The 57,671-nt window shown below is 68.7% G+C and carries 47 protein-coding genes and 8 tRNA genes; 27 read left to right on the top strand and 28 right to left on the bottom strand.

Features of this window, described 5'->3' with window-relative positions; translation table 11 throughout:
• Positions 1-307: 307 nt before the first annotated feature.
• Positions 308-3,628 carry a type ISP restriction/modification enzyme gene (locus tag OO69_RS36190; protein WP_051801445.1) on the bottom strand — a complete coding sequence of 1,107 codons (3,321 nt, stop codon included), beginning with the start codon at positions 3,626-3,628 and terminating at the stop codon, positions 308-310.
• Positions 3,629-4,031: 403 nt separating this feature from the next.
• Between OO69_RS36190 and OO69_RS50720 the strand changes: the two genes are divergently transcribed.
• Positions 4,032-5,915 (top strand): pentapeptide repeat-containing protein, encoded by a 1,884-nt coding sequence (locus tag OO69_RS50720; RefSeq protein ID WP_158713466.1) that lies wholly within the window; start codon positions 4,032-4,034, stop codon positions 5,913-5,915.
• Positions 5,916-6,081: 166 nt separating this feature from the next.
• On the opposite strand, the gene OO69_RS36185 is transcribed toward OO69_RS50720, so the two are convergent.
• Positions 6,082-7,458, bottom strand: coding sequence for a hypothetical protein (locus OO69_RS36185; RefSeq protein ID WP_158713465.1), 1,377 nt, complete (start codon positions 7,456-7,458; stop codon positions 6,082-6,084).
• A gap of 19 nt (positions 7,459-7,477) precedes the next feature.
• On the opposite strand from OO69_RS36185, the gene OO69_RS36180 reads away from it, so the two are divergent.
• On the top strand, positions 7,478-7,756 hold the full coding sequence (locus tag OO69_RS36180) for a hypothetical protein (RefSeq protein ID WP_158713464.1): 279 nt from the start codon (positions 7,478-7,480) through the stop codon (positions 7,754-7,756).
• A 121-nt stretch (positions 7,757-7,877) separates the two neighbouring features.
• On the opposite strand, the gene OO69_RS36175 is transcribed toward OO69_RS36180, so the two are convergent.
• From OO69_RS36175 to OO69_RS36145, 7 genes are all read right to left on the bottom strand, one after another.
• Entirely contained in the window at positions 7,878-8,921 is a 1,044-nt protein-coding gene (locus OO69_RS36175) for a serine hydrolase domain-containing protein (RefSeq protein ID WP_033285138.1), read from the bottom strand.
• Between the two features lie 118 nt (positions 8,922-9,039).
• On the bottom strand, positions 9,040-10,155 hold the full coding sequence (locus OO69_RS36170) for a glycosyltransferase family 4 protein (protein WP_033285137.1): 1,116 nt from the start codon (positions 10,153-10,155) through the stop codon (positions 9,040-9,042).
• The gene (locus OO69_RS36165) at positions 10,152-10,688 is read right to left on the bottom strand and encodes a dCTP deaminase (RefSeq protein WP_033285136.1); all 537 of its coding nucleotides are present in this window, start codon (positions 10,686-10,688) and stop codon (positions 10,152-10,154) included. Before OO69_RS36165 ends, OO69_RS36170 begins: the two co-directional genes overlap by 4 nt.
• Entirely contained in the window at positions 10,685-11,224 is a 540-nt protein-coding gene (gene dcd, locus OO69_RS36160; protein ID WP_033285135.1) for a dCTP deaminase, read from the bottom strand. The genes OO69_RS36165 and dcd overlap by 4 nt, the downstream gene beginning before the upstream one ends.
• A complete protein-coding gene (locus tag OO69_RS36155; RefSeq protein WP_033285134.1) occupies positions 11,221-12,450 on the bottom strand; it encodes a metallophosphoesterase in 1,230 nt (409 codons plus the stop codon). The genes dcd and OO69_RS36155 overlap by 4 nt, the downstream gene beginning before the upstream one ends.
• Positions 12,447-13,730, bottom strand: a complete 1,284-nt coding sequence (locus OO69_RS36150) for a UDP-N-acetylglucosamine 1-carboxyvinyltransferase (RefSeq protein WP_033285133.1) — start codon at positions 13,728-13,730, stop codon at positions 12,447-12,449. Before OO69_RS36150 ends, OO69_RS36155 begins: the two co-directional genes overlap by 4 nt.
• Positions 13,731-13,769: 39 nt before the next feature.
• Positions 13,770-14,201: an ATP-binding protein gene (locus OO69_RS36145; protein WP_033285132.1), complete on the bottom strand. Its 432-nt coding sequence runs from the start codon at positions 14,199-14,201 to the stop codon at positions 13,770-13,772.
• A 176-nt stretch (positions 14,202-14,377) separates the two neighbouring features.
• On the opposite strand from OO69_RS36145, the gene OO69_RS36140 reads away from it, so the two are divergent.
• Both OO69_RS36140 and OO69_RS36135 read left to right on the top strand, forming a co-directional pair.
• A complete protein-coding gene (locus tag OO69_RS36140; RefSeq protein ID WP_199811096.1) occupies positions 14,378-15,649 on the top strand; it encodes a helix-turn-helix domain-containing protein in 1,272 nt (423 codons plus the stop codon).
• A complete protein-coding gene (locus OO69_RS36135) occupies positions 15,646-16,191 on the top strand; it encodes a flavoprotein (RefSeq protein WP_033285131.1) in 546 nt (181 codons plus the stop codon). Before OO69_RS36140 ends, OO69_RS36135 begins: the two co-directional genes overlap by 4 nt.
• A 127-nt stretch (positions 16,192-16,318) precedes the next feature.
• Here the strand turns inward: OO69_RS36135 and OO69_RS36130 are convergent.
• The 4 genes from OO69_RS36130 to OO69_RS36115 all read right to left on the bottom strand — a co-directional run bounded on the left by OO69_RS36130 (position 16,319) and on the right by OO69_RS36115 (position 21,206).
• Positions 16,319-16,391, bottom strand: a tRNA-Lys gene (locus OO69_RS36130).
• Between the two features lie 131 nt (positions 16,392-16,522).
• On the bottom strand, positions 16,523-17,974 hold the full coding sequence (locus tag OO69_RS36125; protein ID WP_033285130.1) for an amino acid permease: 1,452 nt from the start codon (positions 17,972-17,974) through the stop codon (positions 16,523-16,525).
• Between the two features lie 279 nt (positions 17,975-18,253).
• Positions 18,254-20,476, bottom strand: a complete 2,223-nt coding sequence (locus tag OO69_RS36120) for a DEAD/DEAH box helicase (protein WP_033285129.1) — start codon at positions 20,474-20,476, stop codon at positions 18,254-18,256.
• 220 nt (positions 20,477-20,696) lie between these two features.
• Positions 20,697-21,206, bottom strand: a complete 510-nt coding sequence (locus OO69_RS36115) for a hypothetical protein (RefSeq protein WP_078652723.1) — start codon at positions 21,204-21,206, stop codon at positions 20,697-20,699.
• Positions 21,207-21,380: 174 nt separating this feature from the next.
• On the opposite strand from OO69_RS36115, the gene OO69_RS36110 reads away from it, so the two are divergent.
• The gene (locus OO69_RS36110) at positions 21,381-21,803 is read left to right on the top strand and encodes a hypothetical protein (protein ID WP_033285127.1); all 423 of its coding nucleotides are present in this window, start codon (positions 21,381-21,383) and stop codon (positions 21,801-21,803) included.
• Here OO69_RS36110 and OO69_RS36105 read toward each other — a convergent pair.
• Positions 21,782-22,549, bottom strand: coding sequence for a helix-turn-helix domain-containing protein (locus OO69_RS36105; RefSeq protein WP_033285126.1), 768 nt, complete (start codon positions 22,547-22,549; stop codon positions 21,782-21,784). The genes OO69_RS36110 and OO69_RS36105 overlap by 22 nt on opposite strands.
• Before the next feature lie 85 nt (positions 22,550-22,634).
• Here OO69_RS36105 and OO69_RS36100 point away from each other — a divergent pair, with 85 nt between their 5' ends.
• The 10 genes from OO69_RS36100 (at position 22,635) to OO69_RS52630 (ending at position 31,427) form a co-directional block, all read left to right on the top strand.
• Positions 22,635-23,576: an LLM class flavin-dependent oxidoreductase gene (locus tag OO69_RS36100; RefSeq protein ID WP_033285125.1), complete on the top strand. Its 942-nt coding sequence runs from the start codon at positions 22,635-22,637 to the stop codon at positions 23,574-23,576.
• 40 nt (positions 23,577-23,616) lie between these two features.
• Positions 23,617-23,967 carry a metallopeptidase family protein gene (locus OO69_RS36095; RefSeq protein ID WP_033285124.1) on the top strand — a complete coding sequence of 117 codons (351 nt, stop codon included), beginning with the start codon at positions 23,617-23,619 and terminating at the stop codon, positions 23,965-23,967.
• Positions 23,968-24,192: 225 nt separating this feature from the next.
• Positions 24,193-25,704, top strand: coding sequence for a metallophosphoesterase family protein (locus OO69_RS36090; RefSeq protein WP_033285169.1), 1,512 nt, complete (start codon positions 24,193-24,195; stop codon positions 25,702-25,704).
• Positions 25,705-25,903: 199 nt separating this feature from the next.
• Positions 25,904-25,976, top strand: a tRNA-Glu gene (locus OO69_RS36085).
• 50 nt (positions 25,977-26,026) lie between these two features.
• Positions 26,027-26,101 (top strand) — tRNA-Asp (locus OO69_RS36080).
• Positions 26,102-26,125: 24 nt separating this feature from the next.
• Positions 26,126-26,199 (top strand) — tRNA-Phe (locus OO69_RS36075).
• Positions 26,200-26,274: 75 nt separating this feature from the next.
• Positions 26,275-26,577 carry a hypothetical protein gene (locus OO69_RS36070; protein ID WP_033285123.1) on the top strand — a complete coding sequence of 101 codons (303 nt, stop codon included), beginning with the start codon at positions 26,275-26,277 and terminating at the stop codon, positions 26,575-26,577.
• Between the two features lie 91 nt (positions 26,578-26,668).
• Complete coding sequence (gene hrpA, locus OO69_RS36065) at positions 26,669-30,634, top strand: ATP-dependent RNA helicase HrpA (RefSeq protein WP_033285122.1); 3,966 nt, start codon at positions 26,669-26,671, stop codon at positions 30,632-30,634.
• Positions 30,635-30,729: 95 nt separating this feature from the next.
• Positions 30,730-30,804: transfer RNA gene (locus OO69_RS36060), tRNA-Asp, on the top strand.
• 446 nt (positions 30,805-31,250) lie between these two features.
• Positions 31,251-31,427 carry a DUF6274 family protein gene (locus OO69_RS52630; RefSeq protein ID WP_199811095.1) on the top strand — a complete coding sequence of 59 codons (177 nt, stop codon included), beginning with the start codon at positions 31,251-31,253 and terminating at the stop codon, positions 31,425-31,427.
• 413 nt (positions 31,428-31,840) lie between these two features.
• On the opposite strand, the gene bldC is transcribed toward OO69_RS52630, so the two are convergent.
• Both bldC and OO69_RS36050 read right to left on the bottom strand, forming a co-directional pair.
• Positions 31,841-32,047, bottom strand: coding sequence for a developmental transcriptional regulator BldC (gene bldC, locus OO69_RS36055; RefSeq protein WP_003949541.1), 207 nt, complete (start codon positions 32,045-32,047; stop codon positions 31,841-31,843).
• 530 nt (positions 32,048-32,577) lie between these two features.
• A complete protein-coding gene (locus OO69_RS36050) occupies positions 32,578-33,423 on the bottom strand; it encodes a hypothetical protein (RefSeq protein ID WP_033285121.1) in 846 nt (281 codons plus the stop codon).
• 223 nt (positions 33,424-33,646) lie between these two features.
• On the opposite strand from OO69_RS36050, the gene OO69_RS36045 reads away from it, so the two are divergent.
• Positions 33,647-34,741, top strand: a complete 1,095-nt coding sequence (locus OO69_RS36045; RefSeq protein ID WP_033285120.1) for a Leu/Phe/Val dehydrogenase — start codon at positions 33,647-33,649, stop codon at positions 34,739-34,741.
• A 303-nt stretch (positions 34,742-35,044) separates the two neighbouring features.
• The gene (locus OO69_RS36040; RefSeq protein WP_019061825.1) at positions 35,045-35,302 is read left to right on the top strand and encodes a DUF3073 domain-containing protein; all 258 of its coding nucleotides are present in this window, start codon (positions 35,045-35,047) and stop codon (positions 35,300-35,302) included.
• A gap of 176 nt (positions 35,303-35,478) precedes the next feature.
• Here OO69_RS36040 and purM read toward each other — a convergent pair whose 3' ends face one another.
• The 5 genes from purM to OO69_RS36015 all read right to left on the bottom strand — a co-directional run bounded on the left by purM (position 35,479) and on the right by OO69_RS36015 (position 39,928).
• Entirely contained in the window at positions 35,479-36,549 is a 1,071-nt protein-coding gene (gene purM, locus OO69_RS36035; protein ID WP_033285119.1) for a phosphoribosylformylglycinamidine cyclo-ligase, read from the bottom strand.
• A 37-nt stretch (positions 36,550-36,586) separates the two neighbouring features.
• Positions 36,587-38,113 carry an amidophosphoribosyltransferase gene (gene purF / locus OO69_RS36030; RefSeq protein ID WP_033285118.1) on the bottom strand — a complete coding sequence of 509 codons (1,527 nt, stop codon included), beginning with the start codon at positions 38,111-38,113 and terminating at the stop codon, positions 36,587-36,589.
• Positions 38,114-38,174: 61 nt separating this feature from the next.
• The gene (locus tag OO69_RS52150) at positions 38,175-38,420 is read right to left on the bottom strand and encodes an META domain-containing protein (protein WP_051801443.1); all 246 of its coding nucleotides are present in this window, start codon (positions 38,418-38,420) and stop codon (positions 38,175-38,177) included.
• A complete protein-coding gene (locus OO69_RS36020) occupies positions 38,417-39,214 on the bottom strand; it encodes a maleylpyruvate isomerase family mycothiol-dependent enzyme (RefSeq protein WP_033285117.1) in 798 nt (265 codons plus the stop codon). Before OO69_RS36020 ends, OO69_RS52150 begins: the two co-directional genes overlap by 4 nt.
• A gap of 60 nt (positions 39,215-39,274) precedes the next feature.
• Complete coding sequence (locus OO69_RS36015; RefSeq protein ID WP_234444619.1) at positions 39,275-39,928, bottom strand: TetR/AcrR family transcriptional regulator; 654 nt, start codon at positions 39,926-39,928, stop codon at positions 39,275-39,277.
• A 95-nt stretch (positions 39,929-40,023) separates the two neighbouring features.
• Here OO69_RS36015 and OO69_RS36010 point away from each other — a divergent pair, with 95 nt between their 5' ends.
• Complete coding sequence (locus OO69_RS36010; protein WP_033285115.1) at positions 40,024-41,517, top strand: MFS transporter; 1,494 nt, start codon at positions 40,024-40,026, stop codon at positions 41,515-41,517.
• 261 nt (positions 41,518-41,778) lie between these two features.
• Entirely contained in the window at positions 41,779-42,915 is a 1,137-nt protein-coding gene (locus OO69_RS36005) for an FAD-dependent oxidoreductase (RefSeq protein WP_033285114.1), read from the top strand.
• A 65-nt stretch (positions 42,916-42,980) separates the two neighbouring features.
• Here OO69_RS36005 and purL read toward each other — a convergent pair whose 3' ends face one another.
• From purL to purS, 3 genes are read right to left on the bottom strand one after another with little or no spacing between them, the layout of a single operon-like run.
• On the bottom strand, positions 42,981-45,239 hold the full coding sequence (purL, locus tag OO69_RS36000; protein ID WP_033285113.1) for a phosphoribosylformylglycinamidine synthase subunit PurL: 2,259 nt from the start codon (positions 45,237-45,239) through the stop codon (positions 42,981-42,983).
• The gene (purQ, locus tag OO69_RS35995) at positions 45,236-45,940 is read right to left on the bottom strand and encodes a phosphoribosylformylglycinamidine synthase subunit PurQ (RefSeq protein ID WP_033285112.1); all 705 of its coding nucleotides are present in this window, start codon (positions 45,938-45,940) and stop codon (positions 45,236-45,238) included. Before purQ ends, purL begins: the two co-directional genes overlap by 4 nt.
• Positions 45,937-46,200, bottom strand: coding sequence for a phosphoribosylformylglycinamidine synthase subunit PurS (gene purS, locus OO69_RS35990; protein ID WP_015659417.1), 264 nt, complete (start codon positions 46,198-46,200; stop codon positions 45,937-45,939). Before purS ends, purQ begins: the two co-directional genes overlap by 4 nt.
• A 382-nt stretch (positions 46,201-46,582) precedes the next feature.
• Between purS and OO69_RS35985 the strand changes: the two genes are divergently transcribed.
• The 8 genes from OO69_RS35985 to OO69_RS35950 all read left to right on the top strand — a co-directional run bounded on the left by OO69_RS35985 (position 46,583) and on the right by OO69_RS35950 (position 51,297).
• Entirely contained in the window at positions 46,583-46,900 is a 318-nt protein-coding gene (locus OO69_RS35985; RefSeq protein WP_019073805.1) for a histone-like nucleoid-structuring protein Lsr2, read from the top strand.
• A gap of 136 nt (positions 46,901-47,036) precedes the next feature.
• Positions 47,037-47,108, top strand: a tRNA-Gly gene (locus OO69_RS35980).
• A gap of 83 nt (positions 47,109-47,191) precedes the next feature.
• Positions 47,192-47,267 (top strand) — tRNA-Gly (locus OO69_RS35975).
• Positions 47,268-47,390: 123 nt separating this feature from the next.
• A complete protein-coding gene (locus OO69_RS35970) occupies positions 47,391-48,329 on the top strand; it encodes an ABC transporter ATP-binding protein (protein ID WP_033285111.1) in 939 nt (312 codons plus the stop codon).
• Positions 48,326-49,099: an ABC transporter permease gene (locus OO69_RS35965; RefSeq protein WP_033285110.1), complete on the top strand. Its 774-nt coding sequence runs from the start codon at positions 48,326-48,328 to the stop codon at positions 49,097-49,099. Before OO69_RS35970 ends, OO69_RS35965 begins: the two co-directional genes overlap by 4 nt.
• A gap of 17 nt (positions 49,100-49,116) precedes the next feature.
• Positions 49,117-50,361 (top strand): sensor histidine kinase, encoded by a 1,245-nt coding sequence (locus OO69_RS35960; protein ID WP_033285167.1) that lies wholly within the window; start codon positions 49,117-49,119, stop codon positions 50,359-50,361.
• A 222-nt stretch (positions 50,362-50,583) separates the two neighbouring features.
• Complete coding sequence (locus OO69_RS35955) at positions 50,584-51,201, top strand: response regulator transcription factor (RefSeq protein WP_033285109.1); 618 nt, start codon at positions 50,584-50,586, stop codon at positions 51,199-51,201.
• A gap of 23 nt (positions 51,202-51,224) precedes the next feature.
• A tRNA-Gly gene (locus OO69_RS35950) sits at positions 51,225-51,297 on the top strand.
• 45 nt (positions 51,298-51,342) lie between these two features.
• Here OO69_RS35950 and OO69_RS35945 read toward each other — a convergent pair.
• The 4 genes from OO69_RS35945 to purD form a co-directional block, all read right to left on the bottom strand.
• Complete coding sequence (locus OO69_RS35945) at positions 51,343-52,242, bottom strand: phosphoribosylaminoimidazolesuccinocarboxamide synthase (protein ID WP_033285108.1); 900 nt, start codon at positions 52,240-52,242, stop codon at positions 51,343-51,345.
• A gap of 70 nt (positions 52,243-52,312) precedes the next feature.
• Positions 52,313-53,815: a N,N-dimethylformamidase beta subunit family domain-containing protein gene (locus OO69_RS35940; protein ID WP_033285166.1), complete on the bottom strand. Its 1,503-nt coding sequence runs from the start codon at positions 53,813-53,815 to the stop codon at positions 52,313-52,315.
• A 332-nt stretch (positions 53,816-54,147) separates the two neighbouring features.
• Positions 54,148-56,082: a hypothetical protein gene (locus tag OO69_RS35935; protein WP_199811097.1), complete on the bottom strand. Its 1,935-nt coding sequence runs from the start codon at positions 56,080-56,082 to the stop codon at positions 54,148-54,150.
• A 289-nt stretch (positions 56,083-56,371) separates the two neighbouring features.
• A complete protein-coding gene (purD, locus tag OO69_RS35930) occupies positions 56,372-57,625 on the bottom strand; it encodes a phosphoribosylamine--glycine ligase (protein ID WP_033285106.1) in 1,254 nt (417 codons plus the stop codon).
• Positions 57,626-57,671 lie beyond the last annotated feature (46 nt).

The raw sequence follows: 57,671 nt of genomic DNA, 5'->3' as shown, positions 1-57,671 counted from the left end.
AAGCTTGCTGGGTGGTTCCGGAAGCTGACTCAGTGTCCGGATCCACCTGGTCAGGACACATCCAGAAGGATCGCCAAACCTTCCTGTGTCAGCTCGTGTTAACCCATCCGCTCACGCATCGCTCACGCAAAAGAGGTCTGGTGAACAGCACGTTCAGCAGCGATGTAGGTGCGCTGCTGCTTCTGGCTGTCGCGGTATGAGTGCACTCCGGGGTGGGAGCGAACTCGCGCCCGATCAGACCGTCCCGAACCGCCGGTTCGGGGACGACTTCGACCACCTGCGCACAGTTCAGCGGCCACCGCTTCGGTCACAGGTCGAACAGTGCGTCGCCTGCATCCGACGTCGCTTTCAGCGCCCTTGTTGCCTCTGTAGGCACAGGAAGGATGCCCGCTGTTGTCAGGTCCGTCACCGTGATCAGTGGGCCCGCACACACCTCGTTGAAGACGACGGCCTGTGCCGGCTCTTCTCTCACGAGCAGGCCGAGGACGTTGAGCAACTCCAGCAGCTCCGTGGTCCATGAGGGAAGCCAGCGCGTAGCCACTTCGTGGTCCAATTCGAGGCGTCGCTTACCCGCAGGATCCCTCCGTCGGTAGCCGAACCACTTGTCGAGAACGTTCATTCCGGAAACTTCGTACTCTCGGACCGCGCGAGGCACCGGACTGATCCGTCCAGTGCCGACCCACAGATCCTGCGTCACGGAGTCGTACGTCAGGTTCTCCGGCATGGCTTCCACATCGTCCGGGATCTCCTCCACGCACCAGGGGCGATCGCGTGGCAACAACACCCTGCCGTATGGCCTCCCAGCCGTCTCGTCGGCATACCGCTCGCCGTAGGTGTGCAGCCACAGGACTCGCCGACCGATGACGACCGCCCGTTCCCACAGGGAATGGTCAGCCGTGAGGGGTATCCGCGCGCCCGGGACTTCGAGGTCTTCCTGGAACCGAGCCGTGTACGCCGGATGGGACGCGAGCGCGGCGATGTAGGCCAAGAGGTCTTCGGCGAAGACCGGCGCGCCGAGTTGCCTGGCGAGCAGGGGGAGCAGACCGGGTGTGATGTTGGGTAGCGTGCCAGCGGCGTTGCGATAAAGAGGGCGGGCGCAACCGCTGCGGTTGTTGAAGTAGTGCATGTCGGGAATGAGGGCGCTGAAGACCAGTGCAGGTCCGTTGACCACCGGGTGGGCGTTCTGCTCAATGGTGTAGATCTGGCGGTTGCTGCGGACTCGCCAGAGGTCCGCTCTGCCGCGTTCCATCAATCGACTGTCCGGCAGAACGTATTGCCGGTCGAATGACCGAAATCCTATGCGCGCCGTTTGAGCGTTTCCCCTGTGCTCAGTGGCAAGTGTTGTCCGTCCATGAGATTGGACCCCCGGCAAGGGTGGGGGATTGTCTTCGAGCGTGCGCTCACCAGAGTCCCCGACCATCTCGGCGCGCCGCTCGGTGTCCGCAGCGACGAAGCGCTGCCACCGCCTTTGAAGCGACTCCTCGTCGGGTGCGTAGACCCACATGCGTCCGGGCGTGACGCCACGCGACGACCACGGCATCAGATCTCTCAGCTGCGCGCATGACTCCCACAGGTCACTGCCGGGCGGCAGGAAGGCATCCGTCTCGCCTGAAGCGCAGTCGCGCCACTCGGGGTCGTCGAGCCTGAGAGCCGTCAGGCGTTCGATCTTCTCGTCGCGACGCCCGCCGACCTTGAGATGTCTCACCTTTGCAATCTGCCGGTCCGTCCGTGGCCTGGGGCTGTCCCGCCAACGGACAAAGATCGCGATGCACAATTCCTGAGCGACCTCAGGGAAAATGCGGGTCGCGACATCCGCGCGGTGGCCCTCCGGGGAGAGGTCGATGATCCATCCCTCGTCGGCTGTGTTGCGCAAGTAACGCCGCATACCGGCGAATGCCCGTCCCTTGAGCCACGCCTTCGGCGTGATCAGGGCGACCACCCCGAATGGGGCGTCATCATGCGCGTCAAAGACCTTCCAGGTGGCCCAACGCCAGAAGTAGACGTAAAGGTTGGCGATCTTCGATTCGTACCTGCCGTTGCCAGGTTGCCGAAAGGCCCCCAGCGGGGCTGGGATACCCGCCTCGGGGTCGCCGCGTTCCACCCACTTGCCGGCGCCCCGTCTCACGGCGTCGTGCGGCGGGTTGCCCATGACGACCATGACACGCTCGTCCCGCTTGACCTGGTTGGCCTGTCGACGGGATTCCGCGAGCGCCCGGTAGGTATGGGGAATCCAGTTGAACTCGGCTGTCGGGCTGTCCAGGGCATCGGCCACCAGCAGTCTGAGGCCCTGGGCGGGGGCCGCGGACCCGTACTGCTTAAGCATGGCGTGCATGCGCAGTTCCGCGACGGCGAACGGACCGACCTGCATCTCGAAGCCGACCAGCCGACGCCCCACCATTTCTCGCAGACGCGGGCCCACCGCGCCTGGCCCCTCCGCCTCGGTGATGGTCCCTGCAGCGAGTTCCAGTGCCGACAGCAGGAAGGTGCCGGTGCCCATGGCCGGGTCGACAAGGACTACATCGGGAGAGGCGAAGCCGGACGGAATACGGAAGCCCTCCCGTCTCAGGACGTCCTCGACGAGCCTGGCCATGGCTGAGACGACGCCATGCGGCGTGTAGTACGAGCCTGTACGTATCCGCAGATCCGGGTCGTAGATCTGGAGGAAGTGTTCGTACAGCAGGAAGTAGGCGTCTCCAGTGCCATCGTCCAGCACGTCCCATCGGACGGCGCCGATGACGCGAAGCAGTGTGTTCAGCGTGGTGGACAGTCCAGCAACAGAGTCGCCGGCCAGGACATCCAGGGCCTGCCCCATCAACGAGTGTTTCTTGCCGAGCTTCGTGGCGATCTCGTGCACGGTCTCGCCTTCGAAAGCGATCTCCTCCACCCTGGCGAGCAGCAGTGCGAACACCACTGCCTGACCGTATTGTTCGACGAACTGGGCGTCGGTCGCTTCCGGGAACAGCAGGTGTCGCCAGTCCTTGGCGAGTGTCGTGAATGCCAGTGGACGCCGGCGGCTCTTCTCCTGTGCGATCGCCTCTCCGACCTCTTCCGACAGAAGCTGACAGAGCCCGGCGACTGCTCGGATGAGCTGACTCGTGGTGCGAGGTGTCTGCGGTTCCCAGACGAGGAATTCGCGCAGTACTCGGGCGAGTGTCCCGTCGGCGGGAGCAAGCCGGGATCCGGAGGTGAGGACCGAGCCCTTCATGTGTGCCACTTCGCCGACCCGCTGGCCCTCCTGGTGGACGGAGAACTCGTTCCCGTCGCAGAGCAGGACGTTGTTCAGCAGCCGTAGTTTTGCCCACTGCTCGGCATTGCGGCCCGTGTAGACGGAGGGGTCGGCCTGAGTGCCCGGCTTCTTGAGCTCGATGTAACCGACGAGGGCGCCCCCGACCTCAACGGCATAGTCAGGGCGGGCTCCCATATCGACGAGCGGGACTTCGCCGATGAGGGTGACGTCCAAACCCAGCCCACGACATATGGACCGGATCATGTTCTCCATCGGTCCCCGCAGCTGGTCCTCCTGCCACCCACTGCCTCTCAGCTTCGGCGTGACCTCCGCCCCAAACGTGGACACGGCGGCCTGCACCGCCTGCTCGAAGCTGTCATGAATCCTGCGACGGGACCCCATACCGCCCCCATCCCCAAGGTGGGCAGATGCGGCCGACGTCAGTTCGGTGCGGTCACCTGCCGCACCCTGCTCCCCGTCGGGGCCAGACTCTTCCGGCCCTCGCTGTTCCATGACGGTAGGAGGGGAGCGCGGGGCAGCTGGAGGGTGCATGTGGGGCGCACAGGGGCGCGTATGGATGCAACAGGCGGCGATCGGTCAGGTGATCAGGTACATGGGCGCAGCCTCGCGAGTGAACTGAGGGAACTTCAGGCACTGTTACTGCGTCGATGCCGGTATGGCTGAACCTTCACCAACTACTGCGCCGCCAGACTGGCCGCACTGCGGATACGGAGCCGATCCCGTCACTGCATCTGTGGGGTGTTGGGGCGCCAGGCTCCCCAACACCAATGAGTGCTTCGCACACGTGAGCGTTACACAACGCAGTGAGTATCTGGCGAATCTGGCGCCAGATAGCACGATCGATATGCGAGGCACATCCTTCGATGGGACTCTCCTCCGACAACTACTTCCCTCACTTCGAGAGCACAGAGGAAAGGCGATCTTCGAGCATGCCAATTTCGATGGCGCCGCATTCGATGGCGCTATATTTTCAGGTGAAATTCGATTCAGCCAAGCAACTTTTCTGGGGTACACCAGTTTCTTTGATGTTACATTTGAAAACCATTGCGACTTCACCATGGCCGAATTTGGGGAAATTCTATTCGGGGAAGTCTCTTTCGAAGGTGAGGTGAGTTTCGAACGCTGCACATTCAATTCTGCCACTACCTTCGGCTCCACATCCTTCGAAAAATGGGGAAACTTCGCTCACTCAAAGTTCACTCGCGCACATTTCAGTGACGTCACCTTCTCGGGGGAGAGCTTCTGGAACGGATCGAGCTTTAGCGATGAATGCTCTTTTGAGCGCACCGCCTTCAAAATGGGTGCAGATTTCGACAACGCAACACTCAATTCATTCTCATGCGAGAACTCAACATTCCACGATGAAGCGCGTTTTACCGGATGCGCCTTCACTGGAGACAATGCATACTTTCGAGACGCGTCTTTTATATCGGGATGCGATTTCGCGAACGTAAGATCAACCGCACTCACAGAATTCGAGCGATGCATATTCGACGGCCCAATCAGATTCAATGGGGCTATATTTGAACACTCCCTCAGTTACGATGGCTCAGAGTTCAGGAGCCCCCATACCCTTGGCCCATTGGCCTGCCGGGAGACTGTATCCCTCCATAGAACTACATTCACTGAACCCGTAACAATTTCCATTTTCGCTAACAACCTTTCATGCTTCCGCGCCCGCTGGGAACACAGCGCACGACTAGTTATCGGGAATTCGAAAATATCTCTCAACTACGCAGTCTTCATGCAGCCTATAAGCATAATCCCACACTCACATTCCTCGCGAATTGAATGGTTTCGGGATGGAATCGCAGGACCATGGGAGCAAAATGAGGTCAGCATCGAGTCACTGCGGGGTGTTGACTGTGCCATGGTTACACTCTTCGATGTCAACCTAGCGAGATGCGTTTTTTCGGGCGCACTTCATCTTGACCAGCTACGTCTTGAAGGTCGCCGTACTTTTGCTGCTCCACCGATGGGACGCCAATGGCGCTGGGGAGTTCCCTTCACCTGGACCCAACGCCAAGTTATCGAGGAGGAGCGGAGGTGGCGTTCCTTACCTGATCGCTCATCAACTCCTCGGCATGGATGGATTAATCCACCGTCGAACAGAGTGGATGCCCCCAGCCTGGCTGCACTAGAGATAATCTACCGCCAACTCCGCAAGGCCCGAGAGGACGCGAAGGACGAACCTGGTGCCGCTGATTTCTACTATGGTGAAATGGAGATGCGACGCCACAGTCGTAGGTGGAACGAGGCAGAACGTTGGCTTCTTCAGTCATACTGGTTGCTCTCCGGCTACGGCCTGCGAGCTTCGCGCGCCCTGATCTGGCTGGCACTCGCGATGATGACCACGATCCTGCTGATGACAGGCTTCGGACTCCCCCAGTCTTCGCCAAAGCAGGAAGCCGCGGGCGTCGTCCCGCCCGGCGGAGGAAAGGTCACCTTCGAGATCGACCAAGAGAATCCCAAAAACCCCACCAGAGACCAGTTCACTAGCGAGCGCTTCGAAAAGGCACTAAACGTAACCCTCAACTCGGTGGTTTTCCGATCTAGCGGGCAGGACTTGACCACGGCTGGCGGGTACATCGAAATGGCATCCCGGTTTTCGGAGCCTATCCTTCTCGGTCTTGCAGCCCTCGCACTCCGAGGTCGTGTGAAGCGTTAGAGGGCGGCAGGATGAACCCCTCTCAACTAATTAGGCAATGGCTATAAAGCCCAAGTATGTGCGCCGGTCCGCCCCGCGCGTGCCCAGCTCTTCTCAACCACAGCCCGGCTGGCACGGGGCGGGCTTGCAAGCAACCCGATAACCTAGCTTGAGTACAAGGCTGGCACTATGAACGTCGACCACTCGGCCACGCGGCCACGGCCTCCTCAGGCCGATGCCTCTGTAGCCACTTGCGTGCGGCCTCTTCGCCGAAGCCGTGTGACAGGAGGACTTCAAGAGCGGCTGTTCGTATGGTCCGTTCCTTGTCTACGCGGTCCAGGTAGGCCTTCATCCGCGCCACCACGTCCTCGTAGTCGTAGTCGTAGCGGCCGTTGACCTTCTGCGCAAACAGCGGCAAGAGCTTGTAGTAACGGCGTTCGCTAATTCCAACCTGCGTCCAGGGATACCGATCCGGTGCTTCGCCTTTCCTGTACTGCATTACCGCAATGCTGGCCTTTCGGCGCACGTACCGTCGGGTCGCCTCCGCACCCTGCCCTGGGTCGAATCCAGGGCTGACCAGTTGCTCGAGCAACGTCGCGGCTGCCGAATCCCTATTCGGGGCGCAGGTCTCACGCTCAATGTGAGCGACCTGTCGCGGATACGCCGTCGCGACTGCCTGTGCCAGGGCCGGCTCATCGCCCTTGACGTAGCCGTGCCAGTAGCCCTTCAAGACCACCTGGCAGGCGATCTCATGAGGAGTCGAGGCGGTGTCGAGAGTGATGGTCGGTATGCCGTGGCCGTGGATAGCCCTCGCGAACCTGCTCCACTGCCGATCGGTGGGCCGTTGCACCTGCTCGGTCCAGATGCGCGCGGTGAATGCCCAGCCTGCGGGTTGCTGTGTCATGGGAGCCGCGATCAGCATCGCTTCGGCGGCTACAAGCGGTGGAATCTTGTCACCGGTCGTCTGATCCATGAGCGGTTCGAAAAGGCGTCCTTCGTCCTCGGTCTCGTTTGTCATCCAGAGAAGCCGACGAGCGATCTGGAACCACCATCCGTCGACAGAGACCGCGAGGATGGGTACATGAAATCGAACCTCAGGGTTCATGACACGACGAAAGAGTTCCACTCGCTGCTCGGGCGAGAAAAATGAACCTAGCCATCCAAGGACATACTCACCTGACAGTTGCCCTCTCTGCGACGCTACGGCGACGAGCTGGCCGGCAATCCAGAGTGCGTCTGCAATAGACGCGGCCTTAGGGACAGGGGCAGCCAAGGGCGTGACCTGCAGGACGGTTGCCATCTGGGGGTTCACCGGGTCAGGGACCTCCCAAACCATCGACTCTGGTTCCATCGAGCCGACCTGCAAGTCGGGAATGTCCACAAAAGGTAGACCATTGGGTTCGAAGACCGCGGTCGCTCGGCGCATCGGCCGGAAGCTACGGCCTGACAGAACCTCAATCTCGCGGCCAGCCTGAGCGAGCTTGTCCTTCAGTCGACGGCGGTCGGGGCTGCCTCCGACCATCCGCGCGACTTCGTCGACAAGACCCTCGGACCAATGTCCCATCTGGGCAGTATACGAGGGCATGGAGAACCAAGACCCTGGTCACGAGCGGGCGCGATCGTACAAACCTGAGCACGAGAGCATTCGCGTGCCTGAGAACGCATCCGACTTGACGCCCCGCTTCAAGCTGATCTTCTCTACAGTCGCCGCGCTGACAGCACTAGCTCTGATCTTGAACGTGCTGCTGGCTGCGTTCGGCGGCGATTCCGAGCAGGTGAAAGGTGCCGTAGAGGCATGCTCCACCACGTACATGATGGGCTTCGGGGCGATTGTTGGACTCATCGGCGGCAAGGTGGCGTAGCTCTTCCTTCTGAGGGTTGAGCGAGTACGCCGCCGCTCGTGCGGATGGAGACCTCAACCTTCGCGTAACTACCTGCCGTTGGAGTCTCCTTCGACCTGGCGGTGTAGGTCGGGCCGCTGTCTCAGCCGAAGGCAAGTTCACGGAAGGCGTTGCGGATCTCAGTGAGGGACTGGCTGTCGCGGGTGTAGTAGAGCTTGTTGGTCAGCAGTGCGGCCCAGCGCCCCTGGTCGGGTGAGATCCACATGCCGGTTCCGGTGAAGCCGTAGTGCACCCAGACATCCTGGGTCGGCTCGGTACCGGGAGCCGGGTGCCAGAACAGGCCGCGTACGGGCTCCAGTTCACCGGTCTGGATCGTCAGCGACTCAGTCACCCAGGCCAGCCCGAAGCCAGCCTGCTCAGATGACGAGGTGCCGCCCAGCATGTACCGCAGGAAAGCAGCGAGGTCGTCGAGGACGGTGAAGGCGCCGGCGATGCCGCACACGCCGCCCAGGAGTCGTGCGGAGAAGTCGTGGGCGACGCCCTTGAGGTGAGCGCCGGTGTCCTCGTCGAGTTCGGTTGGTGCGCACCGTGCGGCGATCTCAGAGGACAGCGGCCCGAACCGGGTGGTGTTCATACCGAGCGGCTGCCAAATCCGCTCCGTGGCAAGTTGATCGAGGCGTCGACCCGAGATGTGTTCGGCGAGATAGCCGAGGATGAGGGCGGCCCGGTCGGTGTACTCGACAGCCTCTCCGGGCTGGCGGTGCAGTGCTTCTCTCAGTACGCCGTCGCGGATGTCCTGCGGGTCGGTGCCGTAGAGGTTTCTGAGTTGAGCCCGCAGGGGGACGCCGGCCGTGTGGGTCAGCAACTGGCGGGCGGTTGCCGATCCGAGCGCGTGGTCTTCGACCTCGGGCCAGAAGGTACCGAGGGGAGAGTCGAGGTCGAGTTTGCCCTCTTCCCAGAGGGAGCCGATGGAGGACCACACAGCGAGGATCTTGGTGAGGCTGGCGGCGTCAAAGACGGTGTCGGGCCGCATCGGCACGTCCGGTTGTTCGGGGTCGAGGACACCTGCGGTGCCGTGGGCGCGGGTTCCGGTGACGCCTCCGACGGCCCATACGGCGCCGGGGTAGACCTTGTCGCGGACGCCTTCGCTCAGGAGCTCTTCGATGCGGTCGGTGCGGTACGTCATGGTCTCCCTGTTCGCAGTGGGCATCCCGTCGGTCAGCGTAGTGACGCGGGTGGGGTGAGTGGAGGAACGGCGTGCGGGGCTGCCCTCGCCCCGCCGGATGGCCGGTTTCTGTACCTGCTCAGGAGAGTTGGTGGCCGAGGTCGATCAGAGCTTGTGCGGCAACCGACAGTGGGTAGCGAGCAGCGTTCGCGTAGCCCGACTGCCGCAGCGCGGAGAGTAGGCCCGGAGAAGTTCGCAGCTGATCCAGATCGCGGGCGAGGGCGGCCGAGTTGGTGAAATCTGTGGCCATTCCGGAGGCGGCGAGGGCCTCGTTGAGGCCGGGTACGGGTTGGTAGAGGACGGGCAGTCCACAAGCTTGGGCCTCCAGCGCGACCAAGCCCATGGCCTCCAGGGTGGTGGACGGCATGACCAGTACGTCGTGCCCGGCGAACGTCTTCCACAGTTGTGGACGGCGTAGCCACCCGAGGTAGTGGGCCCTCACGCCGGCCCGTTGCAACAGCGGGGCCAGGGTGTGGAATTGGGCCCAGGGCGCGGCGATGCTCAGCTCGACACCTGGCACAGGAGCCAGGCTCTTGATCAGAGCCGCCACTCCCTTCTCGGCGGTCAGCCGTCCTGCGTACAGCAGTCGTAGGTGGCTGGTGGAGGCGCGGGTTGGTCGGGGCGGTGGAGTGGTGAGCAGGTGGTCGGGGATGCCCCAGGGGATGTGGGTGATCTTCCTGCGGTCGATCTGCGGGGCGAGCTTGAGCAGGCGGTCGGCCATCGCCACCGTCGGCACGACGATCGCGTCTGCGGCTCTCGCGGTCTCGCGCAGGACGCGGAGTTGATCGCGGTGGGCCCCGGCGAAGATCAGGTCGGTGCCGTGTACCAGAGCGATGCGGGGATGCAGAGGCAGGGCTCGGATCAGGGCTGGGGTGGCGCCGAATGTCAGGTGCTGGAGGTGCAGGACGCCGATCTGGTTTGGGTCGATCGCGGCTGTGAGTGCCCTGCGTAGGGCTGTGACGTAGCTGCCGAAGGCCGGGCCTTCCAGGCACTTGCCGGCCACGGGCAGCAGGTCGAGCCCAGCGGGGAGAAGACGCCTCGGGTTGGACGGGCCGAGCATGAACGCCCGTGCGGGGATGAGGGGGCACTCGCCCGTGTAGAGGTCGAGGAAGAGTTCGACGCTGCCGCCCGGACTTCCGGCGGGCAGGTCCAGCAGGGTGGCGGCCAGTGGCCCGGCGGCTGGGCGGGGACTCACAGGACTCCTCCGGGGATCTCCTCGTAGAGGCGGGAGATGTCGATGCCGTCCGTATCCGCGTACTTGGAAAGCTGCTGCTGGTAGCTGGTCGGCGTGCCGAAGGCGGTGAGGAAGACGAGCTTGCCGAAGGTCATCCCCGGATAGACCCGGACGGGCTTGGCGGCGCGGATCTCCAACGTCCAGCGGATGGCGTGGCCTTGGTGGCCGAGCGGGGCGGAGACGTGGACCCAGATGCCGAGTGCGCCGATGGTGCGGTCGCCGTTGAGTATCTGCGCGTACGTCTCCGAACCGGTCTTCTCCAGCGTGATGCCGAGGTAGAGCACCCCCGGCTTCAGCACCAAGCCCGTTACAGGGATGGTCTGTTCGACGAATGCGGTCGGGGCGGCGGCGTCCAGGTCACCGGTGCATACGCGGAGCGTGTCGCCGAGCCGCCAGTCGTAGGCATTCGGGGAGAGGCGGGCGGGGTCGTAGGGGTCGATCGTGATCTCGCCGGTCTGGAGGGCAGCACTGATCGCGGGGCCGGTGAGGATCACGAGGCGACCGCCTTGAACCGGGCGGCATCCCGCCAGTACTTCGACGGCTGCGGGCCTGCCGCGGCCTGGTACTTGCCTTGGTAGGGGTCGATTTCACCAGTGGAGACGAAGAACATGATCTGCGCGATCTTCATACCCGCGTACACCCGTAGCGGACGGACGGGCGAAAGCATCAGCGTCCACTGGCCGTGGAAGCCAATGTCGCCGATGGGGGCGGTGATTTCGACGAAGAGGCCGAGCCTGCCGACCGAAGAGCGGCCGAACAGCAGCGGTACGAAGGAGTTGGAGCCGACCTGTTCGAGGGTGTGCCCGAGGTACAACTCGCCGGGTTGGAGCACGTGTCCGTCCGTCCCGATTTCCATCTCACGCGTGAGGTTGGGGCGGTAGGAGTCGATCACGGTGTCGGCGTAGGTCAGCAGGGTGGGGCCGAGGCGGACGTTGTAGCTGTTGGGGTTGACCTGCTCCAGCTCGAAGGGGTCGATGGTCAGGCGACCGTCGCGGGCAGCGGCGGTGATCTCGGGGCCGGTGAGGATCACTGCTCGCCTCCCTCGGTGGCGCCGCCGGGCAAGGTGGTGGCCAGGACGCGGCGTACTGCTTGGCTGAGCCGGAGCCCGGCTTGATGTGTTCGGCCGCCCAGATGGCTGTCGGCGAGGTAGCCCGTCGTCAGCACGCTGCTCATCACCGACGCAAGAGGCGTGGGAGCGATGACCAACGGGCCCACGCATTCAGCGAGTTGCGTGAGCAGCTTGTCGTGGTCCTGGGCGTGCTCGTCAGGAAGGACGGCGTGGACGAGCTGGTTGCCGAAGGGCTCGATGGCCAACAGGTCGCCGAGGGTGAGCACTTCGCCGAGCGGTACGGATCGGAGGCCGGTCTCGTTGAGGATCACCGCGTCTGCGCCGAGGCCGGAGTGGAGTCGGCCGGCGATCTCTCGCAGCAGACGGCTGCGGTCCAACTCCCCATTGCGATAAGGCTCGTTCACGGTTCCGAGCGGACTCGCCAACTTCCGGCTGAAGAGGGAGATCTTCTCCCGCACCGTGGCGAGGTCTTCGGGAACTGCGGTGGCGTTCGGAAAGGTGCATGTGCGGGCGGCCCAGCCGCTGCCGACCGGTTCTGCGGTGGCGTAGCCGACGCCGAGTTCGCGTCCCTTGACGACCAAGGTGTCGCCGATGCGCGCGGGACCGTAGATATCGCTGTGGCAGTGGCCGGCGAAGATGACGTCCGCGAACGGGCAGGCGGCGGCCAGTTTCAGATCCTCCTCGAAGCCAGAGTGGGACAACACGATCCAGGCGTCGGCTCGATGGTGGTTCTCCAGCATCACCTCGCGCAGGGCGTGAGCCGGGTTGGTGACGTGATGCCGGTCGCGGTCGCGGGTGGGGATCGTGTTGAACGCCTGGGGACCGATCACCGCGGTGATGGCGACCCGTTGGCCGTCGATCCGCTTGATGCGTACTCGGTCGAAGAGGGGTTTGCCGTTGGCGTCGGAGGCGTTGGCGCACACGGTCATCTCGTGTAGCCCTGGCTCGAAGTAGTGCGGCCAGCCGTGATTTCCGGGCGCGAGCAGGTCGTACAGGCCGATGAGGATCTCGCGCTCGATCCGGCCCTTGCCGAAGCGGTAGTAGCCGCTTCCTTCGAAGAAGTCGCCGCAGTCCACGATCAGGCTCTCGGCCCGGGCGGTGTGGAGGTGGGTGAGCATCGGTGTGGCCGTGTCGAAGGCCGAGTGGACGTCGGTCGTAGCGATGATCTTCTGTAAGTGTCGGCTCATGGGGTGACCTCGCAGATGTCGGCGCCGAGGGCGTGCAGTTTGGTTGGCAAGTCGGCGTGTCCGCGGCGGAGTTGATCGAGGCCGCCCAGCGTGGTGACACCGCGTGCGGTGAGGCCGGCGATGAGCAGGGCCGAGCCTGTGCGGATGTCGGTGGCCTCCACTCCGGTGCCGGTCAACTGCTGCGGACCGGTGAGACGGCACTTGGTGGGCGACAGGTCGTGGATCTCGGCGCCGAGGCGGGCGAATTGGGGCAGGAGGTTGCCGTGGCGGCCGGGATTGATGGTGTCGGAGAAGAGATGGGTGCCGGGGCGGGTGAGGGCCAAGGCCATCAGGGGCGGTTCGAAGTCGGCGTCCAGGCCGCGGGGGGCGAGGGAGGCGACGGCTCGTAGCGGCCGGCTGGTGGGGCGGGTGTCTTGGGCATGGATGGTCAGTACGTCGTCCTCGGTGCTCGCGGGCACACCGAGCTGTCGTAGAGCGCTGACCAGGGGAACGACGTCATCGCCGCGTACGCCGCAGATACGTGCCTCGCCGCCCGTCACTGCGACGGCACAGGCCAGCGTGCCTGCCTCGATCTTGTCGCCGGGCACCTTCCAGGCGATGGTCTCCGTGGGAGTAGATGGGGGCGGCGCGAGCGAAAGAAGAGACTCGCCGGCCCGGCACTGCCATCCAGCCAGCCGTATCGCCTCTACGACGCTGAGGACTTCCGGCGAGAGGTTGGGCCCTCCCAGCCGCAGTGGCCGTCCGCCCACGACGGCGCGCAGGACGGCGGCGATGGTCGCGCCTCGGGAGCGGAAGGGCAGCATGATCGAGACCGTTCCGGTCCGTGCGGCGGCTGCTTCCACGAGGTAGCCCCCGTCGCCGACGGTCGTACGGTCGCCGAAGTGCTCGTAGACCGTGAAGTGCTGTTCCATGCCGCGTTCCCCGATCCGGCATCCGCCTGGCCAGGGAAGTCGGGCCCGACCGTAGGCGCCGAGCAGCGCTGGTACGAGGTAGTACGAGGCTCGGATGCGTGCGGCGGTTTCGGGGTCGGGCCCCGGTTGCGGCCTGTCGCTGGGCAGGATGACCGTGGTGTGCGGATCGGTGACGGGGCGGGCCGTGTGCCAGCCGGACTGCTGGAGCAGGGTGAGCATCGTTTCGACGTCGGTGTTCGCCGGGACGTTGCCCAGGTGTACCGGACGGTGCAGGGCCGCGGCGGCGGCCAGGAGGGGCAGGGCCGCGTTCTTGGACCCGTCGACTGTCACGGAACCGGTGAGAGAGGTGCCGGGCCGGATGGCGACCACTTCGGCAGCGATTGGGGGAATCCGTACGGCTGTCAACCGTCAACTCCTTTGCAGGGGAAGGCATCGTGAGGGCTGGTCCGGGCCGCTGACCTTGAACTCGGCCCAGCACCGCTTGCCGGATGGCAGTGGTTCGATCCCGTGGCGGTCCGCGAGGGCGGCGACGATGAACAGGCCGCGCCCGCCTTCCTCTTCCGCGTCCGGCAGTCCGACCTGTGGGGCCTTGGAGCTGGCATCGGTCACCTCGATCAGCAAGCGTTCGTCGTTCAGGCGAGCGCCAGCCGAGATAGGGCCGTGGCCCGCGTGCCGTACCGCGTTGGCGAGCAACTCGGCAGCGACCAACTCCGCTGTCTCCAGGAGTTCCTGATCGAGCGAGGCGTCCCAGGCCCGTATCCCGATGGCGAGTTGCCGGCGCGCGGAGCTGGCGGCAGCAGGTGTGCCGTGAACGGGGAAATGGATCTGATGCGCTTCCATGAGCGGCCTCCTGGATCGGTGTGGCAGCTCCACGCAACCGCTTCGGAGGCAGGCGGGGCCACGCCGTGTGCCGGCGCCGCATGACTTATGCAGGAGCTGCATCGCGGTCAATTGCCGCTCGGTTACGCTCGGTTGAGCAGGCAGGATCGGCGACGGCAGAAGGGGCCGTGGCACAGATGGCCGAGGCACAGAGTGAAGCGAGACGGATCGGTGAAGTGATCCGTCAGGCCCGCGTGTTACAGCGGCGTTCGCAGACGGAGGTTGCCGCCGCTCTGGGGTACCACCAGTCGAAGGTGAGCCGTCTGGAGAGCGGCAGGGGCACCGAGGACGTGCGCACGCTGCGCGAGATCGCGCAGGTGCTGGACATTCCACCGCACCGTCTAGGTCTCGCCGCCTCCTCCGACACCAGCCCCGCCGACCCCGGAACAGAGGACATGCACCGCCGTACCTTCCTGGCCGCGAGCGTCGCAGCTCTCGCGGCTCCGCCGTCGTCCACCGCAGCGCACTTCGACCTGGTACAGGTACTGCTGCCAAGCACGAGTCCTGCTGCCACCGGGCAAGCCCTGGACATCGACGAGCTACGGGACCGGACACGGGACGTACGCCGGATGTTCTGCACGTGCGACTACACGGATCTGGAACGGACACTGCCGGGTCTGATCACCGACCTGCGCCATGCCGCCGGAGGCTCATCCGGCTCGGCGGAGGCATCCGGGTTGCTCGCCACCGCGTACCAGACGTCGGTAAGTCTGCTGCTGAAGCGAGCCGATCAGGGCAACGCCTGGCTCGCGGCCGGTCGGGCCATGGCCGAGGCGGAGCGATCTGGGGATCCCATCGTCCTCGCCGCCAGTGTCCGCGTTCACGCCCACGTCCTCGTGCGCGAGAAGCACACCGCCCAGGCCGTGAACATGGTCCGCCACACTGCCGACCAGCTCACCGGTTCCTACGACCAGCGCTCGCCCCGGTACCTGGCAGCGGTCGGTCTGCTGTTGCTCCGCGGTGCGACTGCCGCCAGCAGAAACGGCGACCGCGCCACCACCCAGGACTTCCTCGCCGAGGCCAAGGAAGTGGCTCGCTACGTCGCCTTCGACCGGCCCGACGCCTGGGCGAACTTCAGCCCCACTAACGTCGCCCTGCACGAGATCAGCGCGGCCGTCTCCTTCGGCGACGCCGGCATCGCCCTGCAAACCGCGCGCCCCCTCATGCGGCGGCACATTCCCGTCCCCGAACGCCGGGCCGCGCTCTGGGTCGAGACCGCCCGCGCCTACAGTCAGCAGGGCAGACTCGCCGACGGCTACCAGGCCCTGCGCATCGCCGAGAGCTGTGCGGCTCAGGACATCCGCCGCCCGGCCGTACGCGAACTGGTCGCCGACATGGCAGCCCGCGACCGCCGCCGGGCACTGCCCGAGCTGCACCACTTCAGCCGCCAACTGGGAGTGCCCGCGTGAGTGACCAGCCCGACAAGCCGTTCCTCCAGATCGTCGTCTGCGCGGCCGGGGTGGCCGCCGACGTCGGCAAGCTGATCACCGCGGCACAGGAACGGCACTGGGACGTTGGCGTCGTCGCCACCCCGCAAGGACTTGGCTTCCTCGACGTCGAGGCGGTCGAGGCACAGACCGGCCTCCCCATCCGCTCGGCCTGGCGGACACCGGACCAACCGCGCCCGACCCGACCCGCGGACGCGATCGCAGTCGCACCGGCCAGCTTCAACACCGTCAACAAGTGGGCCGCCGGGATCTCCGACAACCTCGCGCTCGGCATCCTGTGCGAAGCACCCGCCATGGGCGTACCGGTCGCCGTGCTGCCGTACCTGAACTCGGCCCAGGCCGCGCACCCCGCGTACCGCCAAAGCCTGGAGCGGTTGCGCGAGATGGGCGTCCTGATCGGGTCGTACGAGCCGCACCGGCCGAAAGCCGGCGGCGGTGCCGATCGGTATCGCTGGGAGGAAGTGCTGGAGCTGCTTGCCCCGAGGCTGTCCGCACGGTCGTGATGTCAGGCCAGCACGCTACGCACTCGGGCACGCAAAACCCCCGAAAACAAAGCAGCGCCCAACCCGACCGAAGTCGAATCAGACGCTGCACAGCAGGTCAGAGGCCACAACCCCCGCCCACCACCGGTAGGCCCTGTGGGACTCGAACCCACAACCAATGGATTAAAAGTCCACTGCTCTGCCAATTGAGCTAAGGGCCCAGGCGATGTTGCCTCCCCGAGCATAGCGGGAGGTGGCCGTGTCTCCGATCGGGTATCGGGGACACGGCCGCGCCGGACGGTGAAACAGGGGGCGAGCAGGGCCGGAGCCGGGGACCGACTGGTCCGGAGTGTTACGGATCAACCGGTTCGGGCGCCCCGGCCCGCGCCGCCTCCCGCGCCTTCGTGCGGGCGTGTTCCGGGTTCAGGAACCAGTGCTGGGCCGAGGCGAACCACCAGGCCGCCGCGAAGCCCAGGACGACCAGGACCGCCACCGGCGCGTAGTTGAAGGTCTCCCACGTGACCGGCGACACCTGCGGCAGCATGAACAGCACGGTGATCACGATCACCCACACCACCGACACCGTCCCGATCAGCCGCGACCAACGGCCCAGATGCCACGGCCCGCGCTGGAAGTCGTCCCCCTTGCCCAGCCGTAGGAGAGTCGGGATGACGTACGCGATGTACAGGCCGATCACGGCCACCGACGTCACCGCCGCGTACGCCGTGTAATTGATCAGGTAGGGAAGGCCGAGCACCAACGCACCCCCCGCCGCCAGCCACACCGCCGCGACCGGCGTCCGCGTGCGCGGGCTCACCGTGTGCCAGACGCGCGAGAACGGGAGCGCGCCGTCGCGTGAAAAGGCGTAGATCATACGGCTGTTGGCGGTCACCGACGCCATCCCGCAGAACAGTTGCGCGCCGATCACCACCAGGAGCAGGAGCTTGCCCGACGTCGCTCCCAGGGCGTCGAGGAGGATCTGCGCCGGGGGTGCGCCCGTCGCCGATTTCAACTCCCCGTTGTACGACTGGATCGCGTACGTGAAGCCCAGGAGCAGGACGAAGCCTGCTATCCACGACGTCCAGATCGAGCGGACGATGCCCTTCGGGCCCGCCGTCGACGCGTCGTGGGTCTCCTCCGTCATGTGGGCGGAGGCGTCGTAGCCGGTGAAGGTGTACTGCGCCATCAGCAGGCCCAGCAGGACGACGTAGACCCCGCTGCCCCAGCCCGTGTTGTTCACGAACTTCGTGAAGACGAACGTCGTCGACTGGTGGTGGTCGGGGACGAAGGTGAGCGCCCCTACGATCACGCCCACCCCCACCACGTGCCACCACACGCTCACGTTGTTGAGGATGGCGACGATCTTCACGCCGAAGGTGTTCAGGAGGCCGTGGAGGATCAGGATCGCCGCGAACAGGAGCACCGTCCGACCCGGCGTCACCTTGAAGTCGAACTGCAGGTTCAGGTACGCGCCCAGGAACGACGCCGCCCCGAAGTCGATGCCCGCGGTCACCGCGACCTGGCCGAGGACGTTGAACCAGCCCGTGAACCACGCCCAGGCCGCCGCCGTGCGCGGGGGCGCCAGGCGGTGGGCCCAGAAGTACAGGCCCGCCGACGTCGGGTAGGCCGAGCAGATCTCGGCCATCGACAGGCCGACGAACAGCGTCATCAGGCCTACGGCCACCCAGCCCCAGGTGATCACGGCCGGGCCGCCCGTGTTCATGCCGAACAGATACAGCGTCAGGCAGCCCGACAGGACCGAGATGATCGTGAAGGAGACCGCGTAGTTGGAGAACGCCGACATGCGGCGGGCGAGAACCTGCGTGTAGCCGAGTTGGGCAAGCCGTTCTTCGTCGGAGAGACCGGAGTGATCGGAGTGATCCGGGTGATCTCCCTTTGACAGCCCACTCGCTATGGCGTCATCTGTCATGCCCCCAGCGATTCCCTCACCGCGGGCGTGACATGCGCCACTTAAGGAATCGATAAGGACTCGATGTGGCCAAAAAACGGCCCCCGCCCGATCACCCGGGCGGGGGCCGTCCTCTGCGCTAGTGCGCTACTGCTCCGCTGCTACGACCTGACGTCAGCCGTTGCGCTTCCAGCGCGGCTTGTCGTCGCGGCGGCCGAAGGAACCGGTGCCGGTGCCCGTGCCGGTCGTGCCGCGGTGGCCCGGACGGTCGTGGCCGCCGGCGCGGAAGCCGGGGCGGTCGCCCTGGCGGTCACGGTTGAACGGGCGGTCGCTGCCCCGGTGACCGGTCGCGGGACGGTCGTCGCGACGGTAACCACCGGACGCGGGACGGTCGTTGCCGCCACGGTCGTCGCGGCGGAAGCCACCGGAGGGACGGTCGTCACGACGGTCGAAAGAACGGCCGCCACGGTCGCCGTCACGGCGGTCGTTGCCACCGCGGTCGTCGCGGCGGAAGCCACCGGAGGGGCGCTCGTCACGACGGTCGAAAGCACGGCCACCGCGGTCGCCGCCACGGTCGTCACGACGGTCGTTGTTGAAGCCGCCCGAGGGACGGTCGTCGCGACGGTAACCGCCGGACGCGGGACGGTCGTTGCCACCGCGGTCGTCACGGCGGAAGCCACCGGACGGACGGTCGTCACGACGCTCGAAAGAACGGCCGCCGCGGTCGTTGCCGCCCCGGTCGTCGCGGCGGAAGCCGCCCGAGGGGCGCTCGTCACGACGGTCGAAGGAACGGCCACCGCGGTCGCCGCCACGGTCGTCACGACGGTCACGGCGCTCGTAGTTGCCCCGGTCGTCACGCTGCTGGCGCGGACGGTCGTAGGAGGAGGACTCCTCGCGCACCGGCGCCTGCTCCGCCACGACGGCCTCGGCGGCGGCCTCGACCACGGCCGCGGCCTCGGCGACCGCGGCCTCCGGGTCGTCGCCCCGCTCGCGCGCGGCACGGGCGATCAGGCGGTCGGACTCCTCGCGGAGCTCGGCGGCACGACGCGTGGCCCGCTCCAGCTCCTTGGTGAGCTGAGCGACCTCGCGCTCGGCCTGCTGCGCGGCGTCGCCGGCCGACTGGGCCTGGACCTCGGTCATCGAACGGGCGCCGGTGATCTCGGCGACCTCGGGCTCGAAGGCCGTACCGGTGTTGATGATGTGACGCCCGGCGTCGACGCCCGCGTCCTCCATCAGCCGGAAGATCTGGCGCCGCTGGTGCGGCAGGGACAGGGAGACGACGGTGCCCGTACGACCGGCACGCGCGGTGCGGCCCGCGCGGTGCAGGTAGTCCTTGTGGTCGCCGGCCGGGTCCACGTTCAGGACCAGGTCGATGCCGTCGACGTGGATACCGCGGGCGGCGACGTCGGTCGCGACGAGCGCGTTGACGTAGCCCTCCTTGAAGTCCGCCAGCGTCCGCGTGCGGGCGCCCTGCGTCATGCCGCCGTGCAGCGCGTCGGCCTTCACGCCGGACTCGCGCAGCTGCTCGGCGATGCGGTCGGCGCCCAGCTGGGTGCGGACGAAGATGATTGTGCGGCCCTTGCGGGAGGCGATCGCGGCGGTGACCGGCGCCTTGTCCTTGGGCTTCACGATGAGGATGTGGTGGGACATCGTCGTGACGTTGCCCTGCGCGCTGTCGACCTCGTGGGTGACCTCGTTCTTGAGGTAGCGCTTGACCAGGGTGGAGATCTCGTTCTCCATGGTCGCGGAGAACAGCATGCGCTGGCCGCCGGCCGGGATCTGGTCGAGCAGCTCGGTGACCTCGGGCAGGAAGCCCAGGTCGGACATCTGGTCGGCCTCGTCCAGGACCGCGATGCGCACGTCCTCGAGGGAGCAGGCGCCGCGGTTGATGATGTCGCGCAGGCGGCCCGGGGTGGCGACGAGGACGTCGACGCCGCGCTCCAGGGCGTAGATCTGGTTGCCCATGGACGTGCCGCCGCAGACGACCTTCATCTTCAGGCCGAGGACGTCGCCGTAGGGCTGGAGGGCGTCGGCGACCTGCATCGCCAGCTCGCGGGTCGGGGTGAGGATGATGCCGCGGGGGCGCTTCTTCTCGGTGCGGCCGCCGGACAGCGTCGCGAGCAGCGGCAGACCGAACGAGAGGGTCTTGCCGGAGCCGGTGCGGCCACGGCCGAGGATGTCCTTGCCGGCCAGGGCGTCCGGGATGGTCGCGGCCTGGATCGGGAAGGGGGCTGTCACACCGTTCTGCGCGAGCTTGCGCACGATGCCCTCGGGGAGACCGAGAGACGCGAAGGTGACCTCGGGGGCCGCCTCGGTGGTGGCCTCTACGGCCGTCTCGACGTCTTCGGTGCCCTCGTTCTCGGGCATGACGATGTGATCAGTACTGGAAATGGACATGCGAATGCGAAACCTTCCGGAGTATCCGTCGGCACGCGCCCGTCAACTCCGTGATTCGCTATCGACCGCCTCAATGCGGTCCGCCACGGCAAGGGAGAGTACGCGCCACACGGCGCGCTCTACAGTGGCGCCGGGCAATGGGATCAAACGATCTACCACCTTACGCACCCACCACCCCCCAATGCAAACCGCCCCTCATTGACGTGCGTCACACCCGTCGCTACGCCGGTGACCCGGCCGCCGGCGCCGGTTCCCGGTCCACCAGTTGCGGTACGGGGTCCTCGTGCGCGGAGGACGAGGGCTCCGCGACGGTCGGCTCGACGGAGGGCGGCGGCGGGCTCGGGGACGGGTCGGCGGGCGGGGGAGTCCGCGTCGGGGTCGGCTGCGGCGCGGCCGTGGTCGGCGCCCCCGGCTTCGCGCTCGTACCCGGTCTGGGCGCCTTGGTCGCGGCCGGACTCGCCGCACCCCCCGAAGCGGACGGCGAGGCCGAACCCGAGGCGGACTCCCCGGGCTTGGGCTTTCCGTGCCCGTGTTTTCCGTCACCCCCGGACCCGCCGAACCCGATCCCGCCCCCCGGCACCCCCGAACCACCGTCCGGCGCCTCACCGGCGTGCTGCCCGGCGGAGTGCGAGGGCCTGGCACCGCCGCCCGCGTCGTCGCCCACGCTCATGCAACCGGCGGCAGCGGCGACGACGGCGACCGCGGCGGCCAGACGGACGGGTACGTACATGGGGCGCACGGGGCCACCTCCGAGGCGGAAAAAGGGAGTCCCCCTCTCAACTCCCGCCGCCCACCGGAAGACACGCGCCGCGCGGCCGTCGCCCATTCCTGGCCGGGAATTGCCCCTTCCCCGTGCCCGCCGCACGATCGACCGTCTCCGCGACGAATCCCGAAGGAGCCACGGATGCCCGAGACCGACCCCCAGCACCTGGCAGCCCGCTACATCGCCCAGTGGACCGAACCGGACGCCGCCCGGCGCCGGGCGGCGATCGAGAGCCTCTGGGCCGAGGACGGCACGCACGTCCTCCAACCGCCCGCCGAGATCCGCGAGATCGCCGCGGGCCTCGGCTTCGACCACCCGACCCTCCGGGCCCGCGGGTACGACGCGATCGAGACCCGCGTCACACGGAGCTACGAACGGTTCGTCGGGAAGGGGGAGTTCACCTTCCGGGCGCGCACCGGCGCCGTACGCCTGGACGGCATGGTCCAGTTCCGCTGGGACACCGTGGCCGTCGGCAGCGGCGACGTGGTCGGCGGCGGTCTGGAGGTACTCCTGGTCGGCGCCGACGGCCGTATCCGGACCGACTACATGTTCCCCGGCGCCTGATCCCCCGCCCCGGCCGCGGCGACCGCCAGCGCCTGTGCCGTCGCCGCGTCCGCCGGCAGGAACGCCTCCAGTTTCAGCTCGGCGAGGGTCACGTCCACGGCGGTGGCGAAGGTCGTCACGGTCGTCATCAGCCGCAACTCCCCGTACGACGACCGCAGTCGCAACGGCACCGCGAACCCCAACTGGCCCTCTGACGGCTCCAATTCGGGCACATACCCGGCCAACTCGGCCCTCAGTTCCGGCAACTGCCCGAGCCGGGCCAGGATGTGCCGGGCCCACTCCGCGAGATTGAGGATCCGCGGCGCCAACCCGTCCGGACGCAGGGCCAGTCGGTACACGTTCGCCCCCGGCCCCAGCAGCTCGGAAGCGGCCCCCTCGGTGATCACCCCGAACGCGCTGTTCGCCGCGACCAGTTGACCACCCCGGTCCACCACCACCGCCGGATACGGCAGATGTCCCCGCAGGATGTGCCCGATCGCCCTCCGCACCGGAGCCAGCACCGGACCCTCCAGCGAACTCTCCGGATACACCGGCGCGAACCCGGCGGCCAGCAGCAGCTCGTTCCGCTCCCGCAACGGCAGTTCGAGCGCCTCGGCCAGCCGTACGACCATCCCCCGCCCCGGCGCGGACCGCCCCGACTCGACGAAACTCACATGCCGCTGCGTGGTACCGGCCCGCAGGGCCACCTCCAGCTGGCTGAGCCGACGACTCGTACGACGTTCACGCAGCACCCGGGAGAAGTCCACGCCCCAGTTCTACGACGCCCCACCCCAACCGGCCATTCCCCCCAGGGAATTGAGCCGATACCCGCCCCCGAAGACCATCGACCGCATGGACATCGGCGTACTGCTCCCGACCGGAACCGCCCAGTGGGCCAAGGACGACGACCCACGCGACCTGATCGCCCTCGCCCGCACCGCCGAACACCTCGGATTCACCTCCCTCTTCGTCAACGACTCCCTGATCAGCCCCCGTGTCGAAGCCCTCACGACGCTCGCCGCCCTGGCCCCGGCCACCACCACGGTGACCCTCGGCACAGGCGCCCTGCTCCCCTTCCTCCGCCGCCCGGTCCAGGCCGCCCAGTCCCTCGCCTCGATCGACCTCCTCTCCGGCGGCCGCCTCGCCCTCGCGGTCGGCGCTGGCTACCCCGGCCGCTTCGGACGCCCCTTCTACGACCTCTCCGAGGTCCCCTGGGCCCGCCGCTTCGCCCGCCTCGACGAGACGGTCGCGCTGTGGCGTGCCCTCTGGAACGGCGCCGACTCCTTCCACGGCGAGTTCCACCACTTCACCGACCTCCCGCCCGCCCTACGGCCGTACCGCCCCGCCGGCCCACCCGTCTGGCTGGCCGGCGCGACCCCGACGGCCCTGACCCGCACCGGCCGCCTCTACGACGGCTGGCTCCCCTACCCGCCCGACCCCGCCGACTACACGACCGGCCTGCACGACATCCGGGAGGCGGCGACGGCGGCGGGCCGCCCGCCCGGGGCCGTCACCCCGGCGCTCTTCGTCACCGTACGAATCGACGAGGACCCGCACCACGCGCACCGGGCGACGGACGACTACGCCCGCGCCGCCTACGGCATGCCCCTAGCGGAACTGGAGAAGATCCAGGCCGTCGTCACGGGCACCGCCGAGCAGGTCACCGAACGTCTCAACCGGTACGTCACCGCGGGCGCCCGGCACCTCGTCACCCGCCTGGCCGCCCTGAACCTGCCCGCCCAGCGCGAGCAACTGGAGCGCACAGCCGCGCTGATCCCCGATCTGCACCCGTGACCGCGGCCCCGAACCCGCGTTCGTCCCGGACAATGGACCCGTGCTGGAAATGACACGCGAGGCGTTCGAAGAGCTGGTGAGTGAGGCCCTGGACCGGATCCCGCCGGAGCTGACGCGGGTCATGGACAACGTGGCCGTGTTCGTCGAGGACGAACCCGACCCGTCCGACCCCGAGCTGCTCGGCCTCTACGAGGGGACCCCGCTCACCGAGCGCGGCGAGTGGTACGCCGGGGTCCTCCCCGACCGGATCTCGATCTACATGGGCCCGACCCTGCGCTACTGCGCGACCACGGAGGACGTGGTCCACGAGGTCGCCGTCACGGTCGTCCACGAAGTCGCCCACCACTTCGGCATCGAGGACGAGCGCCTGCACGAACTCGGCTGGGGCTAGGCGCTGAGCGCTCCGCTGGGTAGGCGGTTCTTCGACTGCACGCCGGTGGGGGCAAGGCGCTGAGTGGGCGGTTCTTCGGCTGCGCGCCGGTGGGGGCTTGTCGCGCAGTTCCCCGCGCCCCTATCGGGGCGCAGAGCCCCCGGCGCCCATCACACCCCGCACGCCTGACCCCACTCCCACGACTCGCCCCGCATACCCACCCCCACCCCTGGGCATACGGGACCAATGGCCCGCGTCCCCGTCGCAGCCCTGAACCGCCTCCGCCGAGCCCAGCACGCCCTGATCCGCCAGTACCGCGCCCGCCGTCCCCGCCCCACCGTCGAACTCGTCCCCCAGCCCCACCCCTGGCCCCGCGCCCTCGGCCTCGTCATGGTCGTCATGGTCGGGGCCTGGCTCGGCCTGCTGATCGTGGGCAACGTACGGGCCCAGGTCGGTCCCATGAACACGACCATGACCCTGCGCCCGTCCCTCACCGGCGGCACGAAGATCAACGTGTCCCCGCTCGGCGCCCTGTCCCTGGACAGCCACCACGCCCCGGTCCGCCTGGACGTCAACGTCGACCAGCTCGACCCCGAACGCTCCCAGGCCCTCGTCGACCACCCCGAGCGCCTCTCCGGCCTCCAGGACGAGGTCGCCCGCGACGTCGAACACGGCACCCTCGACCTCGCCGTACGGTCCTGCACGGCCGTGGTCCTGGGCGCCACGACCCTCGGCCTCGCGGTCTACCGCCGCCCCCGCCGGGCCCTCGCGGCCGGCGGCCTCGCCCTCACGCTCCTCGCCGCGTCCGGAGCGACGGCGTACGCGACCTGGAACCCGAAGTCGATCCTGGAACCGAAGTTCTCGGGCCTGCTCTCCTCCGCCCCGTCCCTGGTCGGCAACGCGCGCAACATCGTCACCGAATTCGACGTCTACCAGAAGGAGTTGGCCCGCCTGGTGACGAACGTGACGAAGCTCTACGACGTCACGTCGACGCTCCCCGCCTACCAGCCGGACCCGACCACGATCCGCGTCCTGCACGTCTCGGACATCCACCTGAACCCCGCGAGCTGGAAGATCATCGCGTCGCTGGTGGAGCAGTACAAGGTGAACGTGATCGTCGACACCGGCGACACCATGGACCACGGCACGACGGCGGAGAACGGCTTCCTCGACCCGATCGCCGACCTGGGCGCGCCCTACGTCTGGGTCAGGGGCAACCACGACTCCCTCGCCACCCAGCGCTACCTGGAGCGGATCAAGAACGTGCACGTTCTGGACGAGGGCCGCGCGGAGACGGTCGCGGGCGTGCGCTTCGCGGGCATCGGCGACCCCCAGTTCACCCCGGACCGCTCGACCGCCCCGGGCGGAAACAACGCGGAGGAACTGGCCGGCGACCAGCTCGCCTCCGCCCTCCGCGACCAGCGGGCCGCCGGCACCCCGGTCGACATCGCCCTGGTCCACGAACCGTCGGCGGCCCGCCAGACCGACGGCGAGGTCCCGCTGGTCCTGGCCGGCCACCTCCACCACGAGGGCACCGAGGTCATGAAGCACGGCACGCGCCTGCGCATCGAGGGCTCGACGGGCGGCAGCGGTCTGCGCGCCGTGGAGGGCAAGTACCCCGACCCGATCGAGGCGTCGATCCTCTACATCGACCGCGACACCCACCGCCTCCAGGCCTGGGACGAGATCAAACTCGGCGGCCTGGGCCTGACGACGGCCGAGGTGAGCCGCCACCTCCCCAAGGAGAACCTGCCGTGAGCGCACACCGCTTTTTCGGTTTGGCTACGGCCCAAACGCCGTAGTACAGTCTCGTCGTGCCCAAGGGCGCCGGTCAGGGCTTGACCGTCCGAAACTCCGCAGGGAGTCAGGAGAAGCAGCACCCTTCGGGGGAAAGCGGAGTCACATGCTTCTCACGTCCTCTGGGACACCTAGACGAAGCAGAGCAGTACGGAAGTTGGCCCTCATCGTCTAGTGGCCCAGGACGCCGCCCTTTCAAGGCGGTAGCACGGGTTCGAATCCCGTTGGGGGCACGCAATACCGTGTGCGACACTGGCTATCGCCAGTTCGCGCGCAACAGCAAGGTCCTGTGGAGCAGCTTGGAGTGCTCGCCACCCTGTCAAGGTGGAGGCCGCGGGTTCAAATCCCGTCAGGACCGCTGAGGTTCCGCGAGGAATCTCGTGGCTGGGTAGCTCAGTTGGTACGAGCGATCGCCTGAAAAGCGATAGGTCGCCGGTTCGACCCCGGCCCCAGCCACCGGATCGAAAGCCCTGTCCCACCGGGACGGGGCTTTCGTCGTGACCGGACCGGATGAACACGGGGTGGGGCGCGATGGGCCAGGACACCGACCTGGAGAAGATACGGGCGCGGTACGGACTGCTCGCGGTGGTGGGCAGCAACCTCGCGATCACCGCGGTGGCGATCTTCGGCGTATGGCAGCTGAACGGCGACCGCGCGGTGATCGTGGGCGTCCTGACCTCGGCGTTCACGGCGATGGCGGGGCTGACGACGGCGTACCTGGGCATCAAGGCCGTATCGAACACGGCCCAGTCGATGTCCAAGGAGGCGGGCCGGCAGCAGGACGCCGAACGCCAACAGGCCGCCGACACCGGATCAGGCACAGGCCGGCAATAACCGGGGGCCGGGGTGGAGCCCGCGGCGACGGCACCCGCCCCGGACAATTCATTCGCCAGGAATTTCGCCGAGGTGAGATCCTTGACGGCGTATGTCTACGCACCCCGCCTCCGCGCCCGGCTCTTCCGCCCCCGCCCTCGGCGACCTCGCCCCCCGCCTGACCGAGCTGACCCTGCGCGACGCGCACCGGCTCGGGCGCAGGCTCGAAGGCGCGCGCAAGATCCGCAAGCCGGAGGCCCGCGCCGCCGTTATCGCCGAGATCGAGACCGAGGTGGCGCGCGGCGAGGAGCGGATGGCCGCGCGGCGCACCCGCATCCCGGCGATCTCGTATCCCGAGCAGCTGCCGGTCAGCCAGAAGAAGGACGACATCGCGGCCGCGATCCGCGACCACCAGGTCGTGATCGTGGCGGGCGAGACCGGCTCCGGCAAGACCACCCAGATCCCCAAGATCTGCCTCGAACTCGGCCGCGGCGTCCGCGGCATGATCGGCCACACCCAGCCCCGCCGTATCGCCGCGCGCACGGTCGCCGAGCGCATCGCGGAGGAGATGGACACCCCGCTCGGCGAGGCCGTCGGCTGGAAGGTCCGCTTCACGGACCAGGTGAACCAGGAGTCGACCTTCATCAAGCTGATGACGGACGGCATCCTGCTCGCCGAGATCCAGACCGACCGCGAACTGCGCGCCTACGACACGATCATCATCGACGAGGCCCACGAGCGGTCCCTCAACATCGACTTCCTGCTCGGCTATCTCGCCCAACTGCTGCCCAAGCGCCCGGACTTGAAGGTCGTCATCACCTCGGCGACCATCGACCCGGAGCGGTTCTCCCGGCACTTCGGCGACGCCCCGATCATCGAGGTGAGCGGCCGGACGTATCCGGTCGAGGTCCGCTACCGCCCCCTCCTCGAAGACGAGTCCGAGGACTCCGACCGCGACCAGATCACCGCGATCTGTGACGCCGTGGAGGAGCTTCAGGGCGAGGGCAAGGGCGACATCCTCGTCTTCCTCTCCGGCGAGCGGGAGATCCGCGACACGGCGGACGCGCTGACGAAGAAGAACTACCGCTTCACGGAAGTCCTCCCCCTCTACGCCCGTCTCTCGCACGCCGAGCAGCACCGGGTGTTCCAGCAGCACACCGGGCGAAGGATCGTTCTGGCGACCAACGTCGCCGAGACCTCCCTCACCGTCCCGGGCATCAAGTACGTCATCGACCCCGGCTTCGCCCGCATCAGCCGCTACAGCCACCGGACGAAGGTGCAGCGGCTGCCGATCGAGGCGGTCAGCCAGGCAAGTGCCAATCAGCGCAAGGGGCGTTGTGGCCGTACGTCGGACGGCATCTGCATCCGGCTGTACTCCGAGGACGACTTCCTCGCCCGCCCGGAGTTCACGGACGCCGAGATCCTGCGGACGAACCTCGCCTCCGTCATCCTGCAGATGACCGCGGCCGGGCTCGGCGAGATCGAGAAGTTCCCGTTCATCGACCCGCCGGACCACCGGAACATCCGGGATGGCGTCCAACTCCTCCAGGAACTGGGCGCGTTGGACCCGGACGAGAAGGACCCGCGCAAGCGCCTCACGCAGACGGGCCGCAAGCTCGCCCAACTCCCCGTGGACCCCCGCCTGGCCCGCATGGTCCTGGAGGCCGACAAGAACGGCTGTGTCCGCGAGGTCATGGTGATCGCCGCCGCGCTCTCCATCCAGGACCCGCGCGAGCGCCCCGCCGAGAAGCAGACGCAGGCGGACCAGCAACACGCCCGTTTCCGGGACGAGTCGAGCGACTTCCTCGCGTTCCTGAACATGTGGCGGTACATCCGCGAGCAGCAGAAGGAGCGCGGCTCGTCCGCGTTCCGTCGCATGTGCAAGCAGGAGTACCTGAACTTCCTCCGGATCCGCGAGTGGCAGGACATCTACAGCCAACTCCGCACGGTGGCCAAGCAGATGGGCATCCAGTTCAACGAGGAGGACGCGGCCGAGCAGAGCGTCCACGTCTCCCTCCTCGCGGGCCTGCTGTCCCACATCGGCATGAAGGACGTGAAGGACGGCGCGAAGAACGAGTATCTCGGCGCCCGCAGCGCCAAGTTCGCGATCTTCCCCGGCTCGGCCCTCTTCAAGAAGACCCCGCGTTTCGTCATGTCGGCGGAGCTGGTGGAGACGTCCCGCCTCTGGGCCCGCGTCAACGCCAAGATCGAACCCGAGTGGGTCGAGCCCCTCGCCGGCCACCTCCTGAAGCGGACGTACAGCGAACCGCACTGGGAGAAGGACCAGGCAGCCGTGATGGCCTTCGAGAAGGTCACGCTCTACGGCGTCCCGATCATCGCCCAGCGCAAGGTGAACTACGGCCGCATCGACCCCGAGGCGAGCCGCGAACTCTTCATCCGCAACGCGCTCGTCGAGGGCGACTGGCGCACGCACCACAAGTTCTTCGCCGACAACCGCAGACTCCTCACCGAGGTCGAGGAGTTGGAGCATCGCGCCCGCCGCCGGGACATCCTGGTCGACGACGAGACGCTCTACGACTTCTACGACCAGCGGGTACCCGAACACGTCGTCTCCGGCGCCCACTTCGACTCCTGGTGGAAGCACAAGCGGCACGAGGAGCCCGAACTCCTCGACTTCGAGCGCTCGATGCTCATCAACGAGCGCGCGGGAGACATCAGCAAGGCCGACTATCCCGACTCCTGGCATCAGGGCCGGCTCAAGTTCCGGGTCACGTACCAGTTCGAGCCGGGCGCGGACGCAGACGGTGTCACGGTCCACATCCCGCTCCAGGTCCTCAACCAGGTCACGGACGAGGGCTTCGACTGGCAGATCCCGGGGTTGCGGGAGGAGGTCGTCACCGAACTGATCCGCTCCCTCCCGAAGCCGATCCGCCGCAACTACGTACCGGCCCCGAACTTCGCGCAACGCTTCCTGGCAACGGCGGTCCCCCTCCAGGAACCCCTCCCCACCACCATGGCGCGGGAGTTGAAGCGCATGGTCGGAGTCCCCTTCACCGCCGAGGACTTCGACTGGTCGAAGGTCCCGGACCATCTCCTGATCACCTTCCGGATCGTCGACGAACGGCGCCGCAAGATCGCCGAGGACAAGGACCTGGAGGCACTCAAGGTCCGCCTGAAGCCGAAGGCACGCCAGGCCATCTCCCAGGCGGCCGCGGCGACGGCCGAGCGCGAGGGCGGGGAGTCCCTGGAGCGCAAGGGCCTGACCGACTGGTCGATCGGCACGCTCACCCGCGTCTTCGAGACCCGCAGGGCCGGCCAGCCGGTGAAGGCGTACCCGGCACTCGTGGACGACGGCGACACCGTCTCCGTACGGCTCTTCGACACGGAGGAGGAGCAGGCGGAGGCGATGTGGAAGGGCACGCGCCGGCTCATCGTGCGCAACATCCCGGTGAATCCGGCGAAGTTCGCGTCCGAGAAGCTCACCAACGCGCAGAAGCTGGCCCTGTCCGCGAATCCGCACGGTTCGATCCAGGCGCTGTTCGACGACTGCGCGCTGGCGGCGGCGGACAAACTGATCGGTGACTTCGGCGGCCCCGCGTGGGACGAGGAGTCGTACCGGAAGCTCTACGAGAAGGTGCGCGCCGAGATCGTCGACACGACGGTCCGCGCGGTGGGCCAGGTCCAACAGGTGCTGGCCGCCTGGCAGGCCTGTGAGCGCCGTCTGAAGGCGGCGAACAGCCCGGCGCTCCTGCCGAACCTCGCGGACGTACGCGCCCAGCTGGACGCCCTCGTGAAGCCGGGCTTCGTCACGGCGGCGGGGATACGCCGCCTGCCCGACCTGATGCGCTACCTGGTGGCCGCGGACCGCCGTCTCCAGCAGATGCCGACGGGGGTCCAACGGGACACCACCCGCATGGAGAAGGTCCACGAGATGCAGGACGAGTACGCGTGGCTGTTGGAGCAACTCCCGCAGGGCCGCCCGGTTCCGTCCTCCGTCCGGGACATCCGCTGGATGATCGAGGAGCTCCGGGTCAGCTATTTCGCCCACGCGCTGGGCACGGCGTACCCGGTCTCCGACAAGCGGATCGTGAAGGCGATCGACGCGGCCGCACCGTAACAACGCCTGCACACCGAGTGAGTTCGACCAGGCGGGCCCCCCTCCTGTACAGTCTCATCTCGCGGCACAACGCACCATCAAGTGCCGCGAATCAAGGTCCTGTGGAGCAGCTTGGAGTGCTCGCCACCCTGTCAAGGTGGAGGCCGCGGGTTCAAATCCCGTCAGGACCGCACGTGATCGACAGAGGCCCGCATCTCCCCGGAGACGCGGGCCTTACTCGTGCACCCGCAGCCCACGACAACCGCCCTCGCCACCCTGTCGAGGCGGAGGCCGCGCCCGCGGCGCAGCCGCAATCGGGCACAGCAAATCCCGTCAGGACCGCACGTGATCGACAGAGGCCCGCATCTCCCCGGAGACGCGGGCCTTACTCGTGCGCACCCTCTTCCTTCAGGGGGCGGGTCTTTTCGTGCCCGCACGGCGACCTGTCGGCGCAGGCCCGCACCACCCAGCCCGTCCGGCGTTTGAGGACGAGGCCCCTTCAGGGCCGATGGGGGTCTGGGGGCGGAGCCCCCAGGGACGCCCGCCCCCACGCACGGACGACACCCTTGACGCCGCCCCACCCGCCAGGTACCCAGAAACCAGGCCCCGTTCAACACAGGGCCACTGGAGGTGGCGCATGGCGGCTTCGGTCAGGCACGAGACGCGGGCCCTGCTCCGTGCACATCTGTCGGCCGCCAGCTCCTACCGCCATGTGACCCGGCACTGCCCGATCTGCCACCGCCTGCTGCGGCTGGCCCTGGACGCCCCTCCGCCGCGGGAACCGGAGGACGACCCGGAGAGCGGAACCTCTTAGCGCACATAGGTCAGAGGCAACAAGCCATCTGGCATGTGACGGGTGTCACCGCATAAGTTTTTGAAACGTCGGAACTTACGACTCACCTACAACTGGTCAATTTAATATGTGCAATTGCACCCCTACGAAGGACTGCGCACAGGAGATCCGACACCCCTCCCCAGACTCCGACAAGGTCCCTCACAGGACCCCGCGCCCAGGACCTGCCGGCCGCGCACAGACCCACGACCAGGCACAAAAAAGATCGCGCTGGACCCGGCGGAGTCCAGCGCGATCTACGACGCACCCTGTTCAAGTTGGTTCAAAAGCGTTGGGCGTGGGCCCTGTTGGGGCAGAACCCGCGTCGCTTGGAGCTGTGCTGTCGGGCACCGTGGCCGGTTGGGGGACTAGCCGTCGTGCCCTTATTCAGTTGGTCAGGCTTCGCTGCGCTGCTGCGGAATGCCCGCGAGCAGGGCACGGACCTCCGCCTCGCGGTAACGGCGGTGTCCGCCGAGCGTGCGAATCGAAGTGAGCTTGCCGGCCTTCGCCCACCGCGTGACCGTCTTGGGGTCCACACGGAACATCGTGGCGACCTCAGCCGGGGTCAGCAGCGGCTCGGCATCAGGGGTGCGAGCGGTCATGAGCGGCCTCCTCGGGAGAACCGAACCTTCTCGGTTCTTTCCTCTAAATTCTGCACCTTGACCCGCGTTGCCCGAAATGGCGTGTGCGGGTCGAGTCGGTTATAGGACGAACGGCTTGTCCTCGGCACTACAACTACACCATCTGTCCAACCGCGTAGGCCAAACCGATGGAATTGCCCTCCCAGGTGTCCATCAGCGACGGAAGCCGATGGACCATGCCATAGCGGACAGTCACACCACTGTGACGATCAGTCACAGGGGCGATCAGGAGTCATCCAGACCCCCCAAAGCACGCAATGCCGAGATTCCGCCCAAAGCATGACGGATGGAGTCCTCCCCGGACTCCTTGTCCTATTTTGGCATGAGGAGGGGCAAGCGGCGCAAGGCATCTGCACGTGCGGTCCGTCACGCTTGGCATCAAACGTCCGGATCGGGACCTACGTCCCGTGTTGACGAACCGTAAGAATCCTATGCGCATCTGTTCGAAGATGTCAGCCACGTTCGAATGTGCGACAGGGGCAACCGCCGGGTCAGTTCGCCGAGCGCCGGTCCCTGACCGACCGCCAGCGCTCCACGAGCCGCCCGTACGCCTCGCCCGCCGCCGCCCCGTCCCCGGTCCGCAGCGCCTCGATGCCGGCGGCCACGTCCGCCGCCGAGTGGTCGTCCTCCAGCTCGCCGGCCGGCAGCACGTACACGAGACCGCCGTAGTCCAGTTCGACCAGGGACCGCGGATGGAACTCCTCCAGCCAGCGCCCCACGTCCACCAGGCCCTCGATCAGCGGCCCGTCGTCCATCGCGTCCTTCAGGGCCCGCAGCGCCCGCGCCACCCGCCGCCGCGCCTGCACCATCGGCGTCCGGTACCGCAGCATCGGCGGCACGTCCCCGGCGGCCTGGTCGTAGCGCCGCTCCTCGTCGCCGACGAGCACGAACCAGTTCAGCGGCACCTGCCAGGTCGCCGTGCGGATCCACGGCCGGGCGTCCGGGTTCCGGGCCAGCCAGCGCTCGTAGTCCTGGGTGGCCTGGTGCCGTACGAGCGGCGGGAGTACGGCGTCCAGGACCGGCGGCGGGAGCTCCTCCGCGAGGTCGCCCAGGGCCTGCCAGCCGCGCAGCCGGGTGCGCCAGGGGCAGACGCAGACCACGCCGTCGACCTCCACGACGAAGGCGTCGGCGCTCTCGTGCACGGGCACCGGGACCGGCGGGGTGGGCAGCAAGTCGGCCAGCGCGCGGCGGAGTTCGTCCTGGTACGACGGTCGGTCGGTACGGCGGGCGTAGCGCGTCCAGTGGCCGCGCTCGGGCTCGGGGAAGGCGGCCAGCGGCTCGTAGACGCGCAGATACGTCGCGTACGGGACGATCACCGAGGACACCTTCTTGGGCACGCCTGCTCCCTCCCCCGCCGGCCGTCGGGAAAACCTTCGGAACCCGCTCACAAACGCGCGGGAAAACTATGCAAATCGTCGCACGGACACCCCCCTTCGGTAGGTGATCCTGAACACTGCACGGATGGCGGCCCGACGCAGGCTCTACGCTCATGCGACAGGCACCCGCCACCCCTACGGGAGCCTGTCTCCAACCGCCGCCACTTACCCAGGAGTCACCACCGTGACCGACGTAGACAACGGCGTCCTGCACACCCTGTTCCACTCCGACCAGGGCGGTCATGAGCAAGTCGTGCTCTGTCAGGACCGGGCCAGCGGCCTCAAGGCCGTCATCGCCATCCACAACACCGCCCTGGGCCCCGCCCTGGGCGGTACGCGCTTCTACCCGTACGCGAGCGAGGAGGAGGCCGTCGCCGACGCCCTCAACCTCGCCCGCGGGATGTCGTACAAGAACGCCATGGCCGGTCTGGACCACGGCGGCGGCAAGGCCGTGATCATCGGTGACCCGGAGCGCGACAAGACCGAGGAACTGCTGCTCGCCTACGGCCGGTTCGTGGCCTCGCTCGGCGGGCGGTACGTCACCGCGTGCGACGTCGGCACGTATGTCGCCGACATGGACATCGTGGCGCGCGAGTGCCGCTGGACGACCGGGCGCTCCCCCGAGAACGGCGGCGCGGGCGACTCCTCCGTGCTGACCGCCTTCGGCGTCTTCCAGGGCATGAGGGCGAGCGCCCAGCACCTGTGGGGCGACCCGTCGCTGCGCGGCCGTACGGTCGGCATCGCGGGCGTCGGCAAGGTCGGGCACCACCTGGTGGAGCATCTGCGGGACGAGGGCGCCGAGGTCGTGATCACGGACGTGCGCGAGGAGTCCGTACGGCGGATTCTCGACAAGCATGCGGCAGGCGTCACGGCCGTCGCCGACACGGAGGCGCTGATCCGGGTCGAAGGGCTCGACATCTACGCCCCCTGCGCGCTCGGCGGCGCCCTGAACGACGCGACCGTGCCGGTGCTCACCGCCAAGGTGGTGTGCGGCGCGGCCAACAACCAGCTGGAGCACCCGGGTGTCGAGAAGGACCTCGCCGACCGCGGGATCCTCTACGCGCCGGACTACGTGGTGAACGCCGGTGGCGTGATCCAGGTCGCCGACGAGCTGCACGGGTTCGACTTCGAGCGGTGTAAGGCGAAGGCCGCGAAGATCTTCGACACGACGCTGGCAATATTCGCACGTGCGAAGGAAGACGGTATTCCGCCGGCCGCGGCGGCCGACCGGATCGCCGAGCAGCGGATGCACGAGGCGGCCGGCGCACGCGGACGCTGAGGTTCCGGTAAGCCGCTCGGCAGGCGTCTTCGGTACCCGTCGGCGACGACTTAGAGAGAACTCTCACGTTCGTCGGCGGGTCGCCTGCCAAGAAGTGGTTAAAATCGCGGTTGACCAGCGAGTACAGGGCACCTCGCGGGTCCTGGAGCCCGGCACGTGCTGCGGGCGACGTACCGTATGGGCGCGGGCTCAGGTACCGTGGAAGCCCTACGGACCGGTCTCTCCACGGAGAGTCCGTTCCAGATCATGAACGCGTGTCAAGACTCTGAGGCCACCGAGCCTCGTATCCGAGGGGGTCGAGCCATGGGGCGCGGCCGGGCAAAGGCCAAGCAGACGAAGGTCGCCCGCCAGCTGAAGTACAGCAGCGGCGGGACTGACCTCTCGCGTCTGGCCAATGAGCTGGGCGCTTCGACTTCGAGCCAGCCGCCGAATGGCGAGCCGTTCGAGGACGACGACGAGGAAGAAGACGACCCGTACGCTCAGTACGCGGATCTCTATAACGACGACGATGAGGACGAGGACGACGAGTCCGGTCCCCAGTCGCAACGTCGCGGTGCGTAACGCATATCGCTTGCAGCGCGCTCACCGGTTAGATCTTCCCGTCAGCTGACTGCACCTCGCCCGGTCCGGGGCATCTAGCACCGGACCGGGTTTTGTGCTGCCGTCACGGGGCTCCGCCCCAGACCCCGCTCCTCAAGCGCCGGAGCGGCTGATTTGCGCGGCCCCGAGCGGCTCATTTACGCGTAGTCGCCGACCATCTCCGCGCCCGTCGCGTAATCGCCCCGCTCGGTGATCTCGCCCGCGACCCACGCCTCGACCCCGCGGTCGGCCAGGGTCTCCAGGGCCACGTCCGCGGACTCCTCCGGGACGATCGCGATCATGCCGACGCCCATGTTCAGGGTCTTCTCCAGCTCCAGGCGTTCGACCTGGCCCGTCTTTCCGACGAGGTCGAAGATCGGGGCCGGGGTCCAGGTGGAGCGGTCCACGATCGCGTGGAGGCCGTCCGGGACGACCCGGGCGAGGTTGGCGGCGAGTCCGCCGCCGGTGACGTGCGAGTAGGCGTGCACGTCGGTCGTACGGGTCAGCGCCAGGCAGTCCAGCGAGTAGATCTTCGTCGGTACGAGGAGTTCCTCGCCGAGCGTGCGGCCGAGCTCCTCGATGCGCGCGTCCAGGGCGAGGCCGGCCCGGTTCAGGAGCACATGCCGGACGAGCGAGTACCCGTTCGAGTGAAGTCCCGAGGACGCCATCGCGATGACCGCGTCACCCGTCCGGATGCGATCGGCGCCGAGCAGCCGGTCGGCCTCCACGACGCCCGTACCGGCGCCCGCGACGTCGAAGTCGTCCGGGCCCAGCAGTCCGGGGTGTTCGGCGGTCTCGCCGCCGACCAGGGCGCAGCCGGCCAGCACACAGCCCTCGGCGATGCCCTTGACGATGGCCGCGACACGCTCGGGGTGGACCTTGCCGACGCAGATGTAGTCGGTCATGAAGAGCGGCTCCGCGCCGCACACCACGATGTCGTCCATGACCATGGCGACCAGGTCGTGGCCGATCGTGTCGTAGACGCCGAGCCGGCGGGCGATGTCGACCTTCGTGCCGACGCCGTCCGTGGCGGAGGCGAGCAGGGGGCGCTCGAACCGCTTGAGGGCGGAGGCGTCGAAGAGCCCGGCGAAACCGCCGAGGCCGCCGAGGACCTCGGGGCGCTGGGTCTTCTTCACCCACTCCTTCATGAGTTCTACGGCGCGGTCGCCCGCGTCGATGTCGACGCCGGCAGCCGCGTAGGAAGCACCGGGAGTGGAGGTCTCAGACATTGCCTGGGATCTTTCGCGTTGATTGATACAGCGGGGCTTACGGGCGACGGATCGCGTCGGCCGCTGCCGTGGCGGCCGGACCGGCCGCCAGCTCGGTCTCCAGGAGCTGCTTGCCGAGCAGTTCGGGGTCCGGGAGGTCCATCGGGTACTCGCCGTCGAAGCAGGCGCGGCAGAGGTTCGGCTTGGCGATGGTGGTCGCCTCGATCATGCCGTCGATGGAGATGTACGACAGGGAGTCGGCGCCGAGCGAGGTGCCGATCTCGTCGATGGTCATGCCGTTGGCGATGAGTTCCGCGCGGGTGGCGAAGTCGATCCCGAAGAAGCAGGGCCACTTCACGGGCGGGGACGAGATCCGGATGTGGACCTCGGCGGCGCCGGCCTCGCGGAGCATGCGCACCAGCGCGCGCTGGGTGTTGCCGCGCACGATCGAGTCGTCGACGACGACCAGGCGCTTGCCCTTGATGACTTCCTTCAGCGGGTTCAGCTTCAGGCGGATGCCGAGCTGCCGGATCGTCTGCGAAGGCTGGATGAACGTACGGCCGACGTAGGCGTTCTTCACCAGACCCGCACCGAACGGGATGCCCGAGGCCTCCGCGTAACCGATCGCGGCCGGGGTGCCGGACTCCGGAGTCGCTATCACCAGATCGGCGTCGACCGGAGCTTCCTTGGCGAGCTTCCGGCCCATCTCGACACGGGAGAGGTAGACGTTCCGCCCGGCGATGTCGGTGTCGGGGCGGGCGAGATAGACGTACTCGAAGACACAGCCCTTGGGCTTCGCATCCGCGAATCGGGAGGTGCGCAGGCCGTTCTCGTCGATGGCGACGAACTCGCCCGGCTCGATCTCGCGGACGTAGGCCGCGCCGCAGATGTCGAGGGCGGCGGACTCGGAGGCGACGACCCAGCCGCGCTCCAGGCGGCCGAGGACCAGCGGGCGGATGCCCTGCGGGTCGCGGGCCGCGTAGAGGGTGTGCTCGTCCATGAAGACGAGGGAGAAGGCGCCCTGTACCTGCGGGAGGACCGCGTGGGCGGCCTCCTCGATGGTCAGCGGCTTGCCGTCGGTGTCGACCTGGGCCGCGAGGAGCGCGGTGAGGAGGTCGGTGTCGTTGGTGGCCGCGACGCGGGGCGTACGGCCTTCCTGCTTGGGGAGGTCGGCGACCATCTCCGCGAGCTGCGCGGTGTTGACCAGGTTGCCGTTGTGGCCGAGCGCGATGGATCCGTGCGCGGTGGCGCGGAACGTCGGCTGGGCGTTCTCCCACACGGAGGCGCCGGTGGTCGAGTAGCGGGCGTGACCGACCGCGATATGACCCTGGAGCGAACCGAGCGAGGTCTCGTCGAAGACCTGGGAGACCAGGCCCATGTCCTTGAAGACGAGGATCTGCGAGCCGTTGCTGACCGCGATTCCCGCGGATTCCTGGCCTCGATGCTGGAGGGCGTAGAGCCCGAAGTAAGTGAGCTTGGCGACCTCTTCACCGGGAGCCCAGACTCCGAAGACGCCGCAAGCGTCCTGGGGTCCTTTCTCGCCGGGGAGCAGATCATGACTGAGTCGACCGTCACCACGTGGCACGACCCCGAGTGTAGGCGAGATCGACCACTGGTCCGAATTCGGGTTACTCGTCGGTAGTGGATCACCTGGCGGCGCGTGCGTGGACGATCGTGCCGTTTTCGCTGGTCAGCGCGATGGTGTCGTGATCGACTCGGTGGCCGCCCGAGCCGTTGAAGAGGCCGAGGAGCGTGCGTTCGGTGCCCATGAGTGAGGCGTCGCACATCATTCGGGTGGTGGAGGGGCGGCCTGGCGTGACGGGTCCGGTGCTTACGGTGGCCGTCGCGTCGACGGCGTCGCCGCCCAGGCGGCCGCCGACCTCGCGGGTCACCCCATGATCGGCAGCAGCCCGCTCAGATCCGACCGCTCCCCGCTCGCGCCGACCTTCGCCTCTTCTACGGCGTCCTTCCACCGGGTCCGGCCGGTCGCGAGCCGGATCCAGGTCAGGGGGTCGGTCTCTACGACGTTGGGCGGGGTGCCGCGGGTGTGGCGGGGGCCCTCGACGCACTGGACCACGGCGTACGGCGGGATGCGCACCTCCGTCGACGCTCCGGGTGCCTTCATGGCCAGGGCGTCGGCGAGGAGGCGGGTGCAGGCGGCGAGGGCCTGGCGGTCGTAGGGGATGTCGAGGCCGGGGACGGCCGCGTTGAGGTCGTCGGTGTGGACGACGAGTTCGACGGTGCGGGTGACGAGGTAGTCGGCGAGGGGGAGCGCGCCGACGTTGGTCTCCAGCAGGCGGGTGCCGGGGTGGGTGTCGAGGTGCGCGGTGAGGGTCTGTTCGATGTCGGCGAGGTAGGCGTCGAGGTCGGGGTGCTGGGCGGCGAGCGTGCGCGTGAAGTCGGCGATGGCCGAGGAGTTGGCCCCGGTGGCGAAGGGCCAGTCGAGGATCACGGCGTCCTGCCTCGGCGGGGCGGGGCGGTCCAGGGCACGGTGGATCGCGGTGAGCGCCATCCCGATGTGCGCGACCAGTTCGCGTACGGTCCAGTCGCCCAGGCGGGTGGGGAGCGCGAGTTGGTCGGGGGTGAGGGTCCCTACGGCTTTTCGTACGTTGCCGAACTGGGCCAGGACCGCGGTGCGGGTCTTGACGGGGTCGTATGTACGGGCGCGCTTCTTGGCCGGAGGCATGGCGGTGAGCCTAATCCTGGGGTGGGGTCGCCCGCAGGTGTGTTGTGGGGTCGGGGGGCGTTACCGGGCTTTGCGGGCGTAGTCGCCTAGGCCGCGTTCCACCAGGTCGAAGGCGTGGTTGGCGCGGTCGGCGGCGGTCGCGGTGACCTCTTCCACGGATTCGCCGGCGTCCAGGCGGCGGTGGTGGTCCTCTACGAGGGCGTTGCGGGCGGCGGTGAGGGTGGCGGCGGCGATGAGGGCCAGGACGGGGTCGCCGGTCTCGTCGCTGAGGAGGTCGGCGAGTTCGCGGGCGCCCTTCTCGGAGGTGAGGTAGGCACGTTCCATCAGGACCGGGGTGTCCATGACGAGGCGGCGGATCCGGCGGCCGAACGGCTCGACGTGCAGGCCTATCGACGGGTCGCGGGTCTCGATCATCTCCAGGAACTGGCGGCGTACGGCGGCCACCGCGGACTCGCCGGGGGTGCGGGAGCGGACCGCGCGGGCGGCGTCGGAGAAGTGGTCCTCGATGGGGCGGAAGACCAGGTCCTCCTTGGTGCCGAAGTAGTTGAAGACGGTCATCTTCGAGACCTCGGCGGCGTCGGCGATCTCCTGCACCGAGACGGCGTCGAAGCTCTTCTCCAGGAACAGTTCGACGGCGGTGCGGTAGATCCGCAGCTCCGTCTGGAGCTTCTTGCGCTCGCGCAGTCCCATCGTCGTCGCCTCAGCAGCAGCCATGACCTTACTGTACCAAGCTGAATTATGGGCTGGGATGAAAGATTGTCTCGGAAAAAAGATTGACCGGGTATACGCGCCTGGGTCATCGTGGGGGCATGACCGAGACCCAGCGCAGAATCGGCTTCCTCGTGTGTCTGGTGACGATCGTTCTGGCCGTCCTGGACATGCAGATCGTGTCCGCGGCGACCGTGCCGATCGTCCGCGACCTGGACCCCGGCCACGGCATCGACAAGATCCCGTGGCTGGTCAGCGCGTTCGCGCTGGCGTCGGCCGCGGTGCTCCCCCTGTACGGCAAGCTGTGCGACACCCTCGGCGCGAAGCGCGTCTTCCTGACGGCCGTGGGGGTGTTCCTGGTCGGCTCGGCGCTGTGCGGGGCGGCGCAGTCCATAGGGCAGTTGATCGCCGCTCGGGCCGTGCAGGGGATCGGCGCCGGTGGCCTGATGAGCGTCACGATGGTGGTGATCGCCGAGCTGAGAGGCCCCGGCGGGAAGGACGCCAAGGGCGCGGGCATGGGCGGGGTCGTCTCCGGTGGTGGCATGGCGGTGGGCCCGTGGATCGGCGGCCTGCTCGCGGACCACGCGAGCTGGCGCTGGATCTTCTACGTCAACCTGCCGCTCGGGCTGCTTGTCCTCGTCCTCGGCGCGTTCGTCCTGAAGCTGCCCCGGCAGCCGCATCGCCATCGGATCGACTTCCTGGGCGCGGTCCTCGCGGCCGCGTTCGCTGCGGCCCTGCTGCTCGTGACCGAGTGGGGTGGCAAGCAGTACGGGTGGTCGTCGCCGCAGATCGTGGGGCTGGGTCTGGGCGCGGTGGCCGCGCTCGGCCTCTTCCTGTGGCGCCAAAGGGTGGCCCCCGAGCCGATTCTGCCGCTGTCCCTGTTCCGTGTGCCGGAGTTGCGGTGGGGGTTCGCGATCCAGGGGCTGATGGGGGCCGCGATCGTGGGCGCCATGTACTACGTCATGGTCTATCTGCAGGTGGCCCGGGGTGTCAGCAGTTCCTCGGCCGGCCTCTATCTGCTTCCCATGGCGTTCGGCATGACGGCCGTCGGGATCCTCTCCGCGAAGCTCACGGAACGGGGCTGGCACGAGCGGACGTTCGCGATAGCCGGTTCGGCGATCGGCTCGGTGGCGTTCGTGTGCCTTTCCGCCCTCGGCACGGGCACGTCCCTCTGGTGGCTGCGCGGGGATCTGCTGCTGGTCGGCATGGGCTTCGGTCTTCTCCTCGGCCAGCTGATCCAACTGGTCCAGGAGGCGGCTCCCCGGCACCAGTTGGGCGTGGCCACGACCGCCATCCGCTTCTTCCAGACCCTGGGCACGGCGCTGGGCGCGGCGCTCTTCGGCACGGTGATCAGTCGGTTGTACGACGGTCCGGTCCCGGCGACGTCCCGGGCAGGCGTGAGCGCGTACGTCGACGCGATGGATGCGGTGTTCCTGTGCGGGGCGGTGCTGATGGCGGCGTGTGTGGTGATGGGGCTGCGGTTGCCGAGGTCTTCGGGTCCCCGGGGCACCGGGCGGGCTTTTTCCGAGGGGGCTCAGGTCGTCGAAGTCGCCGATGTTCCGGGGGAGTTGAGCCAGGCGGCGCGGCGGAGGTGAGCTGTGGGGGGAGGGTCGGACGTGGGCTTCTCCTCCGCATCCGCCCTGTGTGCCCTCTGGAAGCCGGGGTCATTTCTAACCGGTGGCGGGGGAGGACAGTGGTTAGTTTTTCCCCCGGCTTCCAGCGAACCCCGTCTCCGTGTCGGGCGTCTGTCGGAGCTGTCGGTGGCGCGTCGGGGAGTTGTCGGGGCGGCGTTGAAGCCTTGGTCGTGATCCCGCCGGGGGAGCGTCCGGCGGGCTCGTGACACGGAAGGAATCGTCATGACCACGCACGTCACGATCATCGGCGCCGGGCTCGGCGGACTGACCCTCGCCCGCGTCCTGCACGTCCACGGCATCACGGCCACGGTCTACGAGGCCGAGGCCTCACCGATGGCCCGGCTGCAGGGCGGCCTGCTCGACATCCACGACTACAACGGCCAACTCGCCCTGAAAGAGGCCGACTTGATGGACGAGTTCCGCGCCATCATCCTGGAGGGCCGTCAGGCCACCCGGGTCCTCGACCAGGACGGCACCGTCCTGCTCGACGAGCCCGACGACGGTACGGGCGGCCGGCCCGAGGTGCAGCGCGGCGAACTTCGGCGGATCCTCCTCGACTCGCTGCCGGACGACACCGTGCGGTGGGGGCACAAGGTCAGTGCCGTTCGTGCCCTTGGTGACGGGCTGCACGAGGTCGCCTTCGCGGACGGTGGTTCCCTCGTCACGAACCTGCTCGTCGGTGCCGACGGCGCCTGGTCGCGCGTACGGCCGTTGCTGTCCGATGCCGTTCCCGAGTACTTCGGTCGGTCGTTCGTCGAGACCTACCTGTACGACAGCGAGACCCGGCACCCGGTCGCCGCGCGGACGGTCGGCGGCGGCTCGCTGTTTGTGATCCCGCCGGGCTCGGGAGCGAGGGGGAAGTGGATCGGGGCACACCGGGAGAGCGGGGAGACGCTGCACGCCTATGTGACGCTGGCCAAGCCGCTGGAGTGGTTCGACGGCATCGACTTCACCGACGCCGACGCGGCCACCGCGCGGATCGCCGCGGAGTTCGAGGGATGGGCGCCCGAGATCACCGCCCTGATCACCGACAGCGACACCGCTCCGGTCGTACGGCCTCTCAACTCGCTGCCGATCAGGCACCGTTGGGACCGGGTACCGGGAGCCACCCTCCTCGGCGACGCCGCCCATCTCTCGCCGCCGGACGGCGAAGGCGCCAACCTGGCCATGCAGGACGCCGCCGAACTCGGCCTGGCCATCGCCGACCACCCCGACGACATCGAGGCCGCGCTCACCTCGTACGAGACGGCGCTGTTCCCCCGTAGCGCCACGGCGGCAGCCGATGCCGTGGCCACCAACGAGGCCATCGGACAGGAACTGATCGGCTTCTTCGCCCGGGACGGCGAGCAGGGCGCGTAACAGAAAAGCGTTCGTGGGGCGGTCTGCGTGACCGGCCCACGAACGCCCTTTCCGTACTTGGGTACCTACGCCAGCAGCGCCGGGATCGTGCCCTCGTGCGCCTCGCGCAGCTCCTCCAGGGAGAGCGCGAACTCGCCCTGGATCTCGACGGAATCGCCGTCCACTACGCCGATGCGCGTGGCCGGGAGGCCCCTTGCTCCGCACATGTCGTTGAAGCGGAGTTCCTCCGAGCGGGGGATCGCCACGACCGCGCGGCCCGCCGACTCCGAGAAGAGGAAGGTGAACGCGTCGAGGCCGTCGGGGACGATCAGGCGTGCGCCCTTCTCGCCCAACAGGGCCGATTCCACCACCGCTTGGATCAGACCGCCGTCGGACAGGTCGTGCGCCGAGTCGATCATGCCGTCGCGGGACGCGGAGATCAGGATCTCGGCCAGCAGGCGTTCGCGCTCCAGGTCGACCTTCGGGGGCAGTCCGCCGAGGTGGTCGTGGACGACCTGCGACCAGGCCGAGCCGCCGAACTCCTCGCGGGTGTCGCCGAGCAGGTAGAGGAGCTGGCCCTCTTCCTGGAAGGCGACCGGGGTGCGGCGCGCGACATCGTCGATGACGCCCAGCACCGCCACCACCGGGGTCGGGTGGATCGCCACGTCGCCCGTCTGGTTGTACAGGGAGACGTTGCCGCCCGTGACCGGCGTGCCCAACTGCTGGCAGGCGTCGGCCAGTCCACGGATCGCCTCCGCGAACTGCCACATCACCGCCGGGTCCTCGGGCGAACCGAAGTTCAGGCAGTCGGAGACCGCGAGGGGCTTCGCGCCCGTCGTCGCCACGTTGCGGTAGGCCTCCGAGAGCGCCAACTGGGCGCCCGCGTACGGGTCCAGCTTCGCGTAGCGGCCGTTGCCGTCCGTCGCGATGGCGACCCCGAGGCCGGTCTCCTCGTCGATGCGGATCATGCCCGAGTCCTCGGGCTGCGCCAGCACCGTGTTGCCCTGCACGAAGTGGTCGTACTGAGACGTGATCCACTTCTTGGAGGCCTGGTTCGGGGACGACACCAGGGCCAGGACCTGGGACTTCAGTTCCTCCGAAGTCCCGGGCCGCGCGAGCTTGTTGGCGTCGTCCGCCTGGAGCGCGTCCTGCCAGGACGGGCGGGCGTACGGGCGCTCGTAGACCGGGCCGTCGTGCGCGACCGTGCGCGGGTCGACGTCCACGATCTTGCCGCCGTGCCAGAAGATCTCCAGGCGGTCGCCGTCGGTCACCTCACCGATGACCGTGGCGATGACGTCCCACTTCTCGCAGATCTCCAGGAAGCGGTCGACCTTCGACGGTTCGACGACCGCGCACATCCGCTCCTGCGACTCGCTCATGAGGATTTCCTCGGGAGAGAGCGTGGAGTCGCGGAGGGGGACGTCGTCGAGCGTCACTGTCATGCCGCCGGAGCCGTTCGACGCCAACTCGCTTGTGGCGCACGAGAGTCCGGCCGCGCCGAGGTCCTGGATGCCGACGACCAGCTTCTCGGCGAAGGCTTCCAGGGTGCACTCGATGAGGAGCTTCTCCTGGAAGGGGTCGCCGACCTGGACCGCGGGGCGCTTCGACGGCTTGGCGTCGTCGAAGGTCTCGCTCGCCAGGATCGACGCGCCGCCGATGCCGTCGCCGCCCGTGCGGGCGCCGTAGAGGATGACCTTGTTGCCCGCGCCGGAGGCCTTCGCGAGGTGGATGTCCTCGTGCCGCATGACGCCGATGGCGCCGGCGTTGACCAGCGGGTTGCCCTGGTAGCAGGCGTCGAAGACGACCTCGCCGCCGATGTTGGGCAGGCCCAGGCAGTTGCCGTAGCCGCCGATGCCCGCGACGACGCCCGGGAGGACGCGCTTGGTGTCGGGGTGGTCGGCCGCGCCGAAGCGCAGGGGGTCCACCACGGCTACCGGGCGGGCGCCCATCGCGATGATGTCCCGGACGATGCCGCCTACGCCCGTGGCCGCGCCCTGGTAGGGCTCGACGTAGGACGGGTGGTTGTGCGACTCGACCTTGAAGGTGACCGCGTAGCCCTGGCCGACGTCGACGACGCCCGCGTTCTCGCCGATGCCGACGAGGAGGGCGTCCGACTGGGGGGCCTTCTCGCCGAACTGGCGGAGGTGGACCTTGGAGGACTTGTAGCTGCAGTGCTCGGACCACATGACCGAGTACATGGCGAGCTCGGCGCCGGTCGGGCGGCGGCCGAGGATCTCCACGACCCGCTCGTACTCGTCCTTCTTCAGGCCGAGTTCGGCCCAGGGCAGCTCGACGTCGGGGGTCTCGGCCGCGTGCTCGACCGTGTCCAGAGGCGTCCGGCTCATGCGTTGACCAGCTTCTTGAGGATCGAGGTGAAGAAGGGGAGGCCGTCGGTGCGGCCGGACCCGACGAGCGGCTCGACCGCGTGCTCCGGGTGCGGCATGAGGCCTACGACGTTTCCGGCGGCGTTCGTGATGCCCGCGATGTCGCGGAGCGAGCCGTTCGGGTTGCCGGGTTCATCAGTGGCTCCGCCACGGGCCAGGTAGCGGAAGACGACGCGGCCCTCCGCCTCCAGCTCGTCGAGCGTGTGCTCGTCGGCGACGTAGCGGCCGTCCATGTTCTTCAGCGGGATGTGGATCTCCTGGCCGGACACGTAGTCGCTGGTCCAGGCGGTGTCCGCGTTCTCCACCCGCAGTTTCTGGTCACGGCAGATGAAGTGCAGGTGGTTGTTGCCGAGCATCGCGCCGGGGAGGAGGTGCGCCTCGGTGAGGATCTGGAAGCCGTTGCAGATACCCAGGACGGGGAGTCCCGACTTCGCCTGCTCGATGACCGTCTCCATCACCGGCGAGAAACGGGAGATGGCACCCGCGCGCAGATAGTCGCCGTAGGAAAAACCGCCCGGGAGGACGACCGCGTCGACCTGGTGGAGGTTCTTGTCCTTGTGCCAGAGGGCTACCGGTTCGGCGCCGGCGAGACGGATCGCGCGCTGGGTGTCGCGGTCGTCCAGGCTGCCGGGGAAAGTGACGACGCCAATACGAGCGGTCACTTGGCCGCCTCCGCCACTTCTTCCACCTTGACGGTGAAGTCCTCGATCACCGTGTTGGCGAGGAAGGATTCCGCAAGATCGTGGATGCGGGCGAGCGCGGCCTCGTCGACCGGTCCGTCAACTTCCAGTTCGAATCGCTTTCCCTGACGTACATCGGAGATGCCTTCGAAACCCAGGCGTGGCAGCGCACGCTGGACCGCCTGGCCCTGGGGGTCGAGGATCTCCGGCTTGAGCATGACGTCGACTACGACGCGTGCCACTGGCACTCCCGGTGTTGTGGTGCTGAGCGTGTTCCTGCGGGTCTTCGACAGGTGACTTCAGACTACCCGCACAAAATTTCTACGCGAGTAGAGTTGTAGGAATCTACGTGAGGACCATCACGATCCGGTGTCGGGCGGGGGTCTTCACGAAAAGTTCAGGGAAAGATCCCGGATCGATCCCGGTTCCCTATTGCGCGGAGACACGCGGGAAGATTTAGTCGGGCTTCACATTGCATTGCCGGGCACTGTACAAATGAATTGGCAATAGCCGATACTTTGCCCAATAACAGGCGGACAGTCGACATCTCCGCACCTCCGTGACGTCTCCGTGCGTCCCCGCGGATAGTGCGGTTTCAGGTGTCGCACGAAGGGACCGATATTCGTGGCGCAGAAGGTCGTGGTCACTCTCTTTGACGACATCGACGGCTCGGAAGCGGCGGAAACGATCGCCTTCGGGCTCGACGGCAAGTCGTACGAGATCGACCTGAATCAAGCCAATGCCAAGAAACTGCGTAAGGCGCTCGCGCCCTACGTGGACGCGGGTCGCAAGCGGTCGAGGTCGGGCAAGGCCTACCGCCAGACCGAAGTCGCCCCCGACCCGGCGGCCGTCCGGGCCTGGGCCCAGGCGAACAAGATGGACGTGCCGGCGCGCGGACGCATCCCCAAGAAGGTCTACGAGGCGTTCGCCGCCGCGCAGTAGGACAGCGGCGGGACATGAGCCGACTGCCGGTCATCGGCCCCTCGGGGCAACCGACTTGCGCTGCACCCCTCCTGGTCAGCTAGAGTTCGGAGCACGCCGAGGGGCAAGGCCGAAAGGCCCAGCTCACGGAGTACATGCGGGTGTAGTTCAGTAGCAGAACATCCCCCTTCCAGGGGGAAGGCGCAGTGTGCAATTCCTGTCACCCGCTCTGCGGCATCACCGTTCGGACCACTCTTGTGGGTCGGGTAGGCTGGTGCTCGCGCCGATCAGTGAGAGCTGGTCGGAGGCAATGCGGACGTAGCTCAGTTGGTAGAGCGCAACCTTGCCAAGGTTGAGGTCGCCAGTTCGAACCTGGTCGTCCGCTCCAGCGAAAGACCCCGGTCCAGTGGACCGGGGTTTTTGCTGTGCCCAGTGCCCGTCTGACATTTGTCATGCCGAGTGATGACACCGCGCACTGCTCCCGCGCCCCCGTCGCCGGGACGCTGAAGTCATGGACACCAACGAACACGAACACGTGATTGAGGTCACTGACCTACGCCGTGTGTACGGGGGCGGGTTCGAGGCTGTGCGGGGGATCACCTTCTCCGTGCGGCGCGGGGAGGTCTTCGCGCTCCTGGGCACCAACGGCGCGGGCAAGACGTCCACGGTCGAACTTCTCGAGGGGCTCGCGCCGGCGTCCGGCGGGCGGGTGCGCGTCCTCGGGCACGATCCCTACCGCGAGCGGGCCGCCGTACGGCCGCGGACCGGGGTGATGTTGCAGGAGGGCGGGTTTCCGTCCGAGCTGACCGTCGCCGAGACCGCGCGGATGTGGGCGGGCTGTACGAGCGGGGCTCGGCCCGAGGCGGAGGCGCTCGCGCTGGTCGGGCTCGCGCGGCGGGCGGACGTACGGGTGAAGCAGTTGTCCGGGGGTGAGCGGCGGCGGCTCGATCTGGCGCTGGCGCTGCTCGGGTCGCCCGAGGTGCTGTTCCTCGACGAGCCGACGACCGGGCTTGACGCCGAAGGGCGGCGGGACACCTGGGAGTTGGTGCGGGCGCTGCGCGACGGCGGGACGACCGTGCTGCTGACCACGCACTACCTGGAGGAGGCGGAGGGGCTCGCCGACCGGCTCGCGATTCTGCGCGAGGGGCGGATCGCGGTCACCGGGACGCCCGCCGAGGTGACGGCGGGGCGGCCGTCGCGGATCTCGTTCGAGCTGCCCTCGGGGTATTTCGTGGGGGATCTGCCGCCGCTCGGTGAGCTGGGGGTCGTCGGGCACGAGGTGGCGGGGAGGGTCGTACGGCTGGAGACGCATGAGCTGCAGCGGGCGGCCACGCGGTTGCTGGTGTGGGCCGAGGGGGCGCGGGTCGAACTGCGGCGGCTCGAGGTGCGGTCGGCTTCGCTGGAGGAGGCGTTCCTCGGGATCGCGCGGGAGCAGGAGGTGGCCGCATGAGTGCTACGACGACCCCGGCCGGGCGGCTGCGGGCGCTCGGGCGGGCCGAGTTGGCGTTGCTGGGGCGGAACCGGAGTGCGGTCGCCACGGCGCTGCTCGTGCCGTTGGCGCTGCCGTTCAGCGTGCGGCCGGCCGTCGACCAGATGAATCTCAAGGGGGAGGGGCTGACGGTCGGGGCGGTGATGCTCACGGCGGCGATCGGGTTCTCGCTGCTGTTCGCCGTGTACTCGTCGCTGGTGAGCGCGTTCGTCGCGCGGCGGGAGGAACTGGTCCTCAAGCGGCTGCGGACCGGGGAACTGGGGGACGCCGAGATCCTTGCGGGGACGGGGCTTCCGGCGGTGTGTCTCGGGTTCGTGCAGTCCGTGCTGCTGGCGGTGGCGTGCGTGGTGCTGCTGGATGCGGGGGCGCCCGCGATGCCTCAACTCGTCGTCGTAGGGCTGCTGTTCGGGCTCTTTCTGTCCGCCGCGCTGGCCGCGCTCACGTCGAGCGTGACCAGGACGGCGGAGAGCGCGCAGGTGACCGCGCTGCCGGTGCTGTTCGCGTCCATGATGGGGTCCGGGATCATCATCCCGCTGCAGCTCCTGCCCGACCGGGTCGCGGACGTCTGCCAGTTCCTCCCCCTCTCCCCCGCGATCCGGCTGATCAGCGGCGGCTGGAACGGCGACCTGTCCGGCTATGACGCGCTGGGCGCCGTCCTGACCGCGCTGGCCTGGACCGTCCTCGCGGTGTTTGCTGTACGGCGGTGGTTCCGGTGGGAACCGCGGCGCTGACGTACGGGGACCACGTGATGCAGGCGACGGGCGGCTGGTGGGGGCGGAAGAGCACGCCCGGGAAGGTCGAGACGTACACGCGGTGGTCCTTCCACTTCTTCGCGATGGTCGAGGTCGCGGCCGTCGGGCTGCCGGCCTTCGCACAGGCCGGGACCGGGCTCGCGGCCTGGCTGCCGGCGGTCGTGATCGTGCACGCCGTGCTCTGTTCCCGGACCGCCTCCCAGGCCCTCGACTGGACCCGCGGCAGACGTGAGCAGCCCGTACGGCTGCTGGGGGCGCTCGGCACGGTCACCGTGCTGATCGCCGTCGGCTCGGTCGTCCTCTCGGAGCGGGGCCCCGGCGGGGAGCAGGTGGCGGCCGCCGCGAGCACGGTCTTCGTGGGGGTGCTGAGTTTCGGCGCCGGCACGCTCACGCTGGGGGTCCGCGGCCGGTGGCACGTCCTCGCGGTCGTGGCGGGGAGCGTGGCCGGCGCGCTGCTCGTGCAGCTCCCGCTGGGCGTGGCCGCCCCCGCCGCGCTCGGCACCGCGTTCGCCGTCCTCGTCACCTGCGGCGGCCTCGCCTTCACCTCCGTCTTCTCCGTCTGGCTCCTCGACGCCGTCTACGAACTCGACGAGGCCCGCGAGACCCGGGCCCGCCTCGCCGTCGCCGAGGAACGGCTCCGGTTCGGCCGCGACCTGCACGACGTGATGGGCCGCAACCTGTCGGTGATCGCCCTGAAGAGCGAACTGGCGGTGCAGCTGGCCCGGCGGGGGCGGGCCGAGGCCGTGGAGCAGATGATCGAGGTCCAGCGGATCGCCCGGGAGTCGCAGCGGGAGGTACGCGATGTCGTACGGGGTTATCGCGAGGCCGACCTCCGCCTCGAACTGGCGGGCGCCCAGGGCGTGTTGGCCGCCGCCGGCATCGACTGCGAGGTGACCGGCGACGCGGCCGGGCTGCCGGTCGAGGTGCAGTCGGCGCTCGGGTGGGTGGTACGCGAAGCGACGACCAATGTGCTGCGGCACGGGGATGCGGGGCGGTGCGTGGTGGGGGTGCGGGTGGCTGGGGGGCGGGTTGTGCTGACCGTCGAGAACGACGGGGCGAAGGTCGGCGACGGGGGCGAGGTGTCCGAGGGCAGCGGTGGGGCCGGGCTGATCGGGCTGCGGGAGCGACTGACCGCGATCGGGGGCGAGTTGGAGGCGGGGGCTGTGGACGGTGACCGGTTCCGGGTGGTGGCTACGGTGCCGTTGCCTTCGGCGACGGGGGCGGGGGGCGGCGCTTCATGACCGCGCTGCGCGTCGCACACCCGCTGGTCGTTGGCCGGTGTGAGCGGGGCGGGGCGACTTGTGAGTGGCCGCGCCGTAGGCCTGCCGGCAGTCGTGGGAGCGGGGGCGCCTCATGACGCCTCATGGCTGCCCTCGTCGTACGTCCGCCGCCCGGCGTGAGCCAGGGCATCCCGTGACTGCTCACCCCGTACGTCCCCTGCCCGCCCTCACCAGGAGCACCCCATGACCGGCCCCGTCGTAAGACTCCTGCTCGCCGATGACGAGCACCTCATCCGGGGTGCGCTCGCCGCGTTGCTCGGGCTGGAGGATGACCTTGTGGTGGTGGCCGAGGCGGCTACCGGGCCCGAGGCGTTGGCCATGGCTCGGGCGCATGAGCCGGATGTGGCTGTGCTGGATCTTCAGATGCCGGGGGCGGACGGTGTGAAGGTGGCCACATCCTTGCGGGCCGAGCTGCCCGGGTGCCGGGTGTTGATCGTGACCGGGCACGGTCGGCCCGGACATCTCAAGAGGGCGCTGGCGGCTGGGGTGCGGGGGTTCGTGCCCAAGACCGTCAGTGCGCAGCGGCTCGCCGAGATCATCCGTACCGTGCATGCCGGAAATCGTTACGTCGACCCCGAGTTGGCCGCCGACGCGATCTCCGCCGGGGACTCGCCGCTGACCGCCCGCGAGGCCGAGGTGCTGGAGCTGGCCGCCGACGGGGCACCGGTCGCGGAGATCGCCGAACGGGCCGCGCTCTCGCAGGGCACCGTACGGAACTATCTCTCCTCCGCCGTCTCGAAACTCGGGGCCGAGAACCGTCATACGGCAGTGCGTCTCGCACGCGAGCGAGGTTGGGTATAGTTGCTCTCGCGCCACGGCGCAGCGCGGACGTAGCTCAGTTGGTAGAGCGCAACCTTGCCAAGGTTGAGGTCGCCAGTTCGAACCTGGTCGTCCGCTCAAGATGAAGACCCCGGTCCAGTGGACCGGGGTCTTTTCTTGCGCCTAGCTCCAGTTCAGGCCCGTCAGGCGCTCGTACGCCTCGATGTACTTCGCGCGGGTCGCGTCCACCACCTGCTGCGGAAGCGCCGGCGGCGGCTGCTCGCTCTTGCGGTCCCAGCCGGACTTCGGGCCGGTGAGCCAGTCGCGCACGAACTGCTTGTCGTACGACGGCTGCGCGTGGCCCGGCTCCCAGGTCTCGGCCGGCCAGAAGCGGGACGAGTCCGGGGTGAGGACCTCGTCGGCCGCGATCAGCGTCTCGCCGTCGTAGCCGAACTCGAACTTCGTGTCCGCGAGGATGATGCCCCGGTCGCGCGCGATGTCCCGGGCCCGGCCGTAGACCGCGAGGGTCGCCTGGCGCAGCTGCGCGGCGGTGTCCGCGCCGACCTGACGGGCGACCTCCTCGTACGACACGTTCTCGTCGTGCTCCCCTACGGCCGCCTTCGTCGCCGGGGTGAAGATCGGGGCCGGGAGTTCGCTGCCGTCGACCAGGCCCTCGGGGAGGGCGAGGCCGCAGACCGTGCGGGAGACGTCGTACTCCAGCAGGCCGGAGCCGGTGAGGTAGCCGCGGGCCACGCACTCGACCGGGACCATCTGGAGGGACTTGCAGATCAGCGTGCGGCCCTCCCAGTCGGCGGGGGCGCCGGGCGGGAGGTCGGTGCCGAGGACGTGGTTGGGGATCAGGTCGGCGAGCTGGTCGAACCACCAGAGGGAGAGCTGGGTGAGGACGCGGCCCTTGTCGGGGATCTCCGTCGGCAGCACCCAGTCGTACGCGGAGATGCGGTCGCTGGCGACCATCACGAGCTCGCCCGCCTCGTTCTGGTAGAGCTCGCGCACCTTGCCGGTGTGGAGGTGCGTCAGGCCCGGAACCTGGAGCGGCTCGGGCTTTTCTACGAATCCGGACACGGGTTCCTCCAGTGGGTCTCTCCAACTGGCTCGATTGTCCCGTATGCGCGGCTGACCTCGGGTCGCGGGGTCAGTCGTGCTTGCAGATGCGGTCGAGGAGGTTGGCCGTGGCGCGCTGGATGCGGGCGTCCACGTGGCCGGGGCGGTCCAGGGCCGGTGACCAGGCGAAGGTGCCGGAGGCGAAGACGAGGGAGCCGGACGGCGCCCGGTACAGGGACGTCTCCTGGTGGCGGAGGGCGCCCTCGCCGTCCGCGTACGGGGAGTGGGCCAGCAGGATGCGCTCCTCGTGCGGGGGGAGCTGGGTACGCGGGAAGTACCGGTCGGCCTCGCCCGCGACCAGGCCCTCGACCGGGTCGCCCTCGCCGGCGCCGGTCGCCTCCCACAGCCAGTGGTCGGCGTTGCGCACGATCAGGGGGGACGGCTCGGGCACCCGGCCCGCGTACTGGATCCCCACCAACTGCTGCTCGGGACGGTCGACTTCGCGCCACAGCACCGGTTTGCCCGGGCCCCGGCGCTTGCGGCAGGTCAGGAGGCGGTCGGGGACGCCGGACGGGGAGGGCCCCAACTCCACTTGCCAGTACATGGTGTTGGCGGAGAGGAAGACGAGGGACGTGCCGTGGTCACGGGCGCGCTCGACGGTACGGCGCATCTGTGCCGACCAGTACTCGTCGTGGCCCGGGAAGACCAACCCCCGGTAGCGGGTGGGGTCCACGCGCCCTGAGTGCAGGTCGCGGGCGTCGGCGTAGGCGAGGTCGTAGCCGTAGCGCTCGGCCCAGCGGATGAAGTCGTAGGCGTGGCCGACGTGGAGGGGCAGGCCCGCGCCCGCGTACGGGCGGTCGAAGGAGACCGTCGTCGCGGCCTCGGACTCGCCGAGGAGGCGGCCGTCGCCGTCCCAGGCGTGGTAGAGGCTCGCGCCGGTGTGGCCGTCCTCCGGGTAGAGGTTGTAGGCCTGCCAGGTGATGTCCGGCAGGAGGAGGAGCAGGTCGGCGGGGTGGTTGTCGCGGACCGTGAACGGGATGTGCGAGCGGTAGCCGTCGGCGGTGGTGAGGACGGCCACGTACGCGCCGATGCTCCAGAAACTCGGGATCTGCAGGCGCCAGGACAGCCACCAGTGGTGGCAGGAGACCGTGCGGTCGGCGGTGAGCGGCGGGGGCTGGACGATGCCCGAGAGGCGTGGGCTGGTGGTGATCTTGGCGGCGCCGTCACCGCCGTAGTGGCCGATGCGGTAGATGTCGACGGCGAACTCCTGGGGCGGGTCGACCGTGACGTGGAAGTCGAGCGCCTCGCCGGGGGCGACCGCGCCGGCGGAGGTGAACCCCTTGATCTGGCGGCGGACGTCGTCGGCGGAGCGCGGGCCGCCGCCTCCGGACGCGCGGGGGGCGGGGAGCTTGGGGGCGGTCCCGCCGGGGGCGTGGGCGGGGGTCGGGTCCACGTACCAGGGGACGACGTGGCCGGTGTCGTCGAAGTAGGTCTCGCTGCCCCGGAGCCAGGGGACGGGGCCCTGTCCGAAGGGGTCCGTGACGGCGTGCGCCAGCGCTCCGGACTCCCAGCGGCGGATCTGCTCCGACCCCATGATCACTCCCCTCCCTCGTGCCCCCGTGGTGGTTCTTCGTCCAACTGTCGTATGCCGTAAGCCTTTGCCAGGTACGGGACGGCGTACGGGATCGGCCTCAGCACATCACATTAAGCACGCACTCTGTCACTGGTCGTTGCGAATTGACCAAAAGTGGAGCCCCAGATTCCGATACGGGTGGGTGTCCGATACGGGTGGGTGGCGGGGTGGCTCGGGCTGTATGCCGGGTGGCGGGAATGTGGGGGCTGGTCGCGCTCACGCGGCGGAGCCGTATATCGACACAGCCCCGCGCCCCTGAGGGGGTTGGAGTGCGGCCCGGTTGATGGGGTGGGTCAGACCAGCCGTACCGGCTTCTCCGGGCGTATGCCGAGGTCGATCAGCCAGGCCCGCAGCGGGGCGGGGTCGCCGTCCTCCACGAGGCTGAGCACCCTGGGGGCGAGGTCGGCCGCCCTCTCGCCGTTGACGAGCAGCGTCGGGCCGTCGAGCCAGTCCAGGCCGGGCAGCGCGCCGGCGGTGTCCATCGCGGCGCAGCACACCATCGCCGTGACGTGATCGGCGAGCAACTCCCGCCCGGTGCGCGGTGGTTGGAGCGGGAAGAGGGGGAGCGCGGTGTCGTCCCAGAGCCCGGTGTCGGGCCCCTGCCCGGGCGGGGCCGAACTCGTCGGCGGGGTCGCGGCCTCCTCGCGCGCCAGCTCCGCGGTGAGGCCTGCGGCGAGGGCCGCGCTGTGCGGGGAGCAGCTTTCGCCGAGCTCTTCGTCGTCGTCGGCGGCCATCGCCTTGTAGGGCTCGGGGTCCGGGTGGGGGGCCTCTTCCGACTCCGGGTGCGGCTCCAACTCCTCGCGCGGGGCTTCCAGTTCGGCGGGTGCGGACGGGGCGTTTTCGGCGGGTGCGGGCGGGTCGTCGAGGGTGGCGTCCGGCCCGTACGGATCGGTGGCGCCGTCGGCCTCCCCGTACCGGTCGTCGCCCGGTGCCGTCGCCGTCGGGTCCGTCAGGTGGTCCACCACGCGGGCCAGGGTCGGGGCGTCGTGGTGGGGCGGGGTCGGGTCGGGGGCGCGGCGGACGCCGAGGGTGTCCAGGACGCGGTGGAGGCGGGCCGCGTCGGTGCGCCATTTGCGGTCGACGACCTCCTCCGGGTACTCCTGCCAGCTCACCGGCGCCCAGTCGGGACCGGTCTCGGCGGGGCCGCCGTGGAAGAGGCGGGCGGCGAGGAGCGAGGTCGCCTCGTCGATCGTGCCGGGCTCTTCGAGCAGGTCACAGGCGGGGCGCTCGCCGAGCCGGGAGGCGAAGCCCTCGGCCAGACGGTCGCGGCGGGACAGCTCCGTGAGCGCCGCGACGACGCCCGCGTCCAGCCGCGACGGCCAGCGGCCCATCCGCCACGCGGGCAGCGCGACCCGGGTCAGCAGCCGGTCCCAGCCCGCGTACGCCAGGCCCACCTGTTCCTGCGCGACGATCCGCAGGCCGTAGTCCACAGCCTGTGCGCGCTCGGCGGCCGCGGCGGCCACGCCCCGCTCCATCTCGGCCGCGTGCCCCCGGCAACTGCGCAGCAGCAGCCGGGCGACCCAGCCGACACCGGCCAGCACCGAACGGAACACGGGACCGCGCGGTGCCGAGGTCACGGCCACCGCCGCGTCCAGGCCCCGTACGAAACGGCGGGCCGCGGCTATGTCCGGGTGCGCGGAGGGTCCCGTACCGGCGACGACCGGCGCGAGCACCGCGCGCAGCTCGCCCACCCGCATCCACCACAGGAACGGCGAGCCGATGACGAGGACGGGCGAGGCGGCCGTACGACGGGAACGGCCCGGGGTGAGGCCGCGTACGCCGGTGATCTCGTCGCGGTTCTCCTGCGGGGGCGGGCCGTGGGCCGGGTGGGTGCGGTCCTCCAGCCAGCTGTCGCAGTCCGGGGTGAGCGCTATCGCGGACGGCGCGGGGACGTCGAGGCGGTCGGCGAGGTCGCGCACCAGGCGGTACAGGTCGGGGGCCGACTCCTCGGCGATCGCGACCGTAGGACTCACGGCCGGGCGGGCCCGCGCGACGACCAGCGCGATGGCGCCGGCCGCGAGCAGCACGACGACCGCGGCCACGCCCATGATCCAGCGGGAGAGGTCCCAGCCCCGGCCCACGAGATGGCCGGTGGAACCGCCCGCGAACAGGATCACCGCGACGGCGGCGGGCAACAGGGCGACGGCCAGCGCCCGGCTGCGGATCCGCAGCACGGCCAAGGCCCGGGAACGCGCCGCCTGCGCGCCCGCCTCCACACCCACACCCATACCGGTCACGACCGGACCTCGCCCCCTCCGTGCTGTCCCGTTCCGCTGGCGTTGCTCACTCCCCCACTGTGGCACCCGCCACTGACATCGCAATGCCGGTGGGCCAAGTGCCGGAACGCTTGCGCCGCACCATAGTTGGGGCCCCGGTCCCCGTCAGCCGGTTGGGGCATCGGTCACTCGATGGAATGGCTCAGGGGAAAGGTGGATGACAGAGGGCAAGGATCAGGCCCCGAATCGTGAGACGGATTCGGGGCCTGTCGGGTTTACCGGTGGGCGGGGGCGCTTGGGGTTACTCGCCCGTCGCCGCCTTCGCCGCGATGTCCGTGCGGTGCTGAGAACCGTCGAGGCGGACGCGGGCCACGGCCGCGTACGCGCGCTCGCGGGCCTGGGTGAGGTCCGTGCCGGTCGCCGTGACGGAGAGGACGCGGCCGCCCGCGCTGACGACGTCGTCGCCGTCGTACTTGGTCCCGGCGTGCAGCACGTACGCGTGCGGGGCGTCCTGCGCGGCCACCTCGTCGAGGCCGGTGATCGGGTCGCCGGTGCGGGGGGTGCCGGGGTAGTTGTGCGAGGCGATGACGACGGTGACCGCCGCGTCCTCGCTCCAGCGCAGGGGAGCCAGGTCGTCGAGGGTGCCGTCGGCGGCGGCGAGCAGGACGCCGGCCAGCGGGGTCTTCAGGCGGGCCAGGACCACCTGGGTCTCCGGGTCGCCGAAGCGGGCGTTGAACTCGATGACCCGGACGCCGCGGCTGGTGATCGCGAGGCCGGCGTAGAGGAGGCCGGAGAAGGGAGTGCCGCGGCGGCGCATCTCGTCGACGGTGGGCTGGAGGACGGTCTGCATGACCTCGTCCACCAGCTTCGGGTCGGCCCACGGCAGCGGGGAGTACGCGCCCATGCCGCCGGTGTTCGGGCCCTCGTCGCCGTCGAGCGCGCGCTTGAAGTCCTGCGCGGGCTGGAGCGGGACGACCGTGACGCCGTCGGTGATCGCGAAGAGGGAGACCTCGGGGCCGTCGAGGAACTCCTCGATGACGACCCGCTCGCAGGCGTTGGCGTGCGCCTTGGCCGCGTCGAGGTCGTCTGTGACTACGACGCCCTTGCCGGCGGCGAGTCCGTCGTCCTTCACGACGTACGGCGCGCCGAAGGCGTCGAGGGCCTCGTCGACCTCTTCGGGGGTCGTGCAGACGTAGGAGCGGGCGGTGGGGACTCCGGCTGCCGCCATCACTTCCTTGGCGAAGGCCTTGGAGCCCTCCAGCTGCGCGGCTTCCCCGGAGGGGCCGAACACCGGGATGCCTGCCTCGCGTACGGCATCGGCGACCCCGGCGACGAGGGGTGCCTCCGGGCCGACCACGACCAGCTCTGCGCCGAGTTCGGTCGCCAGCGCGGCTACGGCTGCGCCGTCGAGGGGGTCGACCTGGTGCAGCTCGGCCACCTCGGCGATGCCTGCGTTGCCGGGGGCGCAGTGCAGGGCGGTGACGTTGGGGTCGTTGGACAGGGAATGGCAGAGGGCGTGTTCGCGGGCGCCGGTACCGATGACGAGGACCTTCACGGGGTCAGCCTAGGTCACGGTGGGGCGGGGTGGAGCGGGGTGGGGT

The sequence above is a fragment of the Streptomyces sp. NRRL F-525 genome (genome assembly GCF_000716605.1).
Taxonomy (GTDB): Bacteria; Actinomycetota; Actinomycetes; order Streptomycetales; family Streptomycetaceae; genus Streptomyces.
The sequence above is the reverse complement of the archived record's forward strand: the minus strand, read 5'-3'. Positions and strand labels throughout refer to the sequence as shown.

Excerpts from the sequence above, each read along its gene's own strand:
- OO69_RS36125 (WP_033285130.1), bottom strand. The coding sequence starts at position 17,974 with ATGTCGGCGTTCTCCAACTACGCGGTCTCCTTCACGATCATCTCGGTC.
- OO69_RS36145 (WP_033285132.1), bottom strand. The coding sequence starts at position 14,201 with ATGGAAGCGCATCAGATCCATTTCCCCGTTCACGGCACACCTGCTGCC.
- OO69_RS36020 (WP_033285117.1), bottom strand. The coding sequence starts at position 39,214 with ATGCCTCCGGCCAAGAAGCGCGCCCGTACATACGACCCCGTCAAGACC.
- OO69_RS35940 (WP_033285166.1), bottom strand. The coding sequence starts at position 53,815 with ATGGGGTCGGAGCAGATCCGCCGCTGGGAGTCCGGAGCGCTGGCGCAC.
- OO69_RS36155 (WP_033285134.1), bottom strand. The coding sequence starts at position 12,450 with ATGAGCCGACACTTACAGAAGATCATCGCTACGACCGACGTCCACTCG.
- OO69_RS36040 (WP_019061825.1), top strand. The coding sequence starts at position 35,045 with ATGGGGCGCGGCCGGGCAAAGGCCAAGCAGACGAAGGTCGCCCGCCAG.
- OO69_RS35965 (WP_033285110.1), top strand. The coding sequence starts at position 48,326 with ATGAGTGCTACGACGACCCCGGCCGGGCGGCTGCGGGCGCTCGGGCGG.
- OO69_RS36070 (WP_033285123.1), top strand. The coding sequence starts at position 26,275 with ATGGGCCAGGACACCGACCTGGAGAAGATACGGGCGCGGTACGGACTG.
- OO69_RS36005 (WP_033285114.1), top strand. The coding sequence starts at position 41,779 with ATGACCACGCACGTCACGATCATCGGCGCCGGGCTCGGCGGACTGACC.
- OO69_RS36120 (WP_033285129.1), bottom strand. The coding sequence starts at position 20,476 with ATGTCCATTTCCAGTACTGATCACATCGTCATGCCCGAGAACGAGGGC.
- OO69_RS35970 (WP_033285111.1), top strand. The coding sequence starts at position 47,391 with ATGGACACCAACGAACACGAACACGTGATTGAGGTCACTGACCTACGC.
- OO69_RS36140 (WP_199811096.1), top strand. The coding sequence starts at position 14,378 with ATGGCCGAGGCACAGAGTGAAGCGAGACGGATCGGTGAAGTGATCCGT.
- hrpA (WP_033285122.1), top strand. The coding sequence starts at position 26,669 with ATGTCTACGCACCCCGCCTCCGCGCCCGGCTCTTCCGCCCCCGCCCTC.
- bldC (WP_003949541.1), bottom strand. The coding sequence starts at position 32,047 with ATGACCGCTCGCACCCCTGATGCCGAGCCGCTGCTGACCCCGGCTGAG.
- OO69_RS36100 (WP_033285125.1), top strand. The coding sequence starts at position 22,635 with ATGGACATCGGCGTACTGCTCCCGACCGGAACCGCCCAGTGGGCCAAG.
- OO69_RS36190 (WP_051801445.1), bottom strand. The coding sequence starts at position 3,628 with ATGGGGTCCCGTCGCAGGATTCATGACAGCTTCGAGCAGGCGGTGCAG.
- OO69_RS36010 (WP_033285115.1), top strand. The coding sequence starts at position 40,024 with ATGACCGAGACCCAGCGCAGAATCGGCTTCCTCGTGTGTCTGGTGACG.
- OO69_RS52630 (WP_199811095.1), top strand. The coding sequence starts at position 31,251 with ATGGCGGCTTCGGTCAGGCACGAGACGCGGGCCCTGCTCCGTGCACAT.
- OO69_RS36015 (WP_234444619.1), bottom strand. The coding sequence starts at position 39,928 with ATGGCTGCTGCTGAGGCGACGACGATGGGACTGCGCGAGCGCAAGAAG.
- OO69_RS36180 (WP_158713464.1), top strand. The coding sequence starts at position 7,478 with ATGGAGAACCAAGACCCTGGTCACGAGCGGGCGCGATCGTACAAACCT.
- OO69_RS35955 (WP_033285109.1), top strand. The coding sequence starts at position 50,584 with ATGACCGGCCCCGTCGTAAGACTCCTGCTCGCCGATGACGAGCACCTC.
- OO69_RS36185 (WP_158713465.1), bottom strand. The coding sequence starts at position 7,458 with ATGGGACATTGGTCCGAGGGTCTTGTCGACGAAGTCGCGCGGATGGTC.
- OO69_RS36115 (WP_078652723.1), bottom strand. The coding sequence starts at position 21,206 with ATGTACGTACCCGTCCGTCTGGCCGCCGCGGTCGCCGTCGTCGCCGCT.
- OO69_RS36175 (WP_033285138.1), bottom strand. The coding sequence starts at position 8,921 with ATGACGTACCGCACCGACCGCATCGAAGAGCTCCTGAGCGAAGGCGTC.
- OO69_RS36090 (WP_033285169.1), top strand. The coding sequence starts at position 24,193 with ATGGCCCGCGTCCCCGTCGCAGCCCTGAACCGCCTCCGCCGAGCCCAG.
- OO69_RS35960 (WP_033285167.1), top strand. The coding sequence starts at position 49,117 with ATGCAGGCGACGGGCGGCTGGTGGGGGCGGAAGAGCACGCCCGGGAAG.
- OO69_RS35935 (WP_199811097.1), bottom strand. The coding sequence starts at position 56,082 with ATGGGTGTGGGTGTGGAGGCGGGCGCGCAGGCGGCGCGTTCCCGGGCC.
- OO69_RS36110 (WP_033285127.1), top strand. The coding sequence starts at position 21,381 with ATGCCCGAGACCGACCCCCAGCACCTGGCAGCCCGCTACATCGCCCAG.
- purL (WP_033285113.1), bottom strand. The coding sequence starts at position 45,239 with ATGAGCCGGACGCCTCTGGACACGGTCGAGCACGCGGCCGAGACCCCC.
- purM (WP_033285119.1), bottom strand. The coding sequence starts at position 36,549 with ATGTCTGAGACCTCCACTCCCGGTGCTTCCTACGCGGCTGCCGGCGTC.